59 protein-coding genes and 1 riboswitch (2 of these 60 running past the window's edge) are annotated in these 57,671 nt (G+C 36.6%); of the genes, 47 read left to right on the top strand and 12 right to left on the bottom strand.

The genetic code is table 11. The features are described 5' to 3' along the window. On the top strand, positions 1 to 419 hold the 3' portion of the coding sequence (locus DCE79_RS18505) for a hypothetical protein (protein WP_159083084.1). Its footprint begins 97 nt before the window's first position; only the last 419 of its 516 coding nucleotides appear in the window; its start codon lies off the left edge, out of view; it ends in the stop codon at positions 417 to 419. Positions 420 to 482: 63 nt separating this feature from the next. Here DCE79_RS18505 and DCE79_RS09630 read toward each other — a convergent pair whose 3' ends face one another. Then, positions 483 to 617: a protein rep gene (locus tag DCE79_RS09630; RefSeq protein WP_234417229.1), complete on the bottom strand. Its 135-nt coding sequence runs from the start codon at positions 615 to 617 to the stop codon at positions 483 to 485. Positions 618 to 756: 139 nt separating this feature from the next. Here DCE79_RS09630 and DCE79_RS09625 point away from each other — a divergent pair, with 139 nt between their 5' ends. Both DCE79_RS09625 and DCE79_RS09620 read left to right on the top strand, forming a co-directional pair. Continuing rightward, complete coding sequence (locus DCE79_RS09625) at positions 757 to 1,188, top strand: BrxA/BrxB family bacilliredoxin (protein ID WP_108712848.1); 432 nt, start codon at positions 757 to 759, stop codon at positions 1,186 to 1,188. Beyond that, positions 1,176 to 1,961, top strand: a complete 786-nt coding sequence (locus DCE79_RS09620) for a class I SAM-dependent methyltransferase (protein ID WP_108712847.1) — start codon at positions 1,176 to 1,178, stop codon at positions 1,959 to 1,961. Before DCE79_RS09625 ends, DCE79_RS09620 begins: the two co-directional genes overlap by 13 nt. Before the next feature lie 113 nt (positions 1,962 to 2,074). Here the strand turns inward: DCE79_RS09620 and pgeF are convergent, their stop codons facing one another. After that, positions 2,075 to 2,833: a peptidoglycan editing factor PgeF gene (gene pgeF, locus DCE79_RS09615; RefSeq protein WP_108712846.1), complete on the bottom strand. Its 759-nt coding sequence runs from the start codon at positions 2,831 to 2,833 to the stop codon at positions 2,075 to 2,077. Positions 2,834 to 2,887: 54 nt separating this feature from the next. On the opposite strand from pgeF, the gene DCE79_RS09610 reads away from it, so the two are divergent. From DCE79_RS09610 to DCE79_RS09590, 6 genes are all read left to right on the top strand, one after another. Next, entirely contained in the window at positions 2,888 to 3,298 is a 411-nt protein-coding gene (locus DCE79_RS09610) for an ATPase (protein ID WP_108712845.1), read from the top strand. Between the two features lie 28 nt (positions 3,299 to 3,326). Then, positions 3,327 to 3,989, top strand: a complete 663-nt coding sequence (locus DCE79_RS09605; protein WP_108712844.1) for a reverse transcriptase-like protein — start codon at positions 3,327 to 3,329, stop codon at positions 3,987 to 3,989. Positions 3,990 to 4,278: 289 nt separating this feature from the next. Further along, a complete protein-coding gene (locus tag DCE79_RS18855) occupies positions 4,279 to 4,404 on the top strand; it encodes a hypothetical protein (protein WP_255417944.1) in 126 nt (41 codons plus the stop codon). A gap of 2 nt (positions 4,405 to 4,406) precedes the next feature. Further along, positions 4,407 to 4,706 (top strand): DNA primase, encoded by a 300-nt coding sequence (locus DCE79_RS09600; RefSeq protein WP_108712843.1) that lies wholly within the window; start codon positions 4,407 to 4,409, stop codon positions 4,704 to 4,706. A 326-nt stretch (positions 4,707 to 5,032) separates the two neighbouring features. Next, positions 5,033 to 5,560: a YceI family protein gene (locus tag DCE79_RS09595; RefSeq protein ID WP_108712842.1), complete on the top strand. Its 528-nt coding sequence runs from the start codon at positions 5,033 to 5,035 to the stop codon at positions 5,558 to 5,560. 87 nt (positions 5,561 to 5,647) lie between these two features. Then, positions 5,648 to 6,280 carry a nitroreductase family protein gene (locus DCE79_RS09590; RefSeq protein WP_108712841.1) on the top strand — a complete coding sequence of 211 codons (633 nt, stop codon included), beginning with the start codon at positions 5,648 to 5,650 and terminating at the stop codon, positions 6,278 to 6,280. An 88-nt stretch (positions 6,281 to 6,368) separates the two neighbouring features. Here DCE79_RS09590 and aspA read toward each other — a convergent pair whose 3' ends face one another. Then, complete coding sequence (aspA, locus tag DCE79_RS09585; protein ID WP_108712840.1) at positions 6,369 to 7,781, bottom strand: aspartate ammonia-lyase; 1,413 nt, start codon at positions 7,779 to 7,781, stop codon at positions 6,369 to 6,371. A 639-nt stretch (positions 7,782 to 8,420) separates the two neighbouring features. Between aspA and DCE79_RS09580 the strand changes: the two genes are divergently transcribed. Genes DCE79_RS09580 through DCE79_RS09570 form a run of 3 tightly spaced genes read left to right on the top strand, consistent with a single transcriptional unit; the run spans position 8,421 to position 9,769 of the window. Further along, the gene (locus DCE79_RS09580; RefSeq protein WP_108712839.1) at positions 8,421 to 8,648 is read left to right on the top strand and encodes a DUF5613 domain-containing protein; all 228 of its coding nucleotides are present in this window, start codon (positions 8,421 to 8,423) and stop codon (positions 8,646 to 8,648) included. Beyond that, the gene (locus DCE79_RS09575) at positions 8,623 to 9,177 is read left to right on the top strand and encodes a GNAT family N-acetyltransferase (RefSeq protein WP_108712838.1); all 555 of its coding nucleotides are present in this window, start codon (positions 8,623 to 8,625) and stop codon (positions 9,175 to 9,177) included. Before DCE79_RS09580 ends, DCE79_RS09575 begins: the two co-directional genes overlap by 26 nt. 22 nt (positions 9,178 to 9,199) lie before the next feature. Beyond that, positions 9,200 to 9,769: a GNAT family N-acetyltransferase gene (locus DCE79_RS09570; RefSeq protein ID WP_108712837.1), complete on the top strand. Its 570-nt coding sequence runs from the start codon at positions 9,200 to 9,202 to the stop codon at positions 9,767 to 9,769. Between the two features lie 44 nt (positions 9,770 to 9,813). Here DCE79_RS09570 and DCE79_RS09565 read toward each other — a convergent pair whose 3' ends face one another. After that, positions 9,814 to 11,526 (bottom strand): methyl-accepting chemotaxis protein, encoded by a 1,713-nt coding sequence (locus DCE79_RS09565; RefSeq protein ID WP_159083083.1) that lies wholly within the window; start codon positions 11,524 to 11,526, stop codon positions 9,814 to 9,816. 185 nt (positions 11,527 to 11,711) lie between these two features. Here DCE79_RS09565 and DCE79_RS09560 point away from each other — a divergent pair, with 185 nt between their 5' ends. The 5 genes from DCE79_RS09560 to DCE79_RS09540 all read left to right on the top strand — a co-directional run bounded on the left by DCE79_RS09560 (position 11,712) and on the right by DCE79_RS09540 (position 17,603). Beyond that, positions 11,712 to 12,263: a dehydrogenase gene (locus DCE79_RS09560; RefSeq protein WP_108712835.1), complete on the top strand. Its 552-nt coding sequence runs from the start codon at positions 11,712 to 11,714 to the stop codon at positions 12,261 to 12,263. 237 nt (positions 12,264 to 12,500) lie between these two features. Further along, a riboswitch (glycine riboswitch) is annotated at positions 12,501 to 12,579 on the top strand. Between the two features lie 278 nt (positions 12,580 to 12,857). Next, entirely contained in the window at positions 12,858 to 14,195 is a 1,338-nt protein-coding gene (locus DCE79_RS09555; RefSeq protein ID WP_108712834.1) for an amino acid permease, read from the top strand. A 190-nt stretch (positions 14,196 to 14,385) separates the two neighbouring features. Further along, entirely contained in the window at positions 14,386 to 15,699 is a 1,314-nt protein-coding gene (locus DCE79_RS09550) for a thiamine pyrophosphate-binding protein (RefSeq protein ID WP_369916770.1), read from the top strand. 6 nt (positions 15,700 to 15,705) lie between these two features. Further along, positions 15,706 to 16,638 carry a bile acid:sodium symporter family protein gene (locus tag DCE79_RS09545; RefSeq protein ID WP_108712833.1) on the top strand — a complete coding sequence of 311 codons (933 nt, stop codon included), beginning with the start codon at positions 15,706 to 15,708 and terminating at the stop codon, positions 16,636 to 16,638. Further along, complete coding sequence (locus DCE79_RS09540) at positions 16,635 to 17,603, top strand: SDR family oxidoreductase (RefSeq protein WP_108712832.1); 969 nt, start codon at positions 16,635 to 16,637, stop codon at positions 17,601 to 17,603. Before DCE79_RS09545 ends, DCE79_RS09540 begins: the two co-directional genes overlap by 4 nt. 147 nt (positions 17,604 to 17,750) lie before the next feature. Here DCE79_RS09540 and DCE79_RS18625 read toward each other — a convergent pair whose 3' ends face one another. The 3 genes from DCE79_RS18625 to DCE79_RS09530 are packed head-to-tail and all read right to left on the bottom strand — an operon-like array spanning position 17,751 to position 20,415. Further along, a complete protein-coding gene (locus tag DCE79_RS18625; RefSeq protein WP_168214681.1) occupies positions 17,751 to 17,924 on the bottom strand; it encodes a hypothetical protein in 174 nt (57 codons plus the stop codon). Then, the gene (locus DCE79_RS09535; protein WP_108712831.1) at positions 17,921 to 19,132 is read right to left on the bottom strand and encodes an MFS transporter; all 1,212 of its coding nucleotides are present in this window, start codon (positions 19,130 to 19,132) and stop codon (positions 17,921 to 17,923) included. Before DCE79_RS09535 ends, DCE79_RS18625 begins: the two co-directional genes overlap by 4 nt. 11 nt (positions 19,133 to 19,143) lie before the next feature. Beyond that, complete coding sequence (locus tag DCE79_RS09530) at positions 19,144 to 20,415, bottom strand: helix-turn-helix domain-containing protein (RefSeq protein WP_108712830.1); 1,272 nt, start codon at positions 20,413 to 20,415, stop codon at positions 19,144 to 19,146. Positions 20,416 to 20,633: 218 nt separating this feature from the next. Between DCE79_RS09530 and DCE79_RS09525 the strand changes: the two genes are divergently transcribed. The 9 genes from DCE79_RS09525 (at position 20,634) to DCE79_RS09485 (ending at position 29,605) form a co-directional block, all read left to right on the top strand. Then, positions 20,634 to 21,179: a GNAT family N-acetyltransferase gene (locus tag DCE79_RS09525; protein WP_108712829.1), complete on the top strand. Its 546-nt coding sequence runs from the start codon at positions 20,634 to 20,636 to the stop codon at positions 21,177 to 21,179. Between the two features lie 135 nt (positions 21,180 to 21,314). After that, positions 21,315 to 22,070 carry a hypothetical protein gene (locus DCE79_RS09520; protein WP_108712828.1) on the top strand — a complete coding sequence of 252 codons (756 nt, stop codon included), beginning with the start codon at positions 21,315 to 21,317 and terminating at the stop codon, positions 22,068 to 22,070. Beyond that, the gene (locus tag DCE79_RS09515; protein ID WP_108712827.1) at positions 22,067 to 22,426 is read left to right on the top strand and encodes a GntR family transcriptional regulator; all 360 of its coding nucleotides are present in this window, start codon (positions 22,067 to 22,069) and stop codon (positions 22,424 to 22,426) included. The genes DCE79_RS09520 and DCE79_RS09515 overlap by 4 nt, the downstream gene beginning before the upstream one ends. Position 22,427: 1 nt before the next feature. Further along, positions 22,428 to 23,126, top strand: a complete 699-nt coding sequence (locus DCE79_RS09510) for an ABC transporter ATP-binding protein (protein ID WP_108712826.1) — start codon at positions 22,428 to 22,430, stop codon at positions 23,124 to 23,126. 1 nt (position 23,127) lies between these two features. Next, entirely contained in the window at positions 23,128 to 24,033 is a 906-nt protein-coding gene (locus DCE79_RS09505; protein WP_108712825.1) for an ABC transporter ATP-binding protein, read from the top strand. Next, positions 24,020 to 24,958: an ABC transporter permease subunit gene (locus DCE79_RS09500; protein ID WP_108712824.1), complete on the top strand. Its 939-nt coding sequence runs from the start codon at positions 24,020 to 24,022 to the stop codon at positions 24,956 to 24,958. Before DCE79_RS09505 ends, DCE79_RS09500 begins: the two co-directional genes overlap by 14 nt. A 249-nt stretch (positions 24,959 to 25,207) precedes the next feature. Further along, entirely contained in the window at positions 25,208 to 26,626 is a 1,419-nt protein-coding gene (locus DCE79_RS09495) for an alanine/glycine:cation symporter family protein (protein WP_108712823.1), read from the top strand. Positions 26,627 to 26,734: 108 nt separating this feature from the next. Then, complete coding sequence (locus DCE79_RS09490; RefSeq protein WP_108712822.1) at positions 26,735 to 27,967, top strand: DNA polymerase IV; 1,233 nt, start codon at positions 26,735 to 26,737, stop codon at positions 27,965 to 27,967. Between the two features lie 162 nt (positions 27,968 to 28,129). Continuing rightward, positions 28,130 to 29,605, top strand: coding sequence for an MFS transporter (locus DCE79_RS09485; protein ID WP_108712821.1), 1,476 nt, complete (start codon positions 28,130 to 28,132; stop codon positions 29,603 to 29,605). 42 nt (positions 29,606 to 29,647) lie between these two features. Here DCE79_RS09485 and DCE79_RS09480 read toward each other — a convergent pair whose 3' ends face one another. After that, complete coding sequence (locus DCE79_RS09480) at positions 29,648 to 31,396, bottom strand: protoglobin domain-containing protein (RefSeq protein WP_108712820.1); 1,749 nt, start codon at positions 31,394 to 31,396, stop codon at positions 29,648 to 29,650. 281 nt (positions 31,397 to 31,677) lie between these two features. On the opposite strand from DCE79_RS09480, the gene DCE79_RS09475 reads away from it, so the two are divergent. The 6 genes from DCE79_RS09475 (at position 31,678) to DCE79_RS09450 (ending at position 35,959) form a co-directional block, all read left to right on the top strand. Next, a complete protein-coding gene (locus DCE79_RS09475; RefSeq protein ID WP_234417227.1) occupies positions 31,678 to 32,124 on the top strand; it encodes a protoporphyrinogen oxidase in 447 nt (148 codons plus the stop codon). A 3-nt stretch (positions 32,125 to 32,127) separates the two neighbouring features. Continuing rightward, positions 32,128 to 33,060 carry a TRM11 family SAM-dependent methyltransferase gene (locus tag DCE79_RS09470; RefSeq protein WP_108712818.1) on the top strand — a complete coding sequence of 311 codons (933 nt, stop codon included), beginning with the start codon at positions 32,128 to 32,130 and terminating at the stop codon, positions 33,058 to 33,060. A gap of 171 nt (positions 33,061 to 33,231) precedes the next feature. Next, positions 33,232 to 33,666, top strand: a complete 435-nt coding sequence (locus tag DCE79_RS09465) for a MarR family winged helix-turn-helix transcriptional regulator (RefSeq protein ID WP_108712817.1) — start codon at positions 33,232 to 33,234, stop codon at positions 33,664 to 33,666. Between the two features lie 44 nt (positions 33,667 to 33,710). Beyond that, positions 33,711 to 34,694: a ring-cleaving dioxygenase gene (locus tag DCE79_RS09460; RefSeq protein WP_108712816.1), complete on the top strand. Its 984-nt coding sequence runs from the start codon at positions 33,711 to 33,713 to the stop codon at positions 34,692 to 34,694. A 54-nt stretch (positions 34,695 to 34,748) separates the two neighbouring features. Next, positions 34,749 to 35,285: an NADPH-dependent FMN reductase gene (locus DCE79_RS09455; protein ID WP_108712815.1), complete on the top strand. Its 537-nt coding sequence runs from the start codon at positions 34,749 to 34,751 to the stop codon at positions 35,283 to 35,285. A gap of 71 nt (positions 35,286 to 35,356) precedes the next feature. After that, entirely contained in the window at positions 35,357 to 35,959 is a 603-nt protein-coding gene (locus DCE79_RS09450; protein WP_108712814.1) for an alpha/beta hydrolase, read from the top strand. A gap of 79 nt (positions 35,960 to 36,038) precedes the next feature. On the opposite strand, the gene DCE79_RS09445 is transcribed toward DCE79_RS09450, so the two are convergent. Continuing rightward, the gene (locus DCE79_RS09445) at positions 36,039 to 36,638 is read right to left on the bottom strand and encodes a hypothetical protein (RefSeq protein ID WP_108712813.1); all 600 of its coding nucleotides are present in this window, start codon (positions 36,636 to 36,638) and stop codon (positions 36,039 to 36,041) included. Between the two features lie 503 nt (positions 36,639 to 37,141). On the opposite strand from DCE79_RS09445, the gene rnz reads away from it, so the two are divergent. From rnz to DCE79_RS09430, 3 genes are all read left to right on the top strand, one after another. Then, positions 37,142 to 38,095 carry a ribonuclease Z gene (gene rnz / locus DCE79_RS09440; protein ID WP_108712812.1) on the top strand — a complete coding sequence of 318 codons (954 nt, stop codon included), beginning with the start codon at positions 37,142 to 37,144 and terminating at the stop codon, positions 38,093 to 38,095. 405 nt (positions 38,096 to 38,500) lie between these two features. Then, the gene (locus tag DCE79_RS09435; protein ID WP_108712811.1) at positions 38,501 to 40,489 is read left to right on the top strand and encodes a methyl-accepting chemotaxis protein; all 1,989 of its coding nucleotides are present in this window, start codon (positions 38,501 to 38,503) and stop codon (positions 40,487 to 40,489) included. 327 nt (positions 40,490 to 40,816) lie between these two features. Beyond that, complete coding sequence (locus DCE79_RS09430; protein WP_108712810.1) at positions 40,817 to 41,047, top strand: acyl-phosphate glycerol 3-phosphate acyltransferase; 231 nt, start codon at positions 40,817 to 40,819, stop codon at positions 41,045 to 41,047. Between the two features lie 71 nt (positions 41,048 to 41,118). Here the strand turns inward: DCE79_RS09430 and proC are convergent, their stop codons facing one another. Continuing rightward, the gene (gene proC, locus DCE79_RS09425; RefSeq protein ID WP_108712809.1) at positions 41,119 to 41,925 is read right to left on the bottom strand and encodes a pyrroline-5-carboxylate reductase; all 807 of its coding nucleotides are present in this window, start codon (positions 41,923 to 41,925) and stop codon (positions 41,119 to 41,121) included. A gap of 403 nt (positions 41,926 to 42,328) precedes the next feature. On the opposite strand from proC, the gene DCE79_RS09420 reads away from it, so the two are divergent. Beyond that, on the top strand, positions 42,329 to 43,273 hold the full coding sequence (locus tag DCE79_RS09420; protein ID WP_108712808.1) for an MBL fold metallo-hydrolase: 945 nt from the start codon (positions 42,329 to 42,331) through the stop codon (positions 43,271 to 43,273). Positions 43,274 to 43,381: 108 nt separating this feature from the next. Here the strand turns inward: DCE79_RS09420 and hmpA are convergent, their stop codons facing one another. Beyond that, positions 43,382 to 44,542 (bottom strand): NO-inducible flavohemoprotein, encoded by a 1,161-nt coding sequence (gene hmpA / locus DCE79_RS09415; protein WP_108712807.1) that lies wholly within the window; start codon positions 44,540 to 44,542, stop codon positions 43,382 to 43,384. A gap of 207 nt (positions 44,543 to 44,749) precedes the next feature. On the opposite strand from hmpA, the gene DCE79_RS09410 reads away from it, so the two are divergent. Further along, on the top strand, positions 44,750 to 45,193 hold the full coding sequence (locus DCE79_RS09410) for an RrF2 family transcriptional regulator (RefSeq protein WP_168214680.1): 444 nt from the start codon (positions 44,750 to 44,752) through the stop codon (positions 45,191 to 45,193). Positions 45,194 to 45,279: 86 nt separating this feature from the next. Next, positions 45,280 to 46,026, top strand: a complete 747-nt coding sequence (locus tag DCE79_RS09405; RefSeq protein WP_108712805.1) for an SDR family NAD(P)-dependent oxidoreductase — start codon at positions 45,280 to 45,282, stop codon at positions 46,024 to 46,026. A 444-nt stretch (positions 46,027 to 46,470) separates the two neighbouring features. On the opposite strand, the gene DCE79_RS09400 is transcribed toward DCE79_RS09405, so the two are convergent. Continuing rightward, positions 46,471 to 47,175: a tubby C-terminal domain-like protein gene (locus DCE79_RS09400; protein ID WP_108712804.1), complete on the bottom strand. Its 705-nt coding sequence runs from the start codon at positions 47,173 to 47,175 to the stop codon at positions 46,471 to 46,473. A gap of 407 nt (positions 47,176 to 47,582) precedes the next feature. On the opposite strand from DCE79_RS09400, the gene DCE79_RS09395 reads away from it, so the two are divergent. From DCE79_RS09395 to DCE79_RS09355, 9 genes are all read left to right on the top strand, one after another. Then, positions 47,583 to 48,782 carry an argininosuccinate synthase gene (locus DCE79_RS09395; protein WP_108712803.1) on the top strand — a complete coding sequence of 400 codons (1,200 nt, stop codon included), beginning with the start codon at positions 47,583 to 47,585 and terminating at the stop codon, positions 48,780 to 48,782. Between the two features lie 65 nt (positions 48,783 to 48,847). Next, positions 48,848 to 50,221 carry an argininosuccinate lyase gene (argH, locus tag DCE79_RS09390; RefSeq protein ID WP_108712802.1) on the top strand — a complete coding sequence of 458 codons (1,374 nt, stop codon included), beginning with the start codon at positions 48,848 to 48,850 and terminating at the stop codon, positions 50,219 to 50,221. Positions 50,222 to 50,394: 173 nt separating this feature from the next. Beyond that, positions 50,395 to 52,005: an MFS transporter gene (locus DCE79_RS09385; RefSeq protein WP_108712801.1), complete on the top strand. Its 1,611-nt coding sequence runs from the start codon at positions 50,395 to 50,397 to the stop codon at positions 52,003 to 52,005. A 337-nt stretch (positions 52,006 to 52,342) separates the two neighbouring features. Beyond that, positions 52,343 to 53,494, top strand: coding sequence for a toxic anion resistance protein (locus DCE79_RS09380; protein WP_108712800.1), 1,152 nt, complete (start codon positions 52,343 to 52,345; stop codon positions 53,492 to 53,494). 141 nt (positions 53,495 to 53,635) lie between these two features. Further along, positions 53,636 to 54,574, top strand: coding sequence for an alpha/beta hydrolase (locus DCE79_RS09375; RefSeq protein ID WP_108712799.1), 939 nt, complete (start codon positions 53,636 to 53,638; stop codon positions 54,572 to 54,574). 504 nt (positions 54,575 to 55,078) lie between these two features. Further along, positions 55,079 to 55,378: a cytosine deaminase gene (locus tag DCE79_RS09370; protein ID WP_108712798.1), complete on the top strand. Its 300-nt coding sequence runs from the start codon at positions 55,079 to 55,081 to the stop codon at positions 55,376 to 55,378. A 67-nt stretch (positions 55,379 to 55,445) separates the two neighbouring features. Then, the gene (locus tag DCE79_RS09365) at positions 55,446 to 56,357 is read left to right on the top strand and encodes a DMT family transporter (protein WP_108712797.1); all 912 of its coding nucleotides are present in this window, start codon (positions 55,446 to 55,448) and stop codon (positions 56,355 to 56,357) included. 65 nt (positions 56,358 to 56,422) lie between these two features. Next, entirely contained in the window at positions 56,423 to 57,550 is a 1,128-nt protein-coding gene (locus DCE79_RS09360) for a M20 family metallopeptidase (RefSeq protein ID WP_108712796.1), read from the top strand. Positions 57,551 to 57,626: 76 nt separating this feature from the next. Further along, a protein-coding gene (locus tag DCE79_RS09355; RefSeq protein ID WP_108712795.1) for an SIR2 family NAD-dependent protein deacylase crosses the window boundary here: on the top strand, positions 57,627 to 57,671 show its 5' portion. The gene runs 681 nt beyond the window's last position; the window shows 45 of its 726 coding nt (coding positions 1-45); the start codon lies at positions 57,627 to 57,629; the stop codon falls past the right edge of the window.

Below are 57,671 nucleotides of genomic sequence, written 5' to 3'. Positions count from 1 at the left end.
AAACAACAACGGTATTAGAACAAAAAAGAACAATAGTTGAACCAATGACATTAGCAACAGATACAACAGAAGTAACAGAAGAAGGAAAAGAAGAACCTTTATTTACAACATATGGTGTAGATAAGACTGAAACTCTAAGTTTAGGTGTAGGAAAAGGTTGGAGTACTTCTTTTAAAATGAATAACTGGATAAATAGTGACCATAATGCATTTAACGTTAAAGTTTCAAATGTTAGCGGAAAATATAAATACATTATTAATGGTTCAAATGGCTACCAATATGAATCAAGTGAAATGACATCTGGAAATACTTGGACTACTAATCACGCTAATCTAGATGTTACTTATACAATCACTATTGTTAATACAGGTCCGAATTCTTTAAGTGCTAAAGTTAACATTACAAGCTTCATTAATTAAGCTAAATAAACTTTAACGTTTTTTCAGTTTAATTAAAAAAAGAAGAGTAGCAGCATGTAGCTGCTACTCTATAAAATAGTTTTGTTTTTCCCAATTCCAAAAAGCCACTACAGAATAAGCCTTTTGTTGAACCTCATCTTTTTCATCATCGATATGTACCAGATCCCCATCTTCTGCATCATCTAAAAAAGCATGCACCGGGTGCAAAAACAATTCTGATAATTAACCACAATTTAAAACCCATACTCTCTCCCCAAACCCAATAATTATACATCCCTCCAAAACCTTGATATAATAACCCTCGTGAATATATATACAAACGAAAGAGGTAGATAATATGAATGCTTACGACCAATACATGCGTGAGGTAACAAAACCAATGCGTGACGAATTAGAAAATGCGGGCTTTACTCAATTACAAACAGCGGATAGTGTCCATGAATTTATGGCGGAAACAAAAGGGACTTCTTTAGTTGTCATTAACTCAGTTTGTGGTTGTGCGGCTGGTTTAGCTCGTCCTGCAGCGCGTGAAGCGGTAGCGGAAGTGAAGCCTGATAATTTAGTAACAGTATTTGCGGGCCAAGACCCAGAAGCAACAGTTGCAATGCGCGGTTACTTTGATGAAGTGCCAGCAAGCTCACCGTCAATGGCAATTTTAAAAGATGGTCAATTAGCGTACTTCATTCCACGTGATCAAATCGAAGGTTATCCAATGGAGCAAATTCGTGACCATTTAGCAGACGTATTAAAGAAAATATGTGCAGAGTAACAATTGTTACGACTGCGGGAAGACCAGACGCCGAGTCGCTTCAGCTTGCACAACAGGCAAGTGAAGCGCTCGATGTCAAAGTCATTCCACGTCAAAAACGGGCGGTGCGAAAAATGGCGGAGCAGTATGATGCCAATATCCTCGTAGCGGGCAAAAACCGTTTTGAATATTATGCGTTGGGTGCAGAAGCGCCTTTCTTTTACCATCCCAATTCTGCAGCTTTCCGTCTAAAACGTGTGGCGCGCGGGGAGGATGAGCCATTACTTACGGCTTGTGACTTACATAAAGGGGATACATTTTTAGATTGTACGCTCGGTATAGGTTCGGATAGTTTGCTTGCGGCATACGCAGTAGGTAAAGAGGGAAAAGTAGTAGGGCTTGAAGCGGATCAAAACGTCGCATTTATCGTGAAAACAGGGATGCAAATGTATGATACTGCTGAGTTGCCACTAACGCACTGTATGCGTGATATTGAAGTTGTGCATGCAACTGCGCTAGACTATTTAAAGTCTCAACCAGATGCCAGTTTTGATGTTGTCTATATGGACCCGATGTTTGAAGAAGTCATCGAAGAGTCGACCAACTTTGAAGTACTACGTCATGCAGGTAGCCATATTTCGTTAAGTGAAGCGTGGGTTCGTGAAGCACTTCGTGTAGCGAAAAAGCGAGTTGTTTTAAAGGCCCATTACAAATCGGAATGGTTCGAGCAATTTGGTTTTGTACGAGATGTTCGTCTATCTGCGAAATTCCATTATGGTGTCAAACTTAAATAAAGACAAAAAGCCGTGAAGTCAGCAATCTTTGTAAACTTCACGGCTTTTGCTATTTAAATTAATTCTTCTTAGCGAATTTATCAATTTTTAATTATCTTCAAATTCGTGATTTACTACTTTCTCATTATAAAACTTAAATGTCTGCCAGTTCCGCGGTCTTGTCGGTATGAAAAACCATCTTCACTCATAAACGTACACATTGTATCTAAGACAATATTCTCAGAAGGGACACCGGCTAATTCACATTGCTTTTTCACCGTTTTCTGATTGTCGATATGGTATTTATTTGTTGTTTCATTAAAATACATAAATTCACCCGCATAGCCAAGTGCTTTAAATTTGTCATACACATCAAAGTCCACTTCAAATTTTTCCTGACTAATTGCAGGGCCAATAAAGATTTTTAAATCCACCATCTCACAGTTTTCTTGAGCTTTTAAATGCGCTAACAACTTGGATGTAATTTCTTTAATCGTTCCTTGCCAGCCAGAGTGAATCGCACCGATTAAATTTGTTTTTTCATTGTAAAACAGTACGGGCACACAATCAGCTGTAAAACTACTAATCACAACATTCGGTTCATACGTATAAAGCGCATCTGTATCAGTAACTGCATTTTCATTGGACGAAGCACCCAGTCCAATATGTTCCTTTTCAACATGGAAGTAGTTTGCGCTATGCGTTTGGTTCGCACAAACAAATTGCGATACACCAGATTTTAAAATGTCCGCTAATGCTTGTCGGTTTTCTAAAATATTGGCTTGGTTTTGGCATACGTGAAGAGCCATATTATTTTCTTCAGCAAGAGAGGCATCCTTTAAAGTAACCCCTACAACACGCTGATCGTTATTTTCATAAAATTTAAGCTTCATTATGTTTCTCCCTTTGTCATTTAGTATAATTATAGAAAAGCGGGTGGTGGTCGTTTGAAATCATGGCAAATTATACTGACAGGTTTATTACCATATTTCGTAAGTTTTTTTAGCTTTTTTGCCATTGCACATGTTAAATACGGGATCAGTTGGAATGGCGATGCGTTTTTCTTTAGCTGGTCAGTATTGTTTTTTGCTATCATCCCATATTGTTTTTTCATTTTACCTTGGTATTACGTTCAGTATATCATGCTTCATCATTATAATAAGCGTGCATTTTACTATGGAACGTTGGCGATTTGTATGTTGCAACCCATCATCTTTTCGATTTTCTTAAAAGTACGTATTGGAAGTCCTGAATTTTTTGAACGTGTTTCACCGATACTTATTATAGGCATCTTTACATCAATGATTTGTATTCGAATCTTTTACCAACCGGATAGTGAAAAGGTTGAAACGAAATGAAGAGTCCGAAATAGGAGGAGTTGGTTATTTGAAGTTAGCAATCGAATGGCATTATGAAACAGCCAAAAAACATTCAACCATTTTTAAAAGTGAGGCATTACCTGCAGCACATGCGTATTTACTCGTAGAAGATATCTTAAAGACCGGACGTGTAAAAGAAATAATAATGACAGATGAACATGACAGTACGTGGACGTTAAAAGAACTTAAGAAATACTTAAACGAGCTTGAGACAGAGCCACATGAGGTCATTGTCTATTTTGATGGAGGCTTTAACCGTGAGCAAAATTTATCGGGACTTGGCGCGGTCATCTATTTTAAGCAAAGTGGTAAGCCGTACCGCATTCGAGTGAATCAGCAGGCCGAATATTTAACGTCCAACAATGAGGCAGAATATGCGGCGCTTTACTTTGCAATTGAGCAGCTAGAAGAATTGGGTGTGCATCATCAAACGATTAAAATATTTGGTGATTCGCAAGTGGTCATCAATGAATTGAACGGGGAATGGGCTGTGACAGATTCTGTGCTGTCCAAGTGGGCAGACAAAATCGAACACAAGCTTGCAAAACTTGGACTACAAGCGAATTACGCATATGTAGAGAGAAACAAAAATTCAGAAGCCGATCAATTAGCCAATCAAGCGTTAAATGGAATCGTCATTCATGCACAGAAGGACATAAGAAAAAAGTGAATTCGCATTCAAACGAATTCACTTTTAGCTTCCCAACAAGGAGCCTTAATTGGTGAATTGAGAGAAAGAAAATTTTCTTGTGGTTTTCATTGTCGTCATTGTGGAAGTACAAAAAGATTGGAACAATCCAATCTTTTTGAGAGTAATGTACATATTATTCAATCACCTGAATCAATCGGCCAAAAAAGCCAAATTGCGATTGAAAAATAAATAAAATAGCACTTTCTTAACTTGTATCAATTGTTAAAATGAGTAAAGTAAAGAAGAGTAATAGAGATGAGGCCATAAATTGGGGATTTGGATTGTTATTATATTGGTAGTAGCAGTAGTATTCATGCTTTTCCAAGCTGAATTGACATACATAAAAGCAGATAAATCAAAAAAAATGAGTAACAAAATACGTGAGGAGGAATAACGATGATACGTTCTGTCGGTGCTGGTAGTTCTGGATTAAGTAATCAAACACGTCGTAAATCGCAGCCTGAACAAACGATGCCTTTTCCGCCAATTGATAAAGGTGGCATTGCAAGCAGTGAAGATGAAATTCGTAGCGTAAAAACCGAACAAGCGCCAATGATGGTTGGCGTGAAAGCAAAGGCGTCCTTAAAATCAATCTTTGATGAAGATAATGGCGTTGTAAAATTGAATGCGGACGGGGATCGTTTAGAAGTAAGCAAACGCGCGATCACACTCGCAAAAGAAAAACTATTTGGATAAATAAATTTAAATCAGGTGGTAATTCAAATGAATTGAATTGCCCCCTGATTTTTTTCGTACTACATTGTGTTTCTACACAAAAAATATACCATCCATTAGAAGCATATCCGCTAAATTCATTTACCGATTGCTTCGGATATTTTTAATTTCAGAAAAGTTGTTGACAAGAAATAGCAATGTATGGTAAATTTATTTCGAATTCAAGATAAATAGTTTCGAAGTAAAACGAAACAATTATCTTAGCGTGACTCTATCTAATTAAATAGAGTAAAATTTTTTAACTATATATCTCAATTTCGAGATAATGAAAATGGAGGAAATTAAACATGACAAGTTGGACAGTGGACAAATCGCATTCTACAGTTGGTTTTGAAGTGAAGCATATGATGGTATCGAAAGTGAAAGGGCAATTTATGGATTATACAGCGAATGTTGAAGCCGCGGATTTAGCAGATTTAACTTCCGCATCAGTTGCTTTTACATTTGACGTAGCTTCGATTAACACGAATAGTGAAGATCGCGATAATCATTTAAAATCAGCAGATTTCTTTGATGTTGAACAATACCCAACGATCTCATTCCAGTCAACAAACATTACTAAAGCCGGTGATGACTATGAGGTGACAGGTGATTTAACAATTAAAGATGTAACGAAACCCGTTACTTTTGAAGTAGAATATGGCGGAAATGGGAAAAATCCATGGGGTGTCCAAGTTTACGGATTTGAAGCACAGACTAAAATTAACCGTGAAGAATTTGGTTTAACTTGGAATGCAGCATTAGAAACAGGTGGCGTATTAGTAGGAAAAGATATTAAAATCAAAGTGGAATTAGAAATAAATCCAGGAGCTTAAATTACTTTTATGCAACATGCGTTTATAGCGCATGTTGCAATTATAAAATTACGATTTGAGTAAATTGAAATGGGGAAATAAGATATTATGAGCTTTGATCAATTAGTAAATGCACGTCATTCGGCGGTAAATTTTATCGCAGAGGAAAAAATGACAGAAGAGGATTTCAAAAAAATATTTGATTTAACGAAACTTGCACCTAGTGCGTATAATTTGCAGTTTACGGATTACTTAGTCATTACGGATGAACAGAAAAAAGAGCGTGTTATGGAACTTAGTTACAATCAATATAAAATACATACAGCTAGTGCAGTGGTTATCGTAATGGGAAATAAAAATAGTATTGAAATGCCAGAAGTAGAAAAAATTTATGAGCCATTAAAAATGCTAAAGATGTTGAACGATGTTGATTTTGAAATGACTATGAATACAATTAAAAATTATAGTGAGGGGTTAAAAGAGAACCCCAATGAATTATCAATGGAATTAGCAAGAAATGTTGGCTTACATGCTATGCTGTTTATGCTAAGTGCCAAACATTATGGATTTGATACATGTCCAATGCATGTCCACAATACAGAACAGCTAAGAAAAGAGTTCTCTATTCCAAATCATTTGGAACCATTTATGATGATTACAATTGGGAAAAGTGTGGATAAAGTGCGTTCTCGAGGATATCGTAAGCCAGTTGGAGAATTTGTTCAGTTTAACGGCTATTAATCAGCTCTTTAAAACTAAATACATATTTATAAATAAAAAAAACTCCAGTGAAAAGGGAAGACCCTTCATCACTGGAGCTTTTTGTATATTATTTGATTAACTTTTTCTCGCCAGCAATACCTGGTTGAGTTAATTCAAATGGGTTTAAGATAATGTCTAATTGTTCTACTGTGAAGTAGTTATATTCTAAGCATAATTGGCGTACTGATTTACCACTGTGAAGTGCTTCACGCGCAATTTGGCTTGAACGTTCGTAGCCTAAGTGCGGTGCAAGAGCAGTTACAACACCGATTGAACGTTCTACGTAGTCATGCATACGATCTTCATTTGCTTCGATATGATCTAGGCAGTGTTTTGTAAATACAGTGAAGCCGTTTGTCATAATTCCGATTGATTGTAATAAGTTGAACACAAGAACGGGTTCCATTACGTTTAATTCGAATTGACCTGCTTCAGATGCTAAAGAAATTGTTAAGTCGTTACCAATGACTTGGAACGCGATTTGGTTAATTACTTCTGGCATAACAGGGTTTACTTTACCTGGCATAATTGAAGAACCTGGTTGACGCTCTGGTAAGCGAATTTCAGCAAAGCCTGCTTTTGGACCTGAAGCCATTAAGCGTAAATCATTACAGATTTTTGACATGTTTGTCATGGCGATTTTTAACATCGCAGATACTTCTGAATACGTATCTGTATTTTGTGTACCATCAATTAAGTTATCTACTTTAATGAATGGGAAGTTACTGTACTCTGCAATATTTTTAACAGCAATTTTCATGTATTCAGGGTCTGCGTTTAAGCCAGTACCGATAGCTGTTGCACCGATATTGATTTGTAGCATAGATTGCTGTGCTTTTTTAATACGAACGATATCACGTGCAACAACTGCTGCATATGCACCGAACTCTTGTCCTAAACGAACTGGAACAGCGTCTTGTAAATGCGTGCGACCCATTTTTACGATTGAATCAAATTCTACTGATTTTTGGATGAAGCTATCACGCATCGTTTCCATAGCAATGATTAAGTTATCTAATGTTGTAACCGTTGCAATATGAATTGCTGATGGGAAAGCATCATTTGTTGATTGTGCCATGTTAACGTGGCTATTTGGGCTGATAATTGAATAAGAGCCTTTTTCTTCCCCTAAAATTTCTAATGCGCGGTTGGCAATAACTTCGTTTGTATTCATGTTCATCGAAGTACCAGCGCCGCCTTGGATTGGATCAACTACGAATTGGTCATGTAGTTTTCCGCTAATAATATCGTCAGCTGCTTGTGCAATCGCGTTGGCAATTTTTGAATCTAATTTACCGATTTCTGCGTTTGCTAATGCTGAACTTTTTTTAACGATGGCAAATGCACGAATTAATTCTGGATGCATTGTCATTTTAGTGATTGGGAAGTTTTCTAATGCACGAGTTGTTTGAACGCCATAATATACGTCCTTTGGAATTTCTAATGTGCCTAAAAAGTCTTTTTCAATACGTGTACTCATAATGTACGAACCCTCCAAGAGAATGGTGTAATAGTTATATAAACAAGCCTATTATACGTCAAATTTCGCATAAAACACACTTGCTGAATTATTAGACTATTTAACATCGTCATGTCAGATAGAAATAGAATAATAATCATCTACATATTGTTATTATTCTCTCTAAAAAACATTAATTTTATGACACATCTTGTTTTTTTGTGTAAAAAAATTTTTAAAATTGATACTTTAGCATGACATGAATCGTAAAAGATATTTTAGCGAACAAGCCTTATCTAAATTACCTTATTAGAAAAAAATTTTTTATTCCAAAATAGAGTGACGCAAAGTGCAGGGGGCGACTCCTTGGGGATTAAGCGTGCGCGCAATATCTACTTGTTACTTGCCGCCGTGGAGGCAAGTAACAAGTTAGATGGAGCCACGCCCCCAGGAAAGCGTCCCCCGTAGCGTAGCAGAACGGGCTTTATTAAACAGGAATCCATTGAATCCTCGAATTATGGTGATAAGCCAAATGAATCTATAAATTAACAATTTTGGAAAATGTAGAATTGTGTGGAGAATGATTTATTTTGTAACAATGTGCTACTATAGAATAAAACTTCGCAGAAAATTATGAACATTTGAAGGTGGGGAAGCCAAATGAATTTTTCATTTCAAAATATCCATGTATTTGCAGAGCTTGAAAAAGAGACCGAGGATTTCAAACATTATAAGCTAGATGAAGTAAAGGGGCGCTATGATAGTAACTTTCTTGAATTTAAAGTGATACCGACACTGTATCAATTTCAAGATGCAGAGCGCTACTTAAAACAATTTCACCGTTTTCGGGGGACAACTATTTTTGAAGTTTGTTTTTCCAACAGATAATGAGATTCCATTTGAAATAAGACATTATTTAAGCGAGCAAGGTTATATGATTGAGATTATGGAAATGTATGCGATTCAACCGAATGTTTTTACGAAAGAAATTCTAGATATAACAGTAGTAGTTGAATTTTTAACAGAACATGATCTTTCAGGTTATTTGGCGCTCCATTATGACGAGGAATTTAGATGGGGAGAATCGTATGAACGAGACAAACAAAATATGCTAACACGTAATTTTAATGAACATCGTAAAGTTCAGATCATCGCGAAAATCGATGGCCAAGTTGTTGGATCAGTCGATGTCATCGTTGAGAAAGAGACGGCAGAAATCGATAATCTTTATGTGCAGCCACACTATCAACGACGGGGTATCGGTACAAAGCTCCAACAATTTGTCATGGAACAATATCATGATAAATCGATTCTATTAGTAGCTGACGGAGAAGACACCCCACGTGAAATGTATACAAAACAAGGATATTCCTATATAGGAAAGCAATATAGTGCCATAAAAATGAATTTAGATTAGTACTCAATTGGGGGAAAATAGGATGAAAATTTTACAAAATGACATCGTGAAACTCGTACCGATTCAATCTGAACACGTAGAGGGTATATGGAAGGTTTGTCAACACGCTGAAATTTGGGAGCATTTATCAGTTACGTTAATGGATTATGAAAGTGTTGTGCAGTATGTGGATAGAGCGGTAAAAAATAGGGAAGCACAAACAGATTTCTCATTTGTCATTGTCGATGTCCAAACAAATGAAATTATCGGTTCGACAACCTTTATGGATTTTTCGGTTCAGCATAAGCGTACAGAAATAGGGTCTACGTGGATTACACCAAACTATTGGCGCACAAGTATAAATACAAATTGTAAGTTTTTATTGTTTCAATATGCATTTGAAGAGCTTAATCTAAATCGTGTTCAAATCAAAACAGGACATGAAAATTTCCGTTCACAAAAAGCCATTGAACGTCTTGGTGCGACAAAAGAGGGGATCTTGCGTAATCATATGATAAAAAAAGATGGGTTGGTTCGTCATACGGTTATGTATAGCATCATTAAAGAAGAATGGCCGGAATTAAAGCAACGTTTTATTGATCAATTACTATAAAAAAATCGTGCTTGAGTGTAAATGCTCAGGCACGATTTTTTAGATTATAGCGTAAATTTCTTTACAACTTCGTTTAACTCTGTTGCCACATGGGCTAAGCCTCTACTTGAGTGATTCATATCTTCCATAGCAGCAGCTTGTTGTTCAGATGCAGCTGAAACCATTTCGCTGTTTGTCGAATTACTAATGGCAATAGATAAAATGGAATCGGCACTTGATGTAAATGTGTTAAAGTCACCGACAATTTCTTCAACAGCATGTGTGGCTTTTGTCATTACTGGTGCGACTTCAGTTGTATGCATTAAAATATCTTGGAATTTATTCGATGTATTTTCTGTAATGGCAAGACCATTTTCAGCTTCTGTATAAACGACATCCATAATTTGAACAGATTCAGCGGTATCTTGTTTAATATTCGCTAAAATAGTCCCTACGGATTTAGTAGCATTCATCGATTGTTCAGCTAATTTACGTACTTCATCAGCAACGACAGCAAAACCTTTACCGTGTTCGCCAGCACGAGCTGCTTCGATTGCTGCGTTTAATGCAAGTAAGTTGGTTTGTTGTGAAATACCTTCAATTGCTTTTAAAATTTCATCAACTTCACCCACTTGATTTGATAATGTTTGAACAACATTATTTGATTGCTGAATCGATTGTTTAATATTTTGCATTTGCGTTAAGTTTTGCTCAACGATTGTCGAACCTTCTTGTGCAACAGTGAACGAAATAGAAGCTAATCGTTGTACTTCTTGAATATTTTTACGAATATCTGCAAAGCCAGTTGCCACGTGATCGATAACAATGGCATTTTCTTCAAGGCGGTATTTCGTTTGCTCTGAGCCTGAGGCAATTTCTTGAATCGAAGCGACAACATGCTCGGCAGCAGAAGTTGATTGCTCGACATTAGCCATTAATTCTTGTGATGTATTATCGACATGGTCAGATGAAGATTTTACTTTTTGTAATACCTCGCGTAAAGAGGCAAATGTCTCGTTAAACGAGTTAGTTAATACGCCAATTTCATCTTTTGATTGATACGTTCCTTGTACGGTGAAATCACCGTGTTGAACTTTATGTAATTGATTGCGTAATTGTTCTAGTGGTTTCGTAATTAATCGTGAAATCATTATGCCTAATGTAATTAAAATAATAATCGAAATAATATTAATGATGACATTGCGAATATTACTCGCATTAGCGGATGCAATACTATCATTTACGATTTGTTCAGACTGTTCTACTTTGTATTGGCGTAATGATTGTAGCGAGGCAATTAAATCTTCACGTGGCGTTTTAACAACTTCTCGGAATAATTTATAGGCCTTATCATTTTCACCTGCTAATGCTAGGCGGATTACTTCATCTTGATTGTTCGTTAGACGTTGTACGGCATCATAGAAATTTGCTAATCCTAGCTTTTCTTCCTCTGTCAGATCCAAATCTTCATAGGATGCTAAGTCAGTTAACACTTGGTCTACACCGTCATCGATTTCACTGTGTAATTGTTTCTTTTCTGCATCATCCGTTGACTTCATCAATGCAATGATGATGCTATCAATACGTAAATTAACAGAAATGGCGTTACTTAACCAGTCGTTTGGAATAAATTTTTCTTCATAAATATCTTCAATATTTTTCGTCATATTACGTGTTTGTACGTAAGATAACCCTGCAATTAGTAGCGTAATCATAATACTGATGACTATCAAAAGTATTATTTTTTTACGAACTTTTAAGTTTTTTAGTAATTTCATGAAATTCTCCCCCATATAAAATTAATATAATGTTAAATCTTATAGTATAAAATTAATAATTACTAGCCTAAATACCTATCGCTAAATAGTTTTTATATTTAGAAATTTAGGTCAATTGGATTTCGTGATGTAACTTATTTTGAGCTTGAACGACTAATTATTTAAAGGATGGAAGGGGGATTAAAATGAAAAACGGTTTGTTACGATCCATTATGTTCGTATTCGTATTCGTTTTATTAACTGCATGTACTGAACAAGAACAGCATACAGATCTAGCTCCTAATAAAGCACAGCCTACTGGAGGACATTCTTCAATTGATAATTCGACACAGCAATTAACTATAAAGCATGAATTACTTTTCCAATTAGCGTTTGTCCCACATGAGTTAGGAACAACTATTTCGGTTATTCAAGATGAACAATTGTATGAATCTTGGGCAGAAATTTCCCAATTCGAATCTGTTCCAACTATTGATTTTGAAAAAGAAGAAGTTTTATTTGTTACTACCTATGCAGATGGATGCGGGCGAGTTTTAGAAAATGTAACAAAGGAAGGCAATCAATTAATGGTTCAACTAAATTATCCAGAAGATATCCGAAACAACAAGCAAATCGTCTGTACTGAAATAGCAGTACCGGTTACATTCGTTGTGAAAATGGACAAAACGGGTTTAACGCATGGCACATTAAAGGATGTCTACCATACCTTATTAGAAAATCAATTATTAATTCAATAATTTCACGTTCAATAATTCTTATTTATGCTTGGAATATGTTAAAAAGTTAGTGGAATTGCTACCAATGTTGTATTGCTCTCACTTGCTTACATTGAATTTTCTATAAAAAGTGCTAGTATTAGTTATCAATAATAGTATTAAACGCGTATTATCAGTAGTCGAATAATCTAGACAACTTATAAGCAACAAATTGCATAGATATCAATGTGAAGATCGCTGTGGATCAAACTACAGACGGGAGCAGTTTCTGGAGAGAGCGCGGGCTACGCGTCGCCGAAGGGTTCATAATCTCAGGCAAAAGGACAGAAGAGTAATGAGAGACGTTATTATTCTTTACAAAGGGTCTGTCCGGAAAGTCATTTCGGGACAGACCCTTTGCGACGAGGATGGTGAGAATTTATTCTGACCACCACAGGAGCACCGCCTTAAGCGGATAATTTATACTCAATTAATGAATTGTCTCAAAAGGTATACCTTTTGGGACAATCACTTTTTTATTTCCAGAAAATTTATCGCTAGATCCGCGAAGTCATACTTATTATTTTACGCTGCGAAAAGGCAGTTGTAGAATTACATCTTACGGAGGGAATCGTCTTGGAACAACATGAATTAAAACGCGATCTTAAAAACAGACATGTCCAGCTAATTGCGATTGGCGGAACAATTGGGACAGGGTTATTTTTAGGGTCAGGAAGAGCGGTCTCACTCGCAGGACCATCCATTATATTGGCGTATTTAATCGTCGGGATTGCACTGTTTTTCGTGATGCGTGCATTAGGGGAGTTATTACTATCTAAAGGCGGCTATTCATCATTTACTGAATTCGCCACGGAATACTTAGGTGAGTGGGCAGGTTACATAACAGGCTGGACGTATTGGTTTTGCTGGATTATGACGGCAATGGCAGACATTATTGCAATCGGCATGTATATGCAGTATTGGTTTGATATACCACAGTGGGTACCAGCTATCCTATGTTTAATCGTATTACTGGCACTCAATCTATTAACTGTAAAACTATTTGGAGAACTAGAGTTTTGGTTCGCCTTAATTAAAATAATTACGATTGTTGCATTAATTGTCATCGGCATTGTGTTACTTATCATTGGCTTTGAAACCGATTCAGGAAAAGTAGCCGTTTCAAATCTTTGGGCGCATGGTGGCTTGTTCCCGAACGGGGCATTCGGTTTCTTAATGGCTTTCCAAATGGTTGTCTTTGCCTTTGTTGGAGTCGAATTAATCGGGGTAACGGCATCTGAAACTGCAAACCCCCAAAAAAATATTCCATCTGCAATCAATAAAATTCCATTTCGAATTTTACTGTTTTATGTAGGGGCATTATTCGTTATTTTAACGATTAACCCATGGGATACTTTTAGCGCGGCAAGTTCACCGTTCGTGCAAGTATTTACATTAGTAGGCATTCCCGTTGCGGCGGGCATTATTAACTTCGTTGTTATTACGTCTGCAGCTTCATCAGGGAATAGTGGTTTGTTTTCAACGAGCCGCATGTTATTTAGCTTAGGAAACAATAAACAAGCTCCAAAAGCTTTTGGTAAATTAAATAAACATAGCGTACCACAAAATGGCTTAATTTTATCAGGAGCGATCGTTTCGGCGGGGGCATTACTAAGCTATTTCATGCCAGAAGATGCATTTAGTATCGTTACAACAGTAAGTTCGATTTGCTTTATTTGGGTGTGGAGTATTATTTTAATTTCACATATCATTTATAAAAAACGTCATCCAGAACTCCATGCAACATCGATTTTCAAGGCACCGTTAACACCATTCATTAACTATGTCGTGTTGGCATTCTTCGTCTTTTTACTCGTTGTTATGGCCATTTCTGATTTAACAAGAACTGCGTTAATGTTCACACCGCTATGGTTTATCCTGCTGTTTGTTCTTTATAAAGTTCAAAAAAAATAGTATTAACATCCGAGCTTCCTATTGAAGGCTCGGATTTTTTTGTGATTCTAACATAACAAAAAAGTCAGCTAGATAACTACCAGACCGTGGCGGTACATATCAATGTTTTGATCAAACGGGGACGATTAAGCAATTTGCTAAATGGAGTGAAGCGGTACCTTCGTTTGATCGTATTCCAGAAATGCTGCGAATGGCGTTACGAAAATGCTTTGAAGGGAGACCGGGTGTTGTTCATTTAGATATTCCTGAAAATATTTTGAATACGAAAGTGAATTGTGAGATTGCGTTTTGGGAGCCTTCACAATATCGCATGATGGAATTACCGAAAGCATCTCAATATCAAGTAGAGCGTGCGGCACAGCTATTGAAGACCGCTAATTTCCCAATTATTCATGCAGGTAGTGGCGTACTGCATTCTGGAGCAAAACAAGAGTTAACGGAAGTCGCAGAGAAATTACAAGCGATGGTCACAACAAGTTGGGCAGGGCGCGGGGCGATGAGTGAAGAAAATCCACTTATGATGCCAATGGTTCACATTGAAGCAAATAATAATGTTCGAAATGACGCGGACGTTGTGCTAATTCTAGGTTCTCGAGTTGGCGAAACGGACTGGTGGGGGAAAGCACCATACTGGAACGCAAATCAAACCGTGATTCAGGTAGATTTAGAGCCTGCTATTTTAGGGGCAAATAAGCCAGCTGAACTATTAATTCAGTCTGATATCAAATCATTTTTACAGCAATTATTACTCGAATTAGAAAGTGACGTTTTACCTTCATTTGATCGTCAACGTGAAGAGCTTATTGAAAAACATATTAGTGCTAGAAAGAGTCACCGAAAAAAATTAGATGAGCATTTAGCAGATAAAAATAAACCGATGAATCCAGCACAAATTCCGCACTTAGCGGGTAAAATTTTCCCTAAAAATACGCCACTTGTTATCGATGGTGGAAATACTGCTATTTGGACGAACTTTTACTATGAAGTTAATGATGAAATGCCCGTAATCTCTACGTTCAAGTTTGGAATGCTTGGTGCAGGTGTAGGTCAAGCGTTAGGTGCAGCTGTAGCAAAACCAAATGGACCCGTTCTTTGTATTATTGGTGACGGCGCAATGGGCTTCCATCCTCAAGAAATTGAAACGGCCATTCGTAATAACTTGCATGTAGTTTATATCGTACTATGTGATAAACAGTGGGGAATGGTGAAGATGAACCAGCATTTCGCATTACGTCCTATTAAAACGATGTTAAAGAAAACATTAGATCCACATGAAAGTATTAATGCCGATTTAGGAGAAATTCGTTTCGATTTAGTAGCTGAAGCAATGGGTGCACACGGGGAGTATGTTGATAACCCAGCTGATTTAGAACAAGCGCTTAAAAAATCGATTGAAGTAGGGAAATGTACAGTAATTCATGCTGAAGTAGATCCAGTTAAGCATATGTGGGCACCTGGACTACGCTTTTTCAAAGATATGCACGCTGAACCGAAAGGAAAATAATAGCCTATGGGAATAGATCAAATTCAAGTGAATTTTAGTGAATCTGCATTGATGATTATGAATATTGTGATTGGTTTTATCATGTTTGGTGTCGCACTTGACTTACAGTTTGCTGATTTTAAGCGCTCTTTAAGAACACCAAAGCCCGCGTTAATCGGCTTAGCTTGCCAATTTTTATTGCTACCTGCTATTACCTTTGTTTTAGTGTCAATTGTTCAGCCACCACCTAGTATTGCACTCGGACTATTTCTAGTAGCCGCTTGCCCAGGAGGAAACTTATCGAACTTTTTAACGCATTTAGCAAAAGGGAATACACCACTATCGATTAGTATGTCAGCAATATCAACTGTACTCGCGATCGTAATGACACCACTTAATACAATTTTTTGGGCATCATTATATGGTCCGACGAAGGAAATCATTACGACATTTAGCATTAATGTCGTGGATATGTTTACAACCATCTTCTTTATGCTCGGGTTACCATTAATTCTTGGTATGTATATTCGCAGAAAAATGCCGAAGTTTGCAGCTCGTGTGAATCAAATTATGATGAAGCTTTCAATCGTAATCTTTGTATTATTTGTCATCGTGATGGTTGCCAATAATTTTGATGCTTTCTTCAATAATGTAGGTGCTGTTGTTGGGGTTGTAATTTTACAAAATGCCTTGGCAATTAGTATCGGGTACTCGGCTTCTCGCGCATTAAAAGTGAAAGACCGTGATCGTCGAGCAATTGCGATTGAGGTAGGTATTCAAAATTCAGGCTTAGGGTTGGTGCTCATATTTAACTTCTTCGGGGGCCTTGGTGGAATGGCATTAGTTGCAGCATTTTGGGGGATTTGGCACATCGTTTCCGGTCTGACAATTGCAACATTCTGGTCAAGGAAAGTACCTGTAGAAAATGAGGTATCAATTGTACAGGGGGAACACGCATGAACGTATTAATAACTGGAGCAGCAGGTTATTTAGGGAAGCAACTTGTAGACTACTTATTAAAAAAAACAAATCACAAAGTAATAGCAGCAGATATACGGGAACAATCGCCTTTTGAGGAACATGGAAATTTAAACTACGTACAACTGGATGTACGCTCAGATGAAGCGCAAGATATTTTTACTACGTATAACATCGAGACTGTTGTCCATTTAGCTTCGATTGTGACACCAGGAAAGAAAAGCAATCGGGATTTTGAGTATTCGGTGGATGTTTTAGGGACAAAAAATATTTTACAAGCTTGTATCGGCGCGGGTGTAAGGCGAATTGTCGTATCTTCAAGTGGGGCAGCATATGGCTATCACAAAGATAACGCTGACTGGTTAGTTGAGACGGACGCAATACGTGGTAATGAAGCATTTGCTTATTCGTATCATAAGCGATTAGTAGAGGAACTGTTAGAAGATTACCATCAACAATTTCCTCAGCTGGAGCAAATTATTTTTAGAATTGGAACGATTTTAGGCGAAAATGTCCGCAATCAAATCACCAATTTATTTGAGCAAAAGGCACTGATTGGCATTTCTGGTTCAGATAGTCCCTTTGTATTTATTTGGGATCAAGATGTGGTGGCATGTTTTGCAAAAGCGATTGAAAGTGAAAAAACAGGAATATACAATTTAGCTGGAGACGGTGCATTAACGGTGGATGATTTGGGCGTATTACTGAATAAACGCGTTATTAGGATTCCTGCTACTGTTGTGAGTGCTAGCTTATTTGCTTTAAAGCGATTAAACTTATCGCAATATGGCGAAGAACAAGTCGATTTTTTACGATATCGTCCTGTGCTAAGCAATAAAAAATTAAAAGAAGAGTTTGGCTACATTCCAATGAAAACATCATTAGAAGTATTTGAACACTATTTATGGAGTCGTTTAAAAGAGCTTTCATATAATTCTGTAGTTTAATAAAGGGATTGTTTGTAAGTGTATGAATCCATTAGAAGTAAAAAGTAAAATCCATCATTTTAAAAATGATGGATTTTGTCATGTGTAAGTTGTGAAACTTTAGGATGAATACTAGTAATTTAGACTAACCAACCAAGCGTAGTTTATTTAATTTAGCTTTCCAATCAAATTCTTACGTGCCTCTAAAAAGACCTTATTGTCACAAGCATCACACGAAAATTTACCGTTCATATTGCGTTTGTAGTAGTGATATTTTTTCGTTCCTTCTACTACTTGAAATGTCGTTTTGCAACAAAAGCATTGAACGTCATAGGTAATCATTCTGTAACCTCCTCCATTTGTAAGCTAGAGCGATTTTTCATTAGATGGACATATACCGAAATGGCAAGGATGCATCCTAAGAAAGCGAAAATACTTGTAACGAGTCGAATGGTAAACCACTCCGCAAATAAGCCAAGTAATAAGGTGAAACCAATTTGAACGACACTTTCAAATAAGCTCAATGTGCTACCAAAGCGGCCCATAATTGAAGTGGGAATGGATTTTTGGTAAAGCGTTGCATAGCCGGTATTGGAAAATGCCATAAAAAATCCAAGCGCAATAAATGCTATAATTGCAGACACTAAACTTTGTGAAAAGTAGAAAATAAAATAACAAAACAGTGTCATTGTAAAGCCGGCACCAATATACGTTATAAGCGAGATTTTTTTCACGAATGCAGCTGCAGCTATTCCTCCTAAAATGGCGCCAATCCCCGTAATCCCAACAATCACTCCATAAACAGTATCAGACACTTGATGGAAATCCTTCAAAAATGACATTTCTTGTGAATCTAGTGAATAGGCAATCATTAATGCTAGTGAATATAAAAGGATAAATGTGCGTAATGAGGGCTTTAATTTAATGAATTGCCATACTTGTTGAAAATCACTTTTTATCATAGAAAGCGTTACAAATGAGCGTGCTTTTTCATTTACCTCCTCGACATTTGGTAAAAGCGAAATCATCCATGCGCAGAGGAAAAATGTTACAGCATTTACCCACATGGCAACAGAAGTATTACTTATAGCGATGATAGCTCCACTAAGCGCGGGACCAATCATAAAGCATCCTGAACTTAAAATACTATTGATTGCATTAAAGCGTGGTCGATCTTCTGTTTGAACAATTTTTGTAATCATGAAGGTACTGCTTGGATGAAAGAAACTACCCACCATACTCGTTAAAAAAATAAGTGTATAGATACCCCAAATTGAAGAAAAAAATGGCATGATGCAAATGATCACTCCACGAATGATATCACTCCATATCAATAACCGTTTTTTATTATGGCGATCGATAATAGAGCCTGCAAAAAAACTGCATAAAATACGTGCAATCGGTCCCACAATATAGATACCTGCAACGGCTGCAGGGGACTTAGTTAAATGCCAAACTGATAAATTTAACGCGATCAGGTAGATCCAGTTACCTAAATTGGAAACACCTAAGCCTGTTAATAATAGGACGTATTCCTTTTTTACTGTCAATGTAATCGCTCCTAACTGCTCATTCGCCTGCGAACTTTTTCACTTGCATGGTATGCGAGTTTATAACAGTGGCTCGCTCGTTTATAGGCATGCACTTGTTCATAAAATTGCCCCCATAATGGCGCGTAAAAGAGTGTTAATGCATAGTATTGTTGAGTTTCAAAATGTTCAAATGCCGGTTCTTCTAATGCTTGTAATGTGGCAATCGAAAAGTCATCTTTCAGTGCATACGCAAGTAGCTGTCGCTGATATTGGTGATGCGGTACCGTAAATTGCGATTGCGGATAATGTTCGAGTAACAAAGACAATTGTGCTGTATCTTGTTGCTGGTAACATGTACGCATCCAATTGATGATGGAATGTAAGTCTTCCTCATAATCATTCGCTAACTTGTAATGCACGCTAGCCTTTTGAAAATCAGCCTGGCATTCATAACAATAGGCAATATTATTGTGTAATGAGCTGAATTGCATCGGTGTTTGTATCATTTCCACATGCTTTAATAAATTCAAACCAGCCTCGAATTCTGTAATCGCCTCGTGAAAACGATGGAGATCATTAAAAATAACACCTTTCATCGAATAGAGCTTCAATTGGAAAAGTGGTTTGTATTGATGTGAAAAAAGAGAAGTCGCAATTTCGATATGGTGCAACGCTTTTTGGACATTGTACGTTCGATGATTTGCAAAGGCTAAGTGATAGTGATAATTAGCCTGCTCAAACAAATGCGCATTCGTTAAATAGTGCGCGAGTTGCAGTTTTTGCTCGCGCTCTGCAAGTTCACCGAATTCATGATACGATAAATGCGCAAATGCGGTAATGGCTAAATATAGCTCCGTCACACGGTCCTTTCGCCAAGAGATTAGTGGCTCTAATTCTTCCAAAAGTGCACGAGCATGGTCATCTTCTTTAATCGAAAGTAAATAGCGACTATAAATTAACTGGTGAATCAATTGAAATTCATAGGAATATATCGTGTATTGAGTTGCAGTTAAGTGTTCAATTTCTTCAGTTACTAATAGTTCGTTTGATAATAATTTTTCATAAATGATTTCTAATCTAGTTAAGTGCTGTTGTTCATTTTGTTCGCTTGTCGCTAAATCAATGCCAAGTCGTGCAAATAATTGCTCATACAATGAATATTCCGCAATAACAATTCCATTTTCAATGCGACTTAAATAAGAAGGGGTACAAATGCCAATCGCGACATCGTCTTGTTTTAACTTTTGAAGTTGTCGATGGTATTTAATGAGCTTTCCCCATGATTCTTCAGTGGATTGCATAGTCATCACCTCTATAATTAGTTTAACAAAATAATATTGAAAAAAATTGTGAATATTCGCCACCTTATTAAAAATAAGACGCCTTTCTACATAATACTTACACAACTTTCGTATAAGTTCGACAATTTATATTGCATAATATAACTTTGCTCTATATGATAATAAAAAATATGTAAAAATTTTCGGGATAATGAGTGATAGATAGGGAGAGATAGTTTATGTTTTATTATGAAGTCGATAATGAAATCCAATTAAAATTAATTACACAAAATGACGCAGAGGAAATTTTCACGTTTATTGATCGTTCGCGTAACTACTTAAGTAAATGGCTTGGGTGGGTTGAAAATACGAAAACAGTTGAGGATACGCGCGCATTTGCAGCATATAATTTAGAAAAGTTTGCAAAACGTGAAGGGTTGGATACAGCGATTCTTTATAAAGGGCAATTTGTCGGCAAAATCTCGATCAATACGATTAATTGGTCGCTGAAAAAATGTGAAATTGGCTACTTTTTAGATGAATCCTTTCAAGGTGAGGGCATTATGACACGTGCAGCTAAGGGGATGATTGATATCGCCTTTAAAGAATATAAGTTGCAGAAGGTCGAAATTCATGCGGCAGTAGGCAATAAAAAAAGCCGTCATATTGCAGAACGTTTAGGCTTTATGAATGAAGGAACAATTCGCAATGCAGAGTGGCTATATGATCATTTTGTTGATCATGCAGTGTATGGTTTGTTAAAGGAAGAATGGTTAGAAGAATAAAAGTAAATTTATTACCTCGTCAAACGGTTGATTTGACGGGGTTTTTTATTTTTTCTGAAAATTATTTATGGAAAAAGTTGTGAATTTAATTATCTTAGTGTACTATGTAACTATAACAGTGGTACGGAGGGAATTATGAAAGCATTTATTGGGCTTTTGAAAAAAGAGCGCTTTGCCTATTTGGGTACGGGTATCGGATTATTAGGCGCCGTCTTAATACTCATTTGGCTCGCACCTATTGCCATCCATAGATATTTCGACAGTACGTCGATTCATCACAATCGCTATGTACTAGTTGTTGTTTGCTTCTTACTAATCATAATGGTTGGATTGCTATACCAATTTATGGGGAGCTTGAACAGAGATATTAATAAAAGGGAGCTGTGGCTACATAATCAGCAGTCTATCGTGAAATTAATTTTTGCAAAAGCGGTCTATCAGGGTATTCAAACCATATTATTATGCTCCGTTAGCTTCATCGGATTTTTCTTTGTCGGTGAGGAAATTGTAGGAAGCATGAAGCAAATGCTAGTATTTTATATGTTCTCGATGTATGTCCTCTTAGCAGCGTATGCATTATTTTCTTTGATATTGTTATGTTTTTTCGCACTAAATATCCAACTAAACCGTTATATCGGAAAACTGAGTGGATTCATTACATTTATAGGGGGCATTGCCTTTATCTCATTATCAGGAGATACACCGAGCCACCTTTTACCGTTTTGGAAAATTTCAACCGAGCCGATTATAGCTAATTTACCGCAATTTAATAATGAAACTATATTTATGGCACAGGAATTTTATTTAGTACAGGGATTGGCATATTTGTTGTTTTTCATTTTCCTATTCGTTCTCGCCTGCAAATGGATTGAAAGGGTGATAACGCGATGACAGATTTTGCAAAGGATCGCCCGATATATTTGCAACTAGTTGAGACAATTTGTGGGGATATCATTAAAGGTAAGCTCCAACCGGGTGATAAATTGCAATCAGTTCGTGAGTTTGCCATTGAATCAGGTGTGAACGTCAATACGGTACAGCGGGTATACAAGGAGTTGGAAATGATGAATTTGACAGAAACAAAGCGTGGTCAAGGAACATTTATTACAACAGAAACAGTAGCTATTCAACAGGTTCGTGAGCAGATGAAGGAACAGGTTGCACTTCAATTTGTTTCTTCAATAAAATCATTTGGCTTTTCAATAGAAGAAATTATCGACGTGTTGAAAGAGAAAGGGAGAAGCTAAATTGAAGGTAGAGCAACTTAGTTTTGGATATGGGCGGAAAACGGTATTAGAACGCATCACATTCGAAATTCCTCACGGGCAAATTATTGGACTTATTGGTGAAAATGGTAGCGGAAAATCGACGTTATTAAAGCTATTAGCAGGTATTTTAACCCCAACAAGTGGAATGGTTACATTAAACGGAGAGAAAATCACACGTCGAATGGCGTCAAAAATTGCCTATCAACCGGACATGGATTTGTTTTATGAAAAAATGACAGGTATTCAAGTGTTTGAATTTTACGCATCACAATTCGCAGATTTCTCCATTGAAAAGGCAAATGAAATCGCGGCATTTTTAGAAGTTCCAACGAGTATTAAATTAGGTAAGTTATCTAAAGGGAATCGTGGTCGCGTGAAGCTCGCAACGTTTTTAGCACGTGATACGGAAATCTATTTATTTGATGAACCATTTGCAGGACTTGATCCATTGGCGCGTGAAAGCTTAATGAAAGCTATCATCCGCTTTATAAATATAGAGCAATGCAGCGTAATCTTATCTACGCATGAAGTAAATGAAGTCGAACCCATTTTAGATCAAGTTATTTTACTAAAGGATGGGCATGTTCGCGCAATGGATAATTTAGAAAAAATTCGTGATGAGCGCGGTGAAAACGCAGTACAATGGATGAAAAATTTATACGGGGAGAAGGTAGAATAAATTGACACAACCAATTGTTGAAATTAAAAACTTAAACAAGACAATTAAAGGCAAGCAGATTATTAAAAAACTAAATTTAGAATTTTATCCAGGACAAATTACCGGATTTTTAGGACCAAACGGCGCGGGGAAAACGACGACGATTCGAATGATGACGGGCCTTATGCATCCAACTGAAGGCGAAGTTATTATTAATGGGCAGTCAATGGCGAAAAATTTTGAAGAAGCCATTAGCCATGTTGGGGTAATTGTTGAAAACCCAGAAATGTATAAGTTTATGTCAGGTTACAAAAACTTGCAGCATTTTGCCCGCATGCATAAAGGTGTTACAAAAGAGCGTATCGATGAAGTTGTGGCACAAGTTGGATTACAAAATCGTATTCATGAAAAGGTGAAAACATATTCGCTTGGTATGCGCCAACGTCTCGGCTTAGCACAAGCAATGCTGCATCGTCCGAAGTTTTTAATTTTGGATGAGCCAACGAATGGTCTTGATCCAGCCGGTATTCGCGAGTTTCGTATGTATTTACGAAAAATTGCCGATGAGGATAATGTAGCGATTGTTGTATCAAGTCACCTATTATCTGAAATTGAATTAATGGTAGACCGTATTGCTATTATTCAAAATGGTGAGTTGATTGATATTCGTGAACTAGAACAAGAAGTAGCTTCGCAGTATTATATGGAAGTTGGTCAACCTGAACAATTCGTAGCGCTATTAGGTGACCGTGTGAAAAAGGAAAATGGTGGTTTTGTACTTGATTTAACGAAGGAAAATGTTCCTGCAATTATACGTCAAGTAGTAGAAGCTGGGATTGATCTATATACAATACAACCAATTCAAAAAAATCTAGAAGATCAATTTATTGAAATGACGGGTGGAGGTGCAATCGATGCAGTACGTTAAAAATGAATGGATTAAAATGTGGTCACAAAAAAATGCGTGGATCATGCTGGTAATTTTAATTGGCTTACTTGCACTCATTTCAGGGATTAATAAATATTATGATACCGACTCGAGTACATCAGAAGCACGTCAAGAAGCAAATGAAAATCGCATAAAAAATAACACTGAAATGCTTAAAATAGAAGATTTCTCAGAAGAAGATAAACTTTATTTTAAAGAAGAAAATATCAAAGCAGAATACCGCATTGCCAATGATTTACCGTCTGAGGACGCAATGAGTTTTCCTGAGCATATGAATTTTTCAATATCTTTTTCTATTGTAATGATTGGGATTTTTACGGTAGTTATTGCAGCGGGTATTGTGTCTTCTGAATTTGGCACAGGAACGATTAAAATGCTGTTAACACGCCCAGTCGCACGTTGGAAAATTTTATTATCAAAATTAGTGACATCGCTTTTATATGGGATAACATTACTTGTAGCAAGTTTAGCGTTTTCTGTTGTAATCGGCATGATTTTATTTGGTACAGACAGCGCGGTGATGCTGTCAGTTGTCGATGGACAAGTCATTGCTGAAACGATGGAAAATCAGTACGTCAAAACGATTATTTATGCACTAGCCTCAATTGTCATGACAACCATCTTTGCGTTTATGGTGGGCTCACTATTCGGTTCAAGTACGCTCGCAGTCAGCTTGTCATTATTCATTTTATTAATGGGGTCAACAGCTACGATGTTTATCGCACAATATGATTTTGCGAAATACATTTGGTTCGCCAATGATTTTTCGCAATTTGCACCGGGGAGTAGCCCAATTATTGAAGGATTAACCTTATCGTTTTCGGTAATTGTCAATATTGTGTATGCAATTTTATTCTTAGTGATCACGTTCTGGTACTTTATGAAACGAGATATTACAGCTTAATCATTTTAACTCCTCACAAACATAACTTTGTGGGGAGTTTTTGTGTTTTATAATGTTGCAAAATATATAAGTTGAACAGATGATCATGTTAGAAAACCTAACAAATGAAATCGTTCGATACAGAAATTCCTCCTTTTTAGCTATCTTAGCTTTTTTCGCCTAGCAATATGATATTATTTTGAGGTTCAATTCATCGGATAAGAGGATTAGGTTGAATAATTGTTATTTTTGTAATGAAGGGGGAGTTTGATGACATACATCGAAAATATTGTCAGCAATATTAATAATTTTATGTATTCCTATTTATTAATTTACATGTTAATCGGAATCGGATTGTTTTTCACGATTCGTACAAAATTTGTACAGTTTCGTATGATTCCAGAAATGTTCCGTGTCATTAAGGAAAAGGCACCAGTGAATGCCAAAGGAGTAAAAGGGATTTCTTCTTTCCAAGCATTTACGATTAGTGCTGCATCTCGTATTGGTACAGGGAACGTAGCTGGTGTTGCAACAGCTATCGCTTTAGGTGGTCCAGGAGCAATTTTCTGGATGTGGTGCATTGCGTTAATTGGAGGTGCATCTTCATTCATTGAAAGTACATTAGCACAAGTGTATAAAACACCAAAAGGCGACGGGACTTTCCGAGGGGGCCCAGCTTACTATATAGAAAAGGGCTTGAAAAAGCGTTGGATGGGGATTACGTTTGCCATCGCGATTACATTATGTTTTGGATTTGTATTCAATGCCGTACAAGCCAATACCATTTCCATCGCATTTAACGAAAGCTTTGGAGTCTCACGTACATTAATGGGCGCGATTTTAGCGATTTTAACAGCGGTCATTATTTTCGGTGGATTACGTCGCATTGTTAGTGTAACGACGTATTTAGTTCCAATTATGGCCATTGGTTATATTATTTTAGCGTTAATTGTTGTGGTCGTTAATATTACGGAAGTGCCAACAGTTATCGGATTAATCGTGAAATCAGCATTCGGTGCTGATGAAATGTTTGCGGGGATGGTTGGTGCAGCGGTACTGAACGGTATTAAGCGTGGTCTATTCTCAAACGAAGCGGGTATGGGTTCTGTGCCAAATGCTGCCGCAACTGCCGATGTAACGCACCCAGCAAAACAAGGCCTAATTCAGACATTAGGCGTATTCATTGATACAATGCTAATTTGTACAGCCACAGCGATGATCGTTCTAATGAGTGATGCCTATTTAAGTGCCGATGCTGCATCTATTAATTTAACACAAGTGTCACTAAGTGATAGTATTGGAAGCTGGGCTGGCGCAGTTTTAGCGATTACGATTTTCTTCTTCGCATTTAGTTCAGTAATTGGGAACTATTACTACGGAGAATCCAATATCGAATTTATTAAGCGCTCACCATTAATGATAAATATTTTCCGAATTTTAGTTGTAGGTTTTGTATTTTTCGGCGCCGTTGCAAAAGTGCAATTGGTTTGGGATTTAGCAGATGTGTTCATGGGCATCATGGCGTTTATTAACTTAATTGCGATTTTGATGCTTTGGAAAGTCGCAAAAAAAGTATTGGACAACTACATCAAGCAACGTAAAGCAGGGAAAGATCCAACGTTTTATGCCGATGAAATTGATGGACTAGATAATACGGAATGTTGGGAACGAGACCGACATCAAAAATAATGTAAAAAGGATTTCATGAATTTAATTCGTGGAGTCCTTTTATTTTTTTATGGATTCTTTTCATTCACACAATTCCATACTAAAATAGAGTAGTAGGAGGTGATAACTATGGCAGGAAGAGTCATCTTTCATTTGGATATGAATTGCTTTTATGCTTCGGTTGAGCAAGCCCATGATACGAGTTTAAAGGGCAAACCCATTGCCATTGCAGGAAATGCGAAAGAACGGCGAGGGATTATTGTCACGAGTTCGTATGAGGCACGTGCAAAAGGGATATACACGACGATGAATGTTGGGGAAGCGAGACGCAAATGTCCAGAATTGCTATTGTTACCGCCTGATTTTGCAAAGTATCGCGCAGCTAGTGCGGCCATTTTTGCTATTTTACGTAGCTATACACATTTAGTTGAACCTGTGTCGATTGATGAGGGCTATTTAGATGTAACAGATCGCTCTAAAACACAGCATCCTATGGAACTGGCCCAGGAGATTCAACAACGCATTTTACATGAATTAGACCTCCCATGCTCTATAGGAATTGCCCCAAACAAATTTTTAGCCAAAACGGCATCTGATATGAAGAAACCAATGGGTATCACCGTATTAAGAAAGCGACAAATTGCGGAGCTTCTTTGGCCAAATGAAGTAATTGAAATGCATGGAATCGGTGAAAGTACCGCTAAAAAGCTAAATTCACTGCAAATTTTTACGATTGGTGATTTAGCCAACGCGGACGAACGTCTTTTACAAAGAGAGCTTGGAAAAAATGGGGCACGTCTAAAAAAGCGAGCGAATGGTGAAGATAGTCGAGAAGTGGATCCTAATTCCATCTTTGACACGAAAAGTGTAGGTAATTCCACTACATTACCGCGCGATGAAACGGAGTACTATATTTTAAAAGAAACATTTGAAAAGCTAAGTCGAAGTGTGTCAGAGCGCTTAAAAGTGAAGTATTTAGCTGGCACAACAATTAGTATACAAATTCGAAATTTCGAATGGCAAAATCAATCGCGTAGTAAAACGGTACGCAACGCCATACAAAATGCCGACGAGATATTTGAAATTGCTTGGAAATTGTTTTTGCAAAATTGGGATGAAACGCCAGTACGCCTCATCGGCATTACTGTTTCGAATGTTGTCGATCAAGCAGAGCTCACACAGCAATTGAATTTATTTAATTTTGAACAGCATATTAAAGATGAACCAATACTCGAATTAGTGGATTCCATAGAAAAGAAATTTGGTAAAGGTGCCGTAAAACGAGGGGTACGAGTTAAAACAAGAAGCTATGCCTCAAAGACGAGCTTCAGTAAAGATTTTTTGGAGGATCATAAGGAATGAAGGGCTTGTCTAAAAAGTGATTTTTAGATAAGCCCTTTGTGACATTTTAATGATAATTCAAACTAAATTATGACACTTTTTTTGAGAATTATTTTCAATGAGCTAGGTTTGGTCTTAATTTGCATGCTATAATGAGGTTGATTTTGTTCGTGAAAGGGGGAAATGGGTATTTATCCGATTCGTTTTTTAAGAATAATGGGAATATTAGATGGTCTGTCGTTAATTACGCTTTTGTGTATTGCAATGCCATTAAAATATTATGCTGATATGCCAGGATTTGTAACTGTAAATGGGAGCATCCATGGCGGTATTTTTATATTATATGCATTATCAATTCTTATTGTACAACTTCGAATACAGTGGAATGTTAGTTGGTCGTTATTAGCTGTTCTCGTCGCTTTTATACCATTTGGTAACTTTATTTTTGAACTAAAATTAAAAAAAATGGAGAAGCAGTTATCTAGCAAGCCCTTTCCAAAACATTGGCTCGTATACGCAATTATATTCTTTTCATTTTTTGATCTATTTGTTCAACTGCCAATTATGAGTACATATGCACTGTCCGTAGGTGCAACAACGTTTATAGCAGGCATTGTTGTTGGAATGTATTCGTTTATGAATACATTTGGCAATGTGTTTTCAGGTGTTTTTACGGATAAAATGGGTGCGTTCCGTATGCTTGTTATTGGTCTAACAGCTTCGTCTATTTCACTCCTTTGTTATCAGCTTGTAGATGATTCGACAACACTCATTATTGTTCGTTGTATTCATGGGTTTAGCAGTGGTTTTATTACACCAGCAGCCTTTACATTATTGGCGAATATGCGACGTGAATCGGAGCAAGGTAGTGGTAGTGCGGTAACGGGTTCCTTTGTTGGGATTGCAGCAATTGTAGGACCTGCATCAAGTGGTATTTTAGCAAGTAAAATTTCTGTTCCGAATGTACTAGCCCTTGTTGCAGTATATGGTGTGATTATTTTGATCGGTTTATTTTTATTTTTACGAAAAGAAGCACTACGTGAAAAAGATAACGTCAAAAAAACAGAGAAGTTTCAATGGAATAGTGGGTTGATGAAAGCCTTTGGTGGCGCATTCTTTTTAATGTTTTCACAAGGTGTACTCGCTTATTTACTGCCAATCTATGTAGAAGATTTGGGTTATAGCTCGCGTATGTCTGGTACATTATTAAGTGTATTCGGCATTGTCGCAGTACTTATTTTTATTTTACCGTCCAATCGCATTTTTGATGTGTTAAATTCGAAATATGCGTTGCTTGTAGGGGTAGGTTTACTCGCAATAAGTCAAATGGCTATTGGACAAGCGACAACGATATTATGGCTTTATGCGGCACTTGCACTTTATGGTGTAGGTTTTGCCTTTTTCTTCCCATCAATCAATAAAATTTTAATTGAATCAACGAAGAAGGAAACACGAGGAAAAGCATACGGTTACTTTTATGCGTTCTTCTCATTTGGGGTCGTGGCAGGTTCCTCTGTTTTGGGAGCACTCAACTTAACCGGGACACCTGGATTTATGTTTACAGGGCTCGTGTTATTAAGCTTTTGTGTTGTAATTATTACTTCCATCATACGCTCAAAAGACAATCCATTTCTTTCAACAGAAAAAATTACTGAATAAAAAATAGACAATTGACCTCACTGGCCGATTGTCTATTTTTATTTAATGTATATACTGTGACTTTTTATCTTGCATGATTTTTTGTAAGATACGTAGCTTACTGATTACTACTTGTGAATCCTTCGTAATTACTTCTAAATAGTCCTCTGCCTTTTCCTCATTACCTGCGTGGAATTCAGCTACCGCAAGTTTTGCTATTTCATGAATGTGAACAAATGGCTGTTCGAGTTCTTTATAAGCATTTTCATGGCCAAGTAATTCTTTTCCCTTACCGTAAAACCACTCACCAAGGCGCGATTGTTGTGGTGATTCGACTTCATCCACAGAAATTTTCTCAAAGCCTAAAAGTAAGTTATAAATGCGCCAACGCCATAATAGGTGATCGGTAATCGCAAGTTCAATAATATCCTCTTGGCTAATAATCGAGTTTTTAGCAATTGTTGTCGTACGGAACTCATCAATCATTTTACTTAATTGATAAATGGCTAACCCTGTTTCATGAACAATGAGTTGGCTCATCTCCATATTATCTGTCACATTTTTGTTGTGCTCTGTTATTGTATTGGCTGCATTCGATTGATGTCTTGTTGCACTTACAATTTCCTCTAAACGTTGTCCTTGTAAATGGAATGACTCATTTAATTTACGTAATGTATCAAAAATATGTAGTGTATTTGCAACACCTTTATGTAAATCCTCGGATAAGTTTGATGTGACAGAACGAATATTTAATGTAATTTGCAACAATTGTTGAATGTCAGTCGTAATGGTTGAAATGGATTGTTTAATATCATCTGCTAATTTGCGTACATCAGTTGCAACGATAGCAAACCCTTGTCCCGAATCACCAGCACGAGCCGCTTCTATTGATGCACTTAATGCAAGTAAGTTCGTTTGCTCGGCGAAGCCTTTAATGACTTCTGCCAAACGGGTCACATTATTAACACGTTTTACGAGCTGTTCAATGTTCATTTGAATATTCGTTTGGCCCTCATCGGTTGCTTGTAAAACGGCAGCAACTTGCTTTAATGATGAAAGATGTTCGGACATCTTATTAATTTGCACCTGTGTTTGCTCGTTGAGACTACTTACCGTCGTTGCAATTTGTTCGATGCTTACATCTAGCTCTTGCATAGCTCTTTCAGTTTCTATAATTTCATGTTTTTGATTGCGTTGGAAATGCACAAGCTCTTTAATCGATTCTAGTTTTGTATTATACGAAATAATATCACCTAAACCAGTGACAACTGAGTTTGCTTGTATTTCAATATAAGTTTCAACAATAATTTGCTGGTCAATTGTCACTAAGCTTTCATAAGCAAGTAAAACATCGACCATTTTATCTTGTTTTTTGTATAAATTTTTTACGATTAAAGGCCGAATAATTTGATTGATTAATGTATAAGCAGCAATCATCCAGTTCGGTAAAACACCGATTCGTGCATGCGTATAAGCAATTTGGCGACGTTTAAATACATAATCAATATCAAGCTCATCATCAAATAAACTAATGAAATGGCGATCAAACGTAATTTTTAATTTTTCTACCGACGAATGGGCGTGAATAATCGTATTAAATTTTTCATTTTGCAATAGACGATTATAAAAGCTTGATAATAAATAATCACGATTTTTTAAATAAATTTCTTTTAATATACCAACAGATTCTCTTCGTTCACGTGTTAAAGCAAGGAAATCTAATTTTTCTTTAAATCGTTCATTAGACTGAATATCTGAGTTGTCAACGGTTGTGAAATAATCTGAATATTTATGCTTGTTCGTTGGAAACATAAGAATCGACACACTCCATTTTTTTGTGACATTAAACTTCTTTTGAAATATAGGAATACTGTAATAAGTATAATCTAATAAAATGGTAAATGCTACACAATATAGGTAAAAATACTTAAATTGGTAGTTGTTTTTCAACTGTTAGTAAATAGGGATAAAAAGATTATCCTATTAAAAAAGTTATAAAAATCTAGATTTTTATGCGAATTATTGTCGAATAGGGTATACTAAACAAGGTTAATTTTTGAACGTATATGTCAAAAAGGAAGGGACTATAAATAATGAATTTAAAATTAGATGTATTAGAACGTTGTAGCAAGGAAACAGAGGATACAATTACGGCAGAGGGAGTAACTTTTGCTCAAACAGCAATTCGTTATTTAAAGGAAAATCAAGGCGAATTTATCTATGCGGAATGTCCTCAATTTCAAGATATTCGTGTAGATGCAGTCGCATTGGAATATGATGATGCCTTTAATTTATACACTGCTTTATTTGGTTTAAAACTGCAAAAGAAACATGGTGAAACAATTCGTCAGTTTTTAAAAGCCAACCTAAAATCGGCACTAGGAAGCAGCAGTGCATCATTTTCTGGTCAAGAGGGTCTTTGGGAATTAAATATCGCAGTGGACTGTATCGAAGGCTTTACCGAAGATTTAACAATCGAGCAAGTATATGAATTACTTTATCAATTTATTGAGAAATTATTAGAAGTTGTAGTCCTATAATAGATGAAATATTTATATAGTTTTACCTGGAGAAATGATGAATATGAACTTTCACGATTAGAAATGCGCGCGTTTTTTAAGTATGACGTGGAAGGAAATGCAGTAATTAGCGATAAAAAAATAGACCCAAGTCGTAGCCCATACATGCATTTGCGCTTAGACATTTGGCATGAAGCACAGACTTTAGAACAACTTGTTGTACTTGCAAAGACTATTGATCTTGGAACACGAACATTTAAGGTGCATTGCTTGAACAATAGTAATGATGCAGTTGAACCGAAATTACCACAAAAAGAACGTCAAGAAATGATGAGAAAAATTGGTTTTGCCATTAATGCAGAACCAGATTTAGATCATCCTCAGATTGTACTTGGTTACGTTCAATATGAAGACCGTTTTTATATAGGAGAACTTCATTTTGCTGAATCAGTTTGGTTTAAGCATATGCAAAAGCCTGAAATGTATTCGACTGCGCTTAGTACACGAGATGCACGTGCTATCGTCAATGTCGCTGTTCCTTATCCAGAAGGCTTACGCATAATTGATCCTTGCTGTGGTATTGGGACGGTTCTTGTTGAAGCGATGAGCATGGATATTGCCATTGAAGGCCGTGATATGAACAAACGCGTTGTGTGGGGATCACGCATCAATTTAAGACATTTTGGCTTCGAACCCAATGTGGAAATCGGACCAATTGAAGAAGCTAGTGAAGGCTATGATGTTGCGATTATCGATATGCCTTATAATTTATTTACAAATATCTCAAAAGAGTTACAACAAAGTATTATTACGCATGCTCGTCGCATTGCAAAACGTGTAGTTATTGTGACCATGGAAACAATGGATGACATGATCCACACAGCGCAGCTAACGATTATAGATCGTGCTGTTGTGAAAAAGGGTGCATTTGAGCGACAAGTCGTAATTTGTGAATAGATGAAACTAAGCGCTTACTCTTATTTAACAAGGAGTAGGTGCTTTTTTATATATAAATCTCGAATTCGAAATAGTTTCGAGATAAATCGTTGACATCAAAATTTATCCGTGGTATATTTATCTCGAATTAAAGATAAATGAATTCGAAATGATTTGAAGGGAGGCGACTTTATGAGTCAATATGACAAGCAATTAAAAGCGTTTACTGTTCTATATCGAGCCACGACTGCCACTCAGGACGCGACGAAAAAAGGTGTACAGCAAAGCGATTTAAACATTACTGAATTTGCAGTTATGGAATTGCTCTATCATAAAGGGGAGCAACCGATTCAAATTATCGGAAAAAAGGTATTAATTGCGAGTAGCAGTATTACGTACGTCATTGATAAGTTAGAAAAAAAAGAGCTCGTTTATCGACACTCCTGTCCGACGGATCGACGTGTCACGTTTGCTGCACTAAGTGAAAAGGGTAGGAATCTTATGGAATCGATTTTTCCACAGCATTCACAAAAAATTGCCCAAATTTTTGAGGTTTTATCAGAGGATGAATTAAACATATTAACACAATTACTAAAGCGTGTCGGTCATCACGCCAGCAAGCTTTAACTTTTATATATAAATCTCAAAATCGAGAAATTGGAGGAATGATTATGAATCACATTAAAGGTATTCACCACGTAACAGCGATTACAAGTAGCGCAGAAAAAAATTATGAATTTTTCACATATGTATTAGGGATGCGACTAGTTAAAAAAACAGTTAACCAAGATGATATTCAAACATACCATTTATTCTTCGCAGATGATAAAGGATCTGCGGGTACAGATATGACATTTTTTGATTTCCCAGGCATTTCAAAAGGCGTTCATGGAACAGATGAAATTTACAAAACAGGCTTCCGCGTGCCGAATGATGCAGCACTTGATTATTGGGTAAAACGATTTAATCGTTTAAATATTGAACACACTGGTATTGTAACGCAATTTGGCAAACAAACTCTGTCATTTGTAGATTTTGATGATCAACAGTATATGCTTATTTCAGATGAAAATAATACAGGAATCGTATCTGGTACACCGTGGCAAAATGGTCCGATTCCATTAGAGTTTGCGATTACAGGCTTAGGTCCCGTGCATATTCGCGTTTCCCGTTTTGATTATTTTAAAGAAGTATTGGAAAAAGTGATGATAATGCGTGAAATCGCTAACGAAGGTAGTCTATATTTATTTGAAGTTGGTGAAGGTGGTAATGGTGCTTCAGTTATTGTCGAACACAACACAGAATTACGACCAGGTCGCCAAGGATTTGGTACAGTACATCACGCAGCATTCCGTGTAGAAGACCGTGACGTGTTAAATGAATGGATTGACCGTATGGACAGTTTTGGATTTGGTACGTCAGGCTATGTAAACCGCTTCTTCTTTGAATCGTTATATGCTCGAGTTGCACCTGGTATTTTATTTGAATGGGCAACAGATGGTCCAGGATTTATGGGCGATGAGTCGTACGAAACAGTTGGCGAAAAACTATCATTACCGCCATTTTTAGAGGGGAAACGTGCGTATATTGAAAGTGTTGTGCGTCCAATCGATACTGTACGATCTACAAAAAATATTGAAAAAGAATATGAGTAAGTTGACTTTGAGTTCACAAAAAAAATAATATAGATAAAAATTTAGGAGGAAAAAATGACAAACTTAAACATTGGGATTATTATCGGTTCAACTCGTGAAGGGCGTGTATCTCCACAAGTAGCGCAATGGGTAAAACAATTAGCAGATGAACGCGGCGATGCGAATTACACAATCATTGATATTGCAGACTACAACTTACCATTTTTAGGTACAGCTGATGCACCAGGCGCGGCTGATTGGTCTAAAGCAATCACAGCTCAAGATGGCTTTGTCTTTATCGTGCAAGAATATAACCACTCAATTACTGGTGCATTAAAAAATGCATTAGATTTCTTAAAAGTAGAATGGAATAATAAAGCAGCTGGTATCGTTTCGTACGGAGCAGTAGGCGGGGCACGTGCAGCTGAGCATTTACGTGGTATTTTAGGTGAACTATTAGTAGCAGACGTTCGTGTTCACCCAGCGTTATCTCTATTTACAGACTTCGAAAATGGCAAAGTTTTTAAACCAAAAGATGTACAAACCAACTCAGTTAATCAAATGTTAGATCAAGTCATTCCTTGGTCAACAGCTTTAAAAACAATTCGATAATAAAAGGAGTCATTCGGCATAAGTCCATGTCGAATGACTTTTAAAAATAAAGACAGATAGGAATGAGCGCTATGAAATCCATTTATAAAGAAGGTAACAAAGAAAAACCGGTTCTATTTTTATTACATGGCACGGGTGGAGATGAAAATAGTTTACTAGCTTTGGCAGAAATCATCGACCCAGAGGCAAGTGTATTAAGTGTGCGCGGTAATGTTTTAGAGCACGGGATGCCACGATTTTTCCGTCGCGTTTCTGAAGGTGTGTTTGACATGAAAGATTTAGCATTTCGAACAAAGGAAATTCATGAATTCTTAAATGAAAAAGCAACCGAACACGGCTTTGATCGAGAGAATATACTTGCAATCGGTTATTCAAATGGTGCTAATATCGCAGCGAATTTACTATTTGAATATGAAAATACGTTTAAAGGTGCGATTTTACATCACCCAATGGTACCAAACCGTGACGCAAAATTACCGAATCAGCAAGGAACGCATGTATTTATCGCAGCAGGCATAAATGATCCGCTTTGTTCAAAAGAAGAAGCAGTTGATTTACAACACTTTTTAACAGATGCCGGTGCAGATGTTACGGTTGAGTGGGAAACAAATGGCCATCAATTAACGATGGATGAAGTACAAAAAGCGAAAAAATGGTATGAACGTACATTTTAAAATAGACACTATCATATATTTAATACAGTTATAGGCATGAGAAATCTTAAGATTTCTCATGCCTATTCGTAGTTAATGATTAGGGTAAATAAGATTCTGATATCAATACGATTTTTCCGTCTTTTTCAAATAATTGAACGAAACCTCTAAATTCAACAATGTCCTCCCAAGTTGCTAAAACGGATGTGCTTGGATTTTCTAATAAAAATACGGGAACTCCCTCTGATATAGTGACAACTTTTGTTCCATCTCCAGTTTCAACCATGCGAAATCCATTAGGAGCTTCTTCATCCATTACTTTGTTCGTATACGTAATGTTTAGATTTAATGTATCACCCTTAATTTCAGCACTATTTAGCATTGCTGTTTTATAGGAAGTGGTATGTTGAATCAAAGTTTCCAATACATAAATTTTATTAGTCAAATAGGAAATCGACTCTTCTAGATTAATATTCCTATCGTTCGGAATATCCGAATCATTCATTTCGGATAACTTTTCTTCGTGTTTTTCAATGGATAGTTGCTGCTTTTCAATTATCTGTTCAAGTTCTACAATTTTATTTTCTAATTGACCATTACTTTCGTTAGGAACGGATGCCTCTTCATTCCCTTTACAACCTGCCATCAAAAAGATTAATGAAAGACCGGTTAAACACAATAAGTAGTTTGATTTAATCAAATACATTTCCACCTTTCTTTTTTGTATTATACACCCTATTAGAATAACAAAATTTGTACCAAGATTGAGTGACGCGAAGCGCAGGGGGTGACTCCTTGGGGATTAAGCGTGCGCAGAATATCCACTTATTTGTGCCACAGTATAGGCACAAATAAGTTAGATGGAGCCACGCCCCCAGGAAAGCGTCCCCGTAGCGTAGCAGAACGGACTTGATTAAAAAGGAATTACTTTGAACTTTGAATCTTAAAATTATGTAATCCCCAACTTCTGAATATTGATTCAAAATCGCCAACATTAAAGTTAAAAAAGATAATCTTTGTACTATATGTATTTGTTCACCTTAAATTTCCTACTTAAACATTCAAAGAACTCGAATCCAGTTGATCGTTCTTTTTCCTTGATACTCGCAATTTGAATAGAACCCTTTATAATAGAATAAACAGTAACATTTAGCTTCAGACTTGTAGCTAGAACATTTACAATACTTGTTTGGAGGAAAGAAGATGCAACTACATTTTTTAGGCACAGGTGCAGGAATGCCATCAAAAGACAGAAACACAACAGCAATTGCATTAAAATTATTAGAAGAGCGCGGGTCGATTTGGTTGTTTGACTGTGGTGAGGCAACACAACATCAAATTTTACATACGTCGATTAAGCCGCGAAAAATTGATAAAATTTTTATTACGCATTTACATGGGGATCACATATTTGGCTTACCAGGTTTCTTGAGCTCACGTTCATTTTTAGGCGGTGAAGATGCCCTGACCATCTATGGACCTGCTGGTATTGAAACATGGGTAGAGCAAACATTAAACTTGTCGAAAACGCATGTAACCTATCCAATCCAATTTGTTGAAGTAAGAGAAGGGATTGTTTATGAGGATGCCGAGTTCATTGTAACCGCGTGCCCACTTCAACATGTGATTGAATGCTACGGTTATCGCATAGAACAAAAGCCATTAGCCGGAGAATTACTGATTGAAAAAGCACTTGCGCTAGGTGTACCGAAAGGACCGATGCTTGGTCAATTAAAATCAGGGAACGATGTGCAATTAGCGGATGGTACGATTGTGAAAAGTGATAGGGTGACCGCACCATCCCAAAAAGGCTTCACGGTAACGATTTTAGGGGATACCAAGTTTTGTGATAATGCAAAACAATTATCAATGGATGCAGATGTCGTCGTTCATGAAGCAACATTTGACCATGCAACTATTCATTTAGCGGCGCAATATGGTCATTCGACAAATACAGAAGCTGCTGAAGTTGCTAAATCGGCTGGGGCAAAGAATTTAATTTTGACGCATATCAGTGCGCGTTTTTTAGGAAAGGATTTAATTCCATTTTTAAATGAAGCGAAGCAAATTTTTACTAATACGTATATTGCCCATGACCACATGCAATTTGAATGGCGAAACCATCAGCTACAACCTATTCAACAAGAGGAACTATAAAATGAAGACTTATAGGGGCAGTTAAACCTATCTATCCTTTTTGACATTTTAAAGCTTTGTCGTTGACGCCTTATTGCCCGTTTATGCCGGGTAAATTTTACTACCACAATAACTAGCAAAAGTTGTTGTGGTAGTTTTTTTATGGGAAAATTAATAAATTCAGAATTGAAATCGTTACTTTGTAATTAAATTATTTCCTAGTAATTAATAATTATTTATAGAACATTCGAACAACTATTAAAATAAGCATTAAAAAAGTATATTTTATGCAATTTTACTGAACGTTTTGTGTCATTTATCCCACTGTCATCAAATATATTGTGACTTTTTCCTGAGTTAGGTTATTGTTTAATAGAAAATAAAGTAAAATTAAGTAGAAATAAACTAAAATAGGGGAATGTTAATATGTTTAAATCGATGAAATGGAAAATGATGTTTCCAATATTACTAGGTGTAGTTCTTTTAATCGGTGCTTTTGCAACATATATTTATCTTACAACGGAAAAAAGCATCCATCAACAGGGAGAAGCCTTAGTAGATTCAATTAAATTAGGTATAGAAGGCGCGATACTTTCAAGAGAAGTATCTGAAAATATTATGGAAGAAGAAATGATTGCCCAGTCTGTTTTAATATCGTGGATTGTTGAAAATGGCGGGTCACATGAAGACTTAAAGCAATTAGCCGCTCGCGGGGGCATGGATGAGATTTGGAGTACAGATGACAAAGGTAGTACGACAATTACATCGATTGCACCAACTGTAGACTTTAATTTCGGTTCAGATCCAGCTGGCCAAGCATATGAATACTTGCAATTGTTAAAAAAACCAACAGATGCCATAACGCAACCTGCACAAATTCGTGATGTAGATGGCGAGTTTTACAAATTCGTAGGGACAGGTTCTTGGGATGCAGCAAATCCCAAAATTATTCAAGTAGCACGGAATGGTCAAAAATTAGTAGACCTAGAAGCTCAAATCGGTAAAGAGTTTTATATGAATGAATTACATACATACTTAGACGAAACCGTATTGTATGCGGCAGTCGTTGATGCGAAAGGTGATATCCTTGCAAGTACAAAGGAAAGCGATGTTACTTTTACTGATGAAGAATTAAATACAACAGAAACGATTTCTAAAGCAGGCAGCTTTGAAGGCGAAAAGGCCATGAATTATATTGTGCCATTATCAGATGGCAACTACTTAGCGATTACGATTTCAAATCAAGTGTTAACTTCAATTTTAATCGCTACTTTAATTGCAGCTATTGTAGCAGTGGCCATTGTTATGGGCATTACAGATTTAACAATTACGCGCCAAATTCGACGCATTAAAAATGTACGTGATGCACTTGACGATATTAGCCACGGTGAAGCCGATTTATCAAAGCGTATAGACTTACATTCACGTGATGAAATTGGCCAATTAGTTACCGCATCAAATGCTGTAATGGATAACTTCCAAAAAATTATGTTGGAATTAAAGGATCGTTCAATCACAATTCATCAGACATCAACAATGATTCAAGAGCATTCAGTGGCAACGTCGAAAGCTTCATTAGAAATTCAATGCGAATCGGTTGGCGTTGCGAATGATTCAAAAATTCAATTACGAAATATTGAAGAGAGCTCACTTGCAATGGATGAGTTAGCACGTAGCATTCAAAATGTAACTGAATCCATTATGGAAATTTCAGCTCATGCAAATCAAACAGAGCAAAATGCATTAAATGGTGCAGAAGTAATGAATAAGCTAATGGTAGAGTTGACGAATTTATATAAAGAAACAAAAATATCTGTCGAACGTACGCAGGAATTAGTAAAATTATCTGATCGAATTGGTGAATTTACAAACGTCATTACGGGTATTTCAGATCAAACGAATTTACTAGCATTAAATGCTTCAATTGAGGCAGCTCGAGCTGGGGATTCCGGTAAAGGTTTTGCAGTGGTGGCAGACGAAGTTCGTAAATTAGCAGAAGAATCAAAAGTAGCAGCAGAACGTATATCATCTGTTGTATCAAGTGTACAACATGAAACAGTGCATATTGTGAAGGCGATTGCTTCAACAGCTACAGTGCTGGAAAATGGTCGTGAAATTGCGATGAAAGCTCATACATCATTTGATGATATAGTGGATGGAATTAAAGGGATTGCTGAAGAAGTAGATGTTGTTTCAAGTTCTGCAGAAGAAATGGCCGCAAGTACAGAAGAAATTGCTGCATCATTTGATGACGTAGCCTTATTATCACAACAAACAACGAGTCGCGTAGAATCAGTAGCAGATTACGCAACAGACCAAGTAACAAGTATGAATACGATGAACACTTCTGTAGAAGCATTATTTGAAGTTTCGAATGAATTACAAGAAATTACAGGGCGTTATAAATTGAATTAGTTAAGTAGGATGTATCGATGTTGATACATCCTTTTATTGGCTCATCACCATAAGTTGGGGATGACATAACTTTAGAATTCAAAGTGATTGCTTTTTAATCAAGTCCGTTCTGCTACGCTACGGGGACGCTTTCCTGGAGCCACGCTTAATCCCCCAAGGAGTCGCCCCCTGCGCTTGTAGCACGCCAATAGCTAGACAAAACGAATACAAATTAAAATCAAAATCAAACCCATGTTACGGTGATGAACCCTTTTATTGCGTTTTAAAGAAAATAATGGAGTTTTGTAGAATAATGACGTTATAATATAGAAAAGGGGGATGGAGTTTATGCAACAACCAACAATAACACCAAAGCTTCTACGTTTGCTCGTCGTATTTCCTAATGTTATGAGTTATATTTTACTAATCGGAGTTATTATCTACATACGTAGCAATTTAGAATTATTAAAAGCAACGGATAACTTAACGATGTGGATTGTCATTGCCGCGTTATTAGGTCCAATTTCTATCTATACAACGTTTTCGATCATTAAACGAATACGAGCAGGAGTATTATAAATGGTTTATGTCATGTGAATTTATTGATCACATGACTTTTTTTTCCCGTATTAAAAGGATTGAAGTTTTACTTATTCCCCACGGGCTAATTCTCTGGATCTGTTTTCCGCACTTCGTATACATTTTGCGATGGCATCAATAAATTCCATCGCCTCTAATTCTCGGATACCCGCTTCAGTCGTTCCACCTGGACTTGTTACCTTTTTGCGTAATACTTCAGGTTCTTCATTGACCGTTTTTAACATTTGTGCAGATCCCGCAATCGTTTGAACCATAAGTTGACGGACAATTTCTTTAGACAAGCCAAATTCAGTACCAACTTGTTCAAATGCCTCCATTAAATAATATAAATAAGCTGGTCCGCTACCAGAAAGTGCGGTGACCGCATGAAGTTTGTCTTCTTCCACTTCAATTACAATGCCAACCGCTTCTAACATTTGAATATACAGCGCTCGTTGAACCTTAGAAACGCGCTCGTTAAATGCGATACCTGAAGCAGCCATACCAATAGTGGCAGATGTATTGGGCATCACGCGGGCAACTGCACGTTTACCTAAATTTTGTTCAATCGTTTCAATGCTAACGCCAGCTACAATTGAGAGTACAGCAGTATTTACACCTAAATAAGGGGAAATGGCTTTCATGGCTTCAATTGAGTCTTTTGGTTTCATTGCTAAAATAATTAAGTCAGCATCGTTAAGTTGGTCAAGATTTTGCAATGATTGTATGCCGTAATTTGTTGTTAATTGAAGTAATCGTTCTTTATTGGAACGATTTGATACAAAGACTGATTTCGGATTGACTACTTCGTTTTCAACCCAACCGTGAATAAGGGCTTCTGCCATAGAGCCGGCACCTATAAAAATAATTTTTTGCATAATTCATTCCTCCGTGTTTAATCGATTTCAAAATAAAAAGCGCTCCCATCCTCACAATTCGTAAGGACGAAAACGCAATGTTTTCCGCGGTACCACCTTTGTTCACACGTAAATGTGTGCCACTCTATTTACCTTTTTATCGCAAAGGGTACGGTTATGTTGGCATAACGGCTCAAAAGGAGGTTCAATTATTTCAGTGGGTTATGCCGATTTCAGCAACTACAGCACTCTCTAAAGCCTTGAAATAATTTACTTATCTTCATCATTGCCTGTAAATTTAGAATTATCAAAATTATAGTTGCGTGTTGGAAAACTGTCAACCTTTAACGTGACGAATGTAGAAAAAAGGAGTAAAATAAATGAATATTCATTCATTATAGAGATAAATAAAGGGGATGCAATAATGGATATTCATAAAATAATTATACCTACACCATATGCAGTGGGAGATGTGAATGCTTTTTTAGTAAAGGGCGATGCATTGACATTATTTGACGCAGGACCAAAAACACAAGAAGCATACGATGCAATTAAATGGGGAATTCATGCAGCAGGGTACGATTTAGAGGATGTAGATCAAGTTGTTCTAACACACCATCATCCAGATCATGCCGGTTGGGTGGATGCCTTCCCCAAAGCAACTATTTTAGGACATGCGTATGTGGATCAATGGATGCGCAAAACACCAGAATTTTTACAATATAATGATACATTTTTTATGAATCAACTTATTGAGCAAGGTGTGCCAGAAAAATATATTGAACGTATTTTAAAAGTGAAAGGCGAAATTGAATTATTTGGTACAATTCCTTTAACGTCATTTTTAAAAGAAGGCGATGAAGTGCCTGGACATAAGGGAATTATTACATACTATACGCCAGGGCATGCACAAAGCCATTTAATTTTTATTGAAGAAGGGACGAGGGAAAGTATTGGTGGGGATTTATTATTAGCACGTTCTTCATCTAATCCGTTAGTAGAATCGCCAGTTGATGGATCTATGGTTCGCCCAAAATCGTTAGTGCAATATAATGCGTCTTTAAAAAAATTGCGTGATTTAGATGTCGCAAAGATTTACACGGGTCACGGCGAAGAGGTTATGAACGTGTCTAATCTAGTAGGAGAACGCTTAGTACGACAAAAGCAACGTGCTGAAAAAGTGTTGAATATGTTAACACAACCAAAAACAAATTTCGAAGTGACAACGCAACTATTTGAACGTATTTATCAACAACAGCTAGGCCTGACATTGTCTGAAACATTAGGCCAGCTAGATTATTTAACAGATGAAGGCTTAGTTGAAGTTGAAGACCGCGATGGAGTTTACTATTATAAACAGATGAAATAGCTAAAAAGCGTCTGAATTATTTCATTCAGACGCTTTAGCGCTTTTGTTCTTAATTTTACTTATTGGTTAAAGGTCAAGGGACTAAGCCGCATTTGAACACTTTTATATTTAAGCTTTTGTTCTAATTTGTAAAGCCATTGCTGCGCCGAAAAATTCATAGTGAATTTTTTCAGAAGATACACCAATTTCAACTAAGTTTTGGATCACAGATTCCATGAATGTAGTTGGACCACATATATAAACTTCTGCACCCGGTACAAGCATTTCCTCGATTTGTGCTTTTGTTACATAGCCTTCTGTTTCGCTATATACCGCTTTATATTTGCCACCTAATGCGGCTACTTTTTCTTCAATAGTTTCTTTGAATGCTGCTACACGTTCGTTACGTGCACATTGAATGAATGATGCTTGACGATTTTTCATTGTTTTTAACATACCTTGTAAAGGTGTCACACCAACACCACCACTGATAAATAACACGGGACTATCGTTTTGCACTAATGTGAATACACCAGCTGGAGCACTAATTTGTACGTTTGTTCCTACTTCGGAATTGTGTAAGAAGTTCGATACAATCCCGTTAGGCGTTACATCATCTTCGCGTTTAACTGAAATACGGAAGTACTCATCTGTGCCTTCAGTTACTGTATATTGACGGTTCATTAAAAATTCTTGACCAGGTACTTGTGTACGGATTGAAATGTATTGACCTGCTGAGTATGCTGGTAATTTTGCGCCATCTGCCGGTTGTAAGTAGAATGATTTTACAACATCGCTTTCTTGTTCGATTTTTGCGATTGTAAAGTCTTTAAATAAGCGCCAGCCACCATTGTTTTCAGCCGCTTTGTATAGGTCTTCTTCAACAGAAATGAAGATATCAGCGATTACGCCATAAGCTTGTGCCCATGCATCGATAATTTCATCTGTTGCCGCATCTCCTAATACCTCTTTAATTGCTGCTAATAAGTATTTACCAACGATTGGGTAATGCTCAGGTAAAATACCTAAACTTACATGTTTGTGAGCAATTTGTACAACTGCTGGTACGATTGCTTCTAAATTTTCAATATGTACCGCTGCTGCGTAAACTGTGTTTGCTAATGCTGTTTGTTGGCGATCTTTCTTTTGGTTTGTATGGTTAAAAATATTTAGTAATTGTGGATTTTCTTTAAAAAGGTTACAGTAAAAAGTTTTTGTAATTGTTAAACCATGAACTTCTAATACTGGTACGGTTGCTTTGATTGTGTCAATTGTCTGTTTTGTTAACATGGGGAACACGTCCTCTCAAATTGGTGAACTGAATGTTCTGTTCGAAATCAATATACTGCTAATAATATCCTAAAGCAATATCTAAAATACATCTTTAACAAAGTTGTCACAAACATATATATAAAATACATCTTTAAATTAGAAGCACTTGTTATCGACCAAATGAAAGAAAATGTTATACTATTACTAAGAAGGTTGGTGAGAAACGTGCGCTTAACTGTATATACGGATTATTCATTACGTACGCTTATGTATTTAGGCGTTCGTGGAAAAGAGCATTTAACCACAATTCAAGAAATTGCGGATGCCTATCAAATCTCCAAAAATCACTTAATGAAAGTTACATATGACTTAGGACAACACGGCTATATTGAAACGATTCGTGGGCGCGGTGGCGGAATTCGCCTAGCAGTTGATCCAAAAGATATTAATATTGGAGAAGTTGTTCGCAAAACAGAAGAAGACTTTCATATTGTCGAATGCTTTAACGCAGAAAGTAACTTATGTAAAATATCTCCTGAATGTCAATTGAAGTTTGCACTTAATCAAGCATTAAAAGCCTATTTAGCAGTACTCGATTCATACACACTTGCGGATGTACTCGTATCTAAAGATGCATTAGCTGAATTATTCGGAATTACAAGAAGCTAGTAAATGAAAATTTACTAGTTTTTTCTATTTTTATCGTTTAATATTCGTTAAACTATTAAAAACGACATAAATAGAGGGGTTTAAAAATGAAAAAAACCATTTTTATAACGGGGGCAACAAGTGGTATTGGGCGCAAAATGACGGAACAATTCATTGCCCAAGGGCATACGGTTTATGCAACGGGGAGAAATGAAAGCGCGATAAAATCATTAGAACATTTAGGGGCAATCGTTATACAAGCAGATCTCAGGGAACGTACGGATATTGACCGAATAGCAGCGATGTTACCACCGCTTGATGTGGCAATTCTAAATGCGGGTTTGGGCTATTTTTCAAGTGCGATTGATTTAAAGGATGATGAAATTGATCAAATGCTTGAAATTAATGTTCGCGCGCCTATTTATTTAGCAAAGCGTTTAGCACCATCTATGATTGAAAAAGGGCAAGGTCATTTTATATTTGTTGGGTCACAAGCAGGGAAGGTCGCGACAAAAAAAGCAAGTGTATATGCAGCGAGTAAGCATGCGATTACAGGATTTGTAAATGGCTTCCGTTTAGAAGTAGCAGAATATAATATCGCGGTAACTGGCATTTACCCAGGCCCAATTGATACGCCGTTTTTACAAAAGGCTGATGCTACCAATGCATACCGAGATGCGATTAGCCAATTTTTAATTCAACCTGAAAAATTGGCAAGTGAAGTTGTTAAGGCAATTGATAAACAGCCACGTGAAGTGAATTTACCAAGAATCATGAGCTTCACGAGTAAATTATATGCAGTGGCACCAAGAATGGTTGAGTTTTTTGGAAGTGGATTTTTTAATAAAAAATAAAACGTCCTTAGTATTCACTGCGATTTAATGGGGAGACAGCAAGACTAATTAAAAATCCAGTAAACACTGAGAAATCAATGTTTACTGGATTTTTTTCTAAAACTTTCAATGGCTACGTTATTTAACGTATAACATGTATAAAACAAACTATTGTTCGCGTAAATTATGAATTTTTAGTTGTCCGGCCAGGTATTCTTTTGAATATGAAAAACAGGATACTTAAAGAAAAAATAGCTGAAAAAATACCTTTTATTAAGCGCCAGTACCAATCGTCCATAGGGTAATCAAAAAGAATGTAGCCGATGCAATAAATCCATGAAATGATGATAAGTAATTTTGTAGTGTTCATAATCCGCGCCTTTCTCGATGTATTGGAATCAATTTTAATTTTTAGCACGATGTCGACAGCGTTTCCTTGCCACTGCCAGTAAGATGGTGAAATCACTAGGCATTTTTAAAATGGAAAGCATGTATAAGTAGTGCGAGAATTTTCTCGGGACTCTCGTCTGGACACTCGATAATATTCACGTTACTGATGATATGATTTCGCTTCATTTCACCAACTTGTTGATCGTTATGTAATAGTATGATGTGCGATGTAACGGTGTTCGCAGTAGTTGAATAGTACTCCTCCCCAATTTGCATTTCAATCACTTCTTTTAATAATGCTGTATTTTTTAAGTCTACGACAGTTTTGGCGTAACCAATTTCTTGACCATTTTTAGTAATTGTCCAATAACTTTGATTAGAAAACCATTTTCCTTTCGTAGGTATTAGCTTAACAATATCTTCATCAATTGTTAGCTTTAAAGATAGAAAGAAGACCGGTCCAAATAAATCAGCAATAATATAATGCCATTTTTGTTGAAATAAGCGTTGTATTGTACCTCGTTGTACGTCGCCTTTAAATAACGGCTTTGAATTATTAAATACGCGCTGACGATTAAGAAAAGACCATGATGAAATATCTTTTGGACTGTACAACACTTCCTTCTTTGCCCAGTGTTTACTTAAGAAGAACAGTACGCCAGCAGCAAGTAAAAACAAATAGGTAGATGCATAATATAAAGGTTCAAATGCACCATACACTAAATATCTTGCCAAAATAGCCAATTGTACTAATAAAAATACACAGATAAATTTAAACATTTTTTCACCTCAATTACTATACGAATATACTTTCCGAAAGTTTCAATTTATTACAGATTGAACGAGTTGAAATTGGCTTACTATTAACTTAGGTCACAATTTCCAATTAATGTTTGCCATATCAATTTTAATAGTATATCTATTTGATTTTTTTTGTGCAATTGAAACTATAAAACAAATTTTATACAAAATAATGAATATTTATATATAGCATCTATTTGTAGATTTGAGCAAATAATGGTGGAATCGAGCATACTGAAAACACAGTGAAACCGAAGTTTTTAGATAGTGCAAAAAAGTCTAAAATTTTATATAAATGCAGTTGCGTTTATTTTTATAACGTGGTACTATTCGTGTATAAACTATTAATTACATGTATAAACATACATAATTTGGAGGCACATAACATGGCAAACAAGAAAGTCGTATTAGCATATTCAGGAGGTCTTGATACATCCGTAGCAATTCCATGGTTAACAGAACAAGGTTGGGACGTAATTGCGGTATGTCTAGACGTTGGTGAAGGAAAAGATTTAGAGTTTGTTAAAAACAAAGCGCTTCAAGTAGGTGCTGTTGAATCTTATATGATCGATGCAAAAGATGAATTTGCAGAAGATTTTGCATTAATTTCTCTACAAGGTCACACATGGTACGAACAAAAGTATCCATTAGTATCTGCATTATCTCGTCCACTTATCTCGAAAAAATTAGTTGAAATCGCAAACGAAACAAACGCGGATGCGGTAGCGCACGGTTGTACAGGTAAAGGGAATGACCAAGTTCGTTTCGAAGTTTCAATCAAAGCATTAAACCCAGATTTAGAAGTATTAGCGCCAGTTCGTGAGTGGGGTTGGAGTCGTGATGAAGAAATCGAATATGCACAAAAACATGGGGTACCGATTCCTGCAACACTAGATTCACCATTCTCAATCGACCAAAACTTATGGGGCCGTGCAAACGAAGCCGGTATCATGGAAGATCCTTGGGTTTCTCCACCAGAAGAAGCTTATGGTTTAACGGTTTCAGTTGAAAACGCGCCAGATACAGCGGAGTACGTTGAAATCGAGTTCGTAGCTGGTAAACCAGTATCATTAAACGGTAAAGAAATGAAGCTAGCTGACTTAATTCAAGAATTAAACGCAGTAGCTGGTGCACATGGTATTGGTCGTATTGACCACGTAGAAAACCGTTTAGTTGGGATTAAATCTCGTGAAGTATACGAAATCCCAGGCGCAAAAGTATTATTAACTGCACATAAAGAATTAGAAGATATTACATTAGTAAAAGAAGTAGCACACTTCAAACCAATCATTGAGCACAAATTATCTGAAATCATTTACAACGGTTTATGGTTCAACCCAGTCCGTGAAGCATTAGTAGCATTCTTAAAAGAAACGCAAAAATATGTAAATGGTACAGTACGTGTGAAACTTTATAAAGGTCACGCGATTGTAGAAGGACGTAAATCTGCAAACTCTTTATACTCTGAAGAATTAGCGACTTACTCTAAACACGATAAATTCAACCACGCTTCAGCAGTGGGCTTCATCGAATTATGGGGTATGCCAACAGTGGTAGCTGCAGAAGTAGCAAAAAATAGCAAATAATACAGGTTGAAGTGAGCGATTCGCATGCCGAGTCGCTTCTTCTTTTAAAATAAGGGGCGTTTATAATGGCAAAATTATGGGGCGGACGTTTTCAAAAGTCAGCAGAAGCTTGGGTGGACGAATTTGGTGCATCAATTGGCTTTGACCAACAACTCGTTTTAGAAGATCTTGAAGGTTCAGTAGCACATGTAACAATGCTTGGAGCGCAAGGAATCCTTCCACAAGAAGATGTAGCGCAAATTTTAGACGGACTCGCACAGCTGAAGGTGAAGGCTGAAGCGGGTGAGCTTGAATTTACAGTAGCAAATGAAGACATTCATTTAAATTTAGAAAAAATGTTAATTGATTTAATCGGACCAGTAGGCGGAAAATTACATACAGGTCGTTCACGAAATGACCAAGTGGCAACCGATATGCACCTATTTTTGAAAAAACGTGTTCCAGAAGTAATTGGCTTAATCGAAAACTTCCAAAAAACGATTGTCGAGCAAGCAGAAAAGCATGTTGAAACGATTGCACCCGGTTACACGCATTTACAACGTGCGCAACCAATATCATTCGCTCATCATTTAATGGTGTACTTCTGGCAATTACAGCGTGATAAAGAGCGTTTTTCTGAGTCGATGAAGCGCGTTGATTTGTTACCTCTTGGAGCAGGTGCAATGGCAGGTACAACTTTCCCAATTGATCGCTTAAAATCTGCTGAACTACTTGGATTTGCAAATGTTTATGCAAACTCAATGGATGCTGTTAGTGACCGTGATTTTATTGTCGAATTTTTATCGAATTCTGCACTGTTAATGACGCATTTATCACGTTTTGCAGAAGAGATTATTCTTTGGTCAACAGATGAGTTTAAATTTATTGAATTAGATGATGCCTTTTCTACAGGCTCATCAATAATGCCACAAAAGAAAAATCCAGATATGGCGGAACTAATTCGCGGAAAAGCGGGTCGCGCCTTTGGTAACTTAATGGGTCTTTTAACGGTATTAAAAGGAACGCCATTAACATACAACAAAGATATGCAAGAAGATAAAGAGGGTATGTTCGATACAATGGAAACAGTCCTTGGATCATTGAAGATTTTTGAGGGCATGGTACGAACAATGACGATTAATAAAGCACGACTTCATAGCGCGGTACATTCGGACTTTTCAAATGCGACAGAGCTTGCTGATTACTTAGCGACAAAAGGGATGCCATTCCGTGAAGCGCATGAAGTGACAGGAAAACTTGTATTTACATGTATCCAACAAGGCATTTACTTATTAGATTTATCAGTAGAGGATATGAAAAAAGAATCTACACTTATCGAAGAAGATATTTATGAAGTGCTTGCACCTGAAGCGGCAGTAAGTCGTCGTAATTCGTTAGGTGGTACTGGCTTCGAACAAGTAAAAATACAGTTGGAGCAAGCGAAAGGTTTGCTCATTTAAATAGTTACTTTAATTAAGTTGGTACAGGGATGCCGCATTAATAAGAGAAATAGACTTGTTTGAAAAGAAATTTTTGAACAAGTCTATTTTTATTTTTAGGGAGATTTATTTACGTTCGTTTTCAATTATATGTATAATGTAATAATAGTAAAATATAGAAAGGTGTCCTAACAATGACAAACACGAAATCCTCACAAACTTGGGCAATTGCTTTGTTTGCGATTGGTGTGTTCATGGCCGCACTGGATAACGGGATTATTAGTGCAGCGTTAACAACGATTAATACTTCATTTGATGTAAGTGCCAACTGGGGGGCTTGGGGTGTAACGTTATACACACTAGGTCTAGCTATTAGTGTACCGATTATTGGTAAGTTATCAGATCGATATGGTCGAAAAAAATTATTTATTATTGAAATTGCGATTTTTGGGATTGGTTCACTTCTGGTGGCCTTAAGTCCGAACTTTACATTTTATTTAGTTGCTCGCTTTATCCAGGCGATGGGTGGTGGGGGAATTTTTATTATTGGTTCCTCCCATGTATTAAGTACACTACCTGTTGAAAAACAAGGGAAGGCGCTCGGAATGCTAGGTGGTATGAACGGTATTGCGGCGGTACTTGGACCAAACTTAGGAAGTATTATTTTAGGTTTAACAGGTAGCTGGCATTGGTTATTTTTAATTAATGTACCGATTGCTATTGTATTAGTTATTTTAGGTTTTTTAAAGCTAGAAGAAACAAAAGATCCAACACCAGGTAAACTCGATTTCCTTGGTACAGTAATGCTATCATTAGCAATTTTAGGCATAATGTACGGCTTAACAAATATTGAAGGGGTTAACTTCTTTAGTTCATTAGCTGAAGCAAATGTCTATCCATTTATTTTAGCTGGTATTGTGATATTAGTAGCACTTTACTTCTATGAAACACGATTAGAACGTAAAGGTGGAGATCCAATTTTACCTGTAAGTTTAATGCGTCAACCTACGTATTTATTAACATTATTATTAGGTATGTTCTCAGGTGCGATGCTTGCAGCAATGATTTTCATCCCAGCGTTTTCTGAACAAGTGCTTGGTATTAGCTCAGAGCATGCAGGGTATTGGATGACTCCATTAGCATTAGCAGCAGGTATTGGTGCTGGGCTAGGTGGGGCATTTGTTGATAAAAAAGGTCCTATTTTAGCAGTAATATTATCAGGAGTAATTGGAGCAATTGGGTTTTTCTTATTCCCAGGATGGGTTGAAGCGAAATGGCATTTTGTCATCGCATCGATTATCGGGGGTATTGGTATAGGGATTCTTCTAGGAGCGCCACTCAATATTCTAGCTACTGAAAAATTACAAGATAATAAAGGAACTGCACTTGCATCGTTATCTTTAGTACGAACAATAGGTATGACGATTGCACCTACCATTTATGCAGGCTTTATTGCACGTGGGTTTAGTGAAATTCCATCATTATTTAAATCAGATTTCCCAACAATTTTACAAGATAACATACAAAATGCGGATCTTTCCGAAGCGGGTATGGCCGAAATGCAACAACTTGGTAGTCAGTTTGCTGGTGGTGGTGATCTGTCACAAGAGCAACTTATGGGGGCTGTAGCCAACGTTCAAGACCCAGGTTTAAAAGAAGTGATTACATTTAGTGTAGCTGAAGTATCAAAATTAGCCGCTCAAAATGGGTATGGCGGATTATTTGCTTCTGCTGGTGTTATTGCTTTATGCATTGTTGTTGTCGCATTTATTTTAAAACCAATTCGAAAAAAATCACTTCAATAGAGAAATTATTGTTTCCGAAATACTATTTTTGGGTAGTATGATAATAGAACTCATGCACATGTTGTATGGGTGATAAGTCTCTCCCCCAATAGAAGACTAAAAAGATGTCCTTTTGCGCATAAAAGGACATTCTTTAATTTTTAAAATAGTGAAACACTTAAAAAAATCCGATGTACGTATTTTCATACATCGGATTTTTTATTTTGCCCTATTTAGGAGCAATTATAGAAAAAGAAGTAAAACGACTAGAAATAGTATATAATTCAGATAAATCATGTGAAACTTTTTGCTATTTTTAACGTAAATAATAATAGTAAATGAAGAACGGGGGATCCCTATGTCGAACAATCCATTATTTGAAGACTTAGAAAAGCGTAAAGATCAATCAGAATCGCAAACAAACGAAATCGTTCAAAAAGAACCACAACAGCTCGTGTCGGAGCAGGAGTACTCTCAAATTCGTCAACGTCAAGAGCAATTAAAGCAACAACCAGAAGTTCAATCTTTAGCTCAAAAAATTGATGTAAACAATCAAATTGCTGTGTTGGAATTCGGGAAAGAAACTGCAAGTGGAATTTCAACATTTTCCGACCGTATGCTTGCAACGATTAAACAAAGTAATTTAGAGAAGTCTACATCATTATTAAATAACCTAAATAAAATTATGGACCGTTTTGATCCAAAAGATTTCCAAGAGGAAGAAAAAAAGGGATTCATTAAAAAGCTATTTTCAAAAAGTAAAGAACAGCTAGAAAGACTGCTTTCAAAGTACGATACGATGAATAAAGAAGTGGACGCTGTGTATCATGAAATTCAAAAATATGAAGTAGAAATGAAAACCAATACGGTACAATTAGAGCAAATGTATGATGAAAACTTAAATTACTTCCATACATTAAGTGAGCATATTGCTGCCATTGACATCAAAGTAGCTGATTTACGTGAGCAGTTGCCAGTATTGAATGTAAAAGCGGATGCGGGTGATCAAGAAGCGATTATGCAACTTGAAACGATTACGCGTGGCATTGAATTATTAGAACAGCGCGGCTATGATTTAGAAATGGCACAGCAAGTTTCATTCCAATCAGCTCCACAAATACGTTTAATGCAGCAAGGAAATAACCACCTAATCGGTAAAATAAACTCTGCATTTGTAACTACAATTCCTATCTTCAAACAAGGGCTTATTCATGCAGTAACGATGCAGCGCCAAAAGTTAGTTTCGGATTCAATGGCTGAGCTAGATAAGCGTACAAATGAAATGCTTGTTCGTAATGCTGAAAATGTGCGCCTAAATTCGGTGAATATTGCACGTCAAGCGGGTAGCCCAAGCATTAAAGTTGAAACGATTGAAACAACTTGGCGTATAATTATGGCAGGTATTGAAGAAACGAAGCAAATCCAAGCAGAAACAGTGCGTAACCGTGAAGAAGGCCGTAAACGCATCGAACAGTTACAACTTGAGTATGAAAAATTAAATAAAATATAACAATAAATACGTTAAAAAGTGGTTTCTATACTCCATTTTTTGACGTATTTTTTTCGGTATATAAATTGCAAAATACGATGATTTATTCTATAGTTAAATCATAGTAAACTTATAGGATTAATAAAAAGGTCGTGAGATGTAATGACAAACTTATTAGATAAAACGAAACAATATTTAATTAACGCCAACCAATTGCCATCTTTAGCAACGATGGATTATATCGAAGCTCGAAATCTGCGCGCTAATTTACCGAAGAATAAAATTTATGAAGCACCTTTAGCCAAAATAGAAAATCGTTCTATCCTTATGCGTGATGGCGCTGAAATCGACATCCGAATTTATACACCAGTAGGACAAGGCCCCTTCCCAATAATCATGTATTATCATGGCGGCGGCTGGGTACTAAATGATTTAAACACTTGCCATGAGAGTTGCTCGAGATTAGCAGAAAAAACAAATCAAATCGTCGTTTCGGTTGCCTATCGTTTGGCACCAGAATTTAAATTTCCAATACCTGTTTACGATGCGTTTGATAGTTTTTTATGGACTGTGGATCATGCAAAGAGTTTTCATGGAGACGCGCATATGATATCCGTTGCGGGCGATAGTGCAGGAGGAAACCTAGCAATAGCCGTATGTGAACTTGCCCATTATCATGAAAGAAACTTACCAATTACTGCACAATTATTGCTTTACCCTGTGACGGATATGAGCTATAGCAGCAACTCCTATTCTTTATTTAAAGAAGGATTTGGCTTAGATCTTGATGTCATGAAATGGTTTGGCGATTATTATATTCAGCATGAAGAGGATACTAAAAATCCATTACTCGCACCGCTTCAGCTTCAAGATTATTCATTTTTACCACCAGCATGCATTTTTGTAGCTGAAAACGATGTTTTGCGAGATGAAGCAATTGAATATGGAGACCGTTTAATACACGCGGGAATTGAAACAGAAAGAACAATTATGCTAGGAATCGTCCATAGTTACTTTACACATAATGAAATCTTTCAAGATGAGATTGAAAAAACGATACAACAGATTGCCTCATTTTTAAAACGTTTAATGAATGAATAGGTACTTTATCCAGGTAAAGAGATTATTTCGTCCACGACTTATGGTGATGAACTACTAGTTTTATAATTTATAATGGTTCATCACCGTAACATGGGGTTGATTATTGTTTTATCAGTTTGTCTAGCTATTGGCGGGCTAAGGCATGACAGCATTATGGCCACGTGGTACGTGTCCCCTTGGGGATTAAGCGTGCGCGGAATATCCACTTGTTGCTTGCCGCCGTAGAGGCAAGTAACAAGTTAGATGGAGCCACGCCCCCAGGAAAGCGTCCCCCGAAGCGTAGCAGAACGGACTATATTAAAAAGGAATCACTTTGAATCCTAAAATTATGTCATCCCCAACTTATGGTGATGAGCCTTTATTTTGCCATTTTTTCAAATTTATTATTTAGGATTTTCGGTAATTTGAGGGTTAATTTATTGAAATTAGGTAATACATAAATATATAGCCGTACTTGACGAACAAGTAAAAGAACTTGTCTCATTAGAAGGGGAGAACTTATGTATGGAACAAAATTTGCTAAGAATCGACGAATTATTAAACATGCCAAAAAGCGTTATTCGCAAAGCTAATGAAAAAGACGTTTTGAATATTAAAAATGAACTATTAATGTTATTAAATGAAAAAAATGAAGCATATAAGCAAGAAAATATTCGGCAATTGATTAACGAAATTCAGTTTTTAAATGTATATGTCGTAAAGGATAATCAAGATAAAATCATTTATTCTTATGATCCACCTAAGTATGCTTCAAAACGTGTGACCATTAAAGAAAGTGGTTGGATTGAAATAAATAAAAAATGATCTATAACAATCCCTCAATACATGCTAAAATTTCCTTTAACCTATGTAAGAAAGAAGGACAGTTTTTGTGGGACGATTGAGGGGAATTGTTATGATTATCACGGGCTCCATGCTTTGGGGAGCAACTGGCCCAATGATGGAATTGCTACTTGATTATTCAAAGATGACTGCAGAATTTATGCTTGCAGTAAGACTAATCATTGCAGGTATTTTTATACTCGGACTGTTAATGAGCCAAAAGAAAGATATTTTTTTAATATGGAGAAGCCGTTATTTTGCGACGCAACTTGTAATTTTTAGTGTTTTGGGGATGGTTGGCTTACAGTATACATTCGTAAAATCCATTGAAGTAAGTAATGCCATAGTTGCCACACTACTTCAATTTTTAGCACCCATCTTTATTGTTATTTATGTATCAGTACTTCATAAAGCTTGGCCACCAAAGTCCCAAGTTATTGGAATTGTGGGGACCTTAGTGGGATTATATTTATTGTTAACAAATGGTTCATTTTCATCTTTATTAGTTGGTGGAGATGCGCTTATCTGGGGTGTGTTCCTAGGACTGACCTATGCATTTTATACACTATATCCAGCACGCTTAATGAAAGAAATTGGCGTAATCATGATCATTGGATGGGGCATGATTTTAAGTGGAATCATTTTTTGTGTTATGGGGAAAGTGTGGCAACTTGAACAATGGCAATTGCTGGCCGATCCACTAAATACATCATTAATTTTTGGTATTAGTATTTTTGGGTCAATCGCTTATATTTTGTTTTTAACGAGTTTGAAATACATAACGCCTGTTGAAACGAGTATTTTATCGAGCTTTGAACCACTAACGGCAATGTTAATATCAGTTGTTTGGTTAGGTTCTGTTATATTCCAGTGGCAGCTCGTTGGAATCATGCTCATGTTAGTTTTCGTCGCCTATTTATCAATATCTGGTGGCAAAAAATCAAATGCAATAAATGTTTAAGTGAATGTCACTTAGGCATTTTTTTTACACAATTTTGGGTAAAGTGCAGGAAGGAGGCGAATAAAATGGAAGCTACGGAGTATTTTAAAGAACATGAACAAGATATTATTCAAGATATTAAACGGCTAGTTTTAGCTGATTCTCCTTCACAAAAAAAGGAATTATTAGATATATGTAAAGAAGTGCTTCAATCCATGTTTTTTGACTATTTTCATGTGAAGGCGAATGAATATGCAATGGAGCATAATGGCAATCATTTACGATTCGAAATCGGAGAAGGAACCGAGCAAATTCTTATGATTGGGCATTATGATACGGTTTGGGATGAAGGGGCACTACCATTTAGAATCGAAGAAGATAAAATTTTTGGACCGGGGATATTAGATATGAAATCCGGTTTAGTCAGTGCGATTTGGTTTTTTAAATATGTACAAAAATTTAATATTCCATTGAAACGACGTGTCGTGTTTTTCCTTAATAGTGATGAAGAAATCGGGAGTCCTACTTCACGTGCATTAATCGAAGAAGAAGCTAAAAAGTCCTGTGCTGCCTTTATTTTAGAACCTGCTGTCACCATATCCGGTGAATTGAAAATTGCTCGGAAAGGGACTTCACGCTATTTGTTGAATATCAAGGGACTTGCATCACATGCTGGGAATAATCCTCGTGACGGTGTGAGTGCCATTACAGAAGCAGCGCGTCAAATATTAAATATTGAAGCGTTAAATGATTTTGAGAAAGGAACCACACTTAATGTCGGTATGGTGCAAGGCGGAGGAAAACTAAATGTTATTCCAGATGAAGCCCATATTGGCATCGATGTACGCTCAGTAACAAAAGAAGAACAAGAACGCATTGATACTTATTTTGAACAATTGCAACCGAATGATCGTCGAACTGAAATCGATATTGATGGAGGCATTAACCGTCCACCAATGGAACGAGATGAAGCAAGTGAAGAACTTTTTGAAATCGCACAAGAAGAAGCAGAAGAAATTGGCTTCGAAGTGGATGAAGCAGTTGTGGGTGGGGCAAGTGATGGGAATTTTACAGCACTTTATACGCCAACACTTGATGGACTCGGACTAGTTGGGGATGGTATTCATGCAGAACATGAGCATATATTACGAGCGCATTTAGTTGAACGATTTGCTTTATTAACGAATACCCTTTTAGAAGTTGCCAATGAATAATTGGAATTTGTCGATTGCATATGGTGAAATTTGGTATGATATGAACAGTAAATAGCAGTTTGAAGGAGAGATGTTCATGGCAATTTTCACACTAGTTGATTGGATAAAACAATCTACATCA

It is taken from the genome of Lysinibacillus sp. 2017 (assembly GCF_003073375.1).
Classification (GTDB): Bacteria; Bacillota; Bacilli; order Bacillales_A; family Planococcaceae; genus Solibacillus.
The sequence above is the reverse complement of the archived record's forward strand: the minus strand, read 5'-3'. Positions and strand labels throughout refer to the sequence as shown.

What these genes read in the sequence shown, in the direction of transcription:
- DCE79_RS09625 (WP_108712848.1), top strand. Translation starts at nt 757, where the DNA reads ATGAATGCTTACGACCAATACATGCGTGAGGTAACAAAACCAATGCGT.
- DCE79_RS09620 (WP_108712847.1), top strand. Translation starts at nt 1,176, where the DNA reads ATGTGCAGAGTAACAATTGTTACGACTGCGGGAAGACCAGACGCCGAG.
- pgeF (WP_108712846.1), bottom strand. Translation starts at nt 2,833, where the DNA reads ATGAAGCTTAAATTTTATGAAAATAACGATCAGCGTGTTGTAGGGGTT.
- DCE79_RS09600 (WP_108712843.1), top strand. Translation starts at nt 4,407, where the DNA reads ATGATACGTTCTGTCGGTGCTGGTAGTTCTGGATTAAGTAATCAAACA.
- DCE79_RS09595 (WP_108712842.1), top strand. Translation starts at nt 5,033, where the DNA reads ATGACAAGTTGGACAGTGGACAAATCGCATTCTACAGTTGGTTTTGAA.
- DCE79_RS09590 (WP_108712841.1), top strand. Translation starts at nt 5,648, where the DNA reads ATGAGCTTTGATCAATTAGTAAATGCACGTCATTCGGCGGTAAATTTT.
- aspA (WP_108712840.1), bottom strand. Translation starts at nt 7,781, where the DNA reads ATGAGTACACGTATTGAAAAAGACTTTTTAGGCACATTAGAAATTCCA.
- DCE79_RS09580 (WP_108712839.1), top strand. Translation starts at nt 8,421, where the DNA reads ATGAATTTTTCATTTCAAAATATCCATGTATTTGCAGAGCTTGAAAAA.
- DCE79_RS09570 (WP_108712837.1), top strand. Translation starts at nt 9,200, where the DNA reads ATGAAAATTTTACAAAATGACATCGTGAAACTCGTACCGATTCAATCT.
- DCE79_RS09565 (WP_159083083.1), bottom strand. Translation starts at nt 11,526, where the DNA reads ATGAAATTACTAAAAAACTTAAAAGTTCGTAAAAAAATAATACTTTTG.
- DCE79_RS09560 (WP_108712835.1), top strand. Translation starts at nt 11,712, where the DNA reads ATGAAAAACGGTTTGTTACGATCCATTATGTTCGTATTCGTATTCGTT.
- DCE79_RS09550 (WP_369916770.1), top strand. Translation starts at nt 14,386, where the DNA reads ATGGCGTTACGAAAATGCTTTGAAGGGAGACCGGGTGTTGTTCATTTA.
- DCE79_RS09545 (WP_108712833.1), top strand. Translation starts at nt 15,706, where the DNA reads ATGGGAATAGATCAAATTCAAGTGAATTTTAGTGAATCTGCATTGATG.
- DCE79_RS09540 (WP_108712832.1), top strand. Translation starts at nt 16,635, where the DNA reads ATGAACGTATTAATAACTGGAGCAGCAGGTTATTTAGGGAAGCAACTT.
- DCE79_RS18625 (WP_168214681.1), bottom strand. Translation starts at nt 17,924, where the DNA reads ATGATTACCTATGACGTTCAATGCTTTTGTTGCAAAACGACATTTCAA.
- DCE79_RS09530 (WP_108712830.1), bottom strand. Translation starts at nt 20,415, where the DNA reads ATGCAATCCACTGAAGAATCATGGGGAAAGCTCATTAAATACCATCGA.
- DCE79_RS09525 (WP_108712829.1), top strand. Translation starts at nt 20,634, where the DNA reads ATGTTTTATTATGAAGTCGATAATGAAATCCAATTAAAATTAATTACA.
- DCE79_RS09520 (WP_108712828.1), top strand. Translation starts at nt 21,315, where the DNA reads ATGAAAGCATTTATTGGGCTTTTGAAAAAAGAGCGCTTTGCCTATTTG.
- DCE79_RS09515 (WP_108712827.1), top strand. Translation starts at nt 22,067, where the DNA reads ATGACAGATTTTGCAAAGGATCGCCCGATATATTTGCAACTAGTTGAG.
- DCE79_RS09500 (WP_108712824.1), top strand. Translation starts at nt 24,020, where the DNA reads ATGCAGTACGTTAAAAATGAATGGATTAAAATGTGGTCACAAAAAAAT.
- DCE79_RS09495 (WP_108712823.1), top strand. Translation starts at nt 25,208, where the DNA reads ATGACATACATCGAAAATATTGTCAGCAATATTAATAATTTTATGTAT.
- DCE79_RS09490 (WP_108712822.1), top strand. Translation starts at nt 26,735, where the DNA reads ATGGCAGGAAGAGTCATCTTTCATTTGGATATGAATTGCTTTTATGCT.
- DCE79_RS09485 (WP_108712821.1), top strand. Translation starts at nt 28,130, where the DNA reads ATGGGTATTTATCCGATTCGTTTTTTAAGAATAATGGGAATATTAGAT.
- DCE79_RS09480 (WP_108712820.1), bottom strand. Translation starts at nt 31,396, where the DNA reads ATGTTTCCAACGAACAAGCATAAATATTCAGATTATTTCACAACCGTT.
- DCE79_RS09475 (WP_234417227.1), top strand. Translation starts at nt 31,678, where the DNA reads ATGAATTTAAAATTAGATGTATTAGAACGTTGTAGCAAGGAAACAGAG.
- DCE79_RS09470 (WP_108712818.1), top strand. Translation starts at nt 32,128, where the DNA reads ATGAAATATTTATATAGTTTTACCTGGAGAAATGATGAATATGAACTT.
- DCE79_RS09465 (WP_108712817.1), top strand. Translation starts at nt 33,232, where the DNA reads ATGAGTCAATATGACAAGCAATTAAAAGCGTTTACTGTTCTATATCGA.
- DCE79_RS09460 (WP_108712816.1), top strand. Translation starts at nt 33,711, where the DNA reads ATGAATCACATTAAAGGTATTCACCACGTAACAGCGATTACAAGTAGC.
- DCE79_RS09455 (WP_108712815.1), top strand. Translation starts at nt 34,749, where the DNA reads ATGACAAACTTAAACATTGGGATTATTATCGGTTCAACTCGTGAAGGG.
- DCE79_RS09450 (WP_108712814.1), top strand. Translation starts at nt 35,357, where the DNA reads ATGAAATCCATTTATAAAGAAGGTAACAAAGAAAAACCGGTTCTATTT.
- rnz (WP_108712812.1), top strand. Translation starts at nt 37,142, where the DNA reads ATGCAACTACATTTTTTAGGCACAGGTGCAGGAATGCCATCAAAAGAC.
- DCE79_RS09435 (WP_108712811.1), top strand. Translation starts at nt 38,501, where the DNA reads ATGTTTAAATCGATGAAATGGAAAATGATGTTTCCAATATTACTAGGT.
- DCE79_RS09430 (WP_108712810.1), top strand. Translation starts at nt 40,817, where the DNA reads ATGCAACAACCAACAATAACACCAAAGCTTCTACGTTTGCTCGTCGTA.
- proC (WP_108712809.1), bottom strand. Translation starts at nt 41,925, where the DNA reads ATGCAAAAAATTATTTTTATAGGTGCCGGCTCTATGGCAGAAGCCCTT.
- DCE79_RS09420 (WP_108712808.1), top strand. Translation starts at nt 42,329, where the DNA reads ATGGATATTCATAAAATAATTATACCTACACCATATGCAGTGGGAGAT.
- hmpA (WP_108712807.1), bottom strand. Translation starts at nt 44,542, where the DNA reads ATGTTAACAAAACAGACAATTGACACAATCAAAGCAACCGTACCAGTA.
- DCE79_RS09405 (WP_108712805.1), top strand. Translation starts at nt 45,280, where the DNA reads ATGAAAAAAACCATTTTTATAACGGGGGCAACAAGTGGTATTGGGCGC.
- DCE79_RS09400 (WP_108712804.1), bottom strand. Translation starts at nt 47,175, where the DNA reads ATGTTTAAATTTATCTGTGTATTTTTATTAGTACAATTGGCTATTTTG.
- DCE79_RS09395 (WP_108712803.1), top strand. Translation starts at nt 47,583, where the DNA reads ATGGCAAACAAGAAAGTCGTATTAGCATATTCAGGAGGTCTTGATACA.
- argH (WP_108712802.1), top strand. Translation starts at nt 48,848, where the DNA reads ATGGCAAAATTATGGGGCGGACGTTTTCAAAAGTCAGCAGAAGCTTGG.
- DCE79_RS09385 (WP_108712801.1), top strand. Translation starts at nt 50,395, where the DNA reads ATGACAAACACGAAATCCTCACAAACTTGGGCAATTGCTTTGTTTGCG.
- DCE79_RS09380 (WP_108712800.1), top strand. Translation starts at nt 52,343, where the DNA reads ATGTCGAACAATCCATTATTTGAAGACTTAGAAAAGCGTAAAGATCAA.
- DCE79_RS09375 (WP_108712799.1), top strand. Translation starts at nt 53,636, where the DNA reads ATGACAAACTTATTAGATAAAACGAAACAATATTTAATTAACGCCAAC.
- DCE79_RS09370 (WP_108712798.1), top strand. Translation starts at nt 55,079, where the DNA reads ATGGAACAAAATTTGCTAAGAATCGACGAATTATTAAACATGCCAAAA.
- DCE79_RS09360 (WP_108712796.1), top strand. Translation starts at nt 56,423, where the DNA reads ATGGAAGCTACGGAGTATTTTAAAGAACATGAACAAGATATTATTCAA.